This window comes from Novosphingobium hassiacum, from assembly GCF_014196055.1.
GTDB classification, from domain to species: Bacteria; Pseudomonadota; Alphaproteobacteria; order Sphingomonadales; family Sphingomonadaceae; genus Novosphingobium; species Novosphingobium hassiacum.
This window is the reverse complement of record NZ_JACICY010000017.1, coordinates 1-45,068: the sequence shown is the minus strand read 5'-3', so window position 1 is coordinate 45,068 and position 45,068 is coordinate 1. Positions and strand designations below refer to the sequence as shown.

The 45,068-nt window shown below is 61.1% G+C and carries 44 protein-coding genes; 29 read left to right on the top strand and 15 right to left on the bottom strand.

What is annotated here, in order from left to right; translation table 11 throughout:
- The first annotated feature begins 225 nt into the window (after positions 1 to 225).
- The 6 genes from GGQ88_RS19250 to GGQ88_RS19225 all read left to right on the top strand — a co-directional run bounded on the left by GGQ88_RS19250 (position 226) and on the right by GGQ88_RS19225 (position 3,122).
- Positions 226 to 618, top strand: a complete 393-nt coding sequence (locus tag GGQ88_RS19250) for a hypothetical protein (RefSeq protein ID WP_183615089.1) — start codon at positions 226 to 228, stop codon at positions 616 to 618.
- A gap of 47 nt (positions 619 to 665) precedes the next feature.
- Complete coding sequence (locus GGQ88_RS19245) at positions 666 to 1,307, top strand: hypothetical protein (RefSeq protein ID WP_183615088.1); 642 nt, start codon at positions 666 to 668, stop codon at positions 1,305 to 1,307.
- Positions 1,308 to 1,319: 12 nt separating this feature from the next.
- The gene (locus tag GGQ88_RS19240) at positions 1,320 to 1,943 is read left to right on the top strand and encodes a DUF6927 domain-containing protein (protein ID WP_054590613.1); all 624 of its coding nucleotides are present in this window, start codon (positions 1,320 to 1,322) and stop codon (positions 1,941 to 1,943) included.
- 16 nt (positions 1,944 to 1,959) lie between these two features.
- On the top strand, positions 1,960 to 2,160 hold the full coding sequence (locus GGQ88_RS19235; protein WP_183615087.1) for a hypothetical protein: 201 nt from the start codon (positions 1,960 to 1,962) through the stop codon (positions 2,158 to 2,160).
- A gap of 112 nt (positions 2,161 to 2,272) precedes the next feature.
- Positions 2,273 to 2,623 carry an antitoxin Xre/MbcA/ParS toxin-binding domain-containing protein gene (locus GGQ88_RS19230; RefSeq protein ID WP_054735742.1) on the top strand — a complete coding sequence of 117 codons (351 nt, stop codon included), beginning with the start codon at positions 2,273 to 2,275 and terminating at the stop codon, positions 2,621 to 2,623.
- 4 nt (positions 2,624 to 2,627) lie between these two features.
- On the top strand, positions 2,628 to 3,122 hold the full coding sequence (locus GGQ88_RS19225) for an RES family NAD+ phosphorylase (RefSeq protein WP_183615086.1): 495 nt from the start codon (positions 2,628 to 2,630) through the stop codon (positions 3,120 to 3,122).
- A gap of 7 nt (positions 3,123 to 3,129) precedes the next feature.
- On the opposite strand, the gene GGQ88_RS19220 is transcribed toward GGQ88_RS19225, so the two are convergent.
- Positions 3,130 to 3,627, bottom strand: coding sequence for a hypothetical protein (locus GGQ88_RS19220; RefSeq protein WP_183615085.1), 498 nt, complete (start codon positions 3,625 to 3,627; stop codon positions 3,130 to 3,132).
- Between the two features lie 67 nt (positions 3,628 to 3,694).
- Here GGQ88_RS19220 and GGQ88_RS19215 point away from each other — a divergent pair, with 67 nt between their 5' ends.
- From GGQ88_RS19215 to GGQ88_RS19150, 14 genes are all read left to right on the top strand, one after another.
- Complete coding sequence (locus GGQ88_RS19215; protein WP_183615084.1) at positions 3,695 to 4,981, top strand: hypothetical protein; 1,287 nt, start codon at positions 3,695 to 3,697, stop codon at positions 4,979 to 4,981.
- A 47-nt stretch (positions 4,982 to 5,028) separates the two neighbouring features.
- Positions 5,029 to 5,664 carry a DUF7007 domain-containing protein gene (locus GGQ88_RS19210; protein WP_183615083.1) on the top strand — a complete coding sequence of 212 codons (636 nt, stop codon included), beginning with the start codon at positions 5,029 to 5,031 and terminating at the stop codon, positions 5,662 to 5,664.
- A 103-nt stretch (positions 5,665 to 5,767) separates the two neighbouring features.
- Positions 5,768 to 7,441 (top strand): ATP-binding protein, encoded by a 1,674-nt coding sequence (locus tag GGQ88_RS19205; protein WP_183615082.1) that lies wholly within the window; start codon positions 5,768 to 5,770, stop codon positions 7,439 to 7,441.
- Between the two features lie 59 nt (positions 7,442 to 7,500).
- Positions 7,501 to 7,872: a DUF3768 domain-containing protein gene (locus GGQ88_RS19200; RefSeq protein ID WP_183615081.1), complete on the top strand. Its 372-nt coding sequence runs from the start codon at positions 7,501 to 7,503 to the stop codon at positions 7,870 to 7,872.
- Positions 7,873 to 7,944: 72 nt separating this feature from the next.
- Positions 7,945 to 8,295 (top strand): hypothetical protein, encoded by a 351-nt coding sequence (locus GGQ88_RS19195; RefSeq protein WP_183615080.1) that lies wholly within the window; start codon positions 7,945 to 7,947, stop codon positions 8,293 to 8,295.
- Positions 8,296 to 8,510: 215 nt separating this feature from the next.
- The gene (locus tag GGQ88_RS19190) at positions 8,511 to 9,011 is read left to right on the top strand and encodes a DUF736 domain-containing protein (RefSeq protein ID WP_183615079.1); all 501 of its coding nucleotides are present in this window, start codon (positions 8,511 to 8,513) and stop codon (positions 9,009 to 9,011) included.
- Positions 9,012 to 9,195: 184 nt separating this feature from the next.
- Entirely contained in the window at positions 9,196 to 9,711 is a 516-nt protein-coding gene (locus tag GGQ88_RS19185) for a hypothetical protein (protein ID WP_183615078.1), read from the top strand.
- Positions 9,705 to 10,076: a hypothetical protein gene (locus GGQ88_RS19180; protein WP_183615077.1), complete on the top strand. Its 372-nt coding sequence runs from the start codon at positions 9,705 to 9,707 to the stop codon at positions 10,074 to 10,076. The genes GGQ88_RS19185 and GGQ88_RS19180 overlap by 7 nt, the downstream gene beginning before the upstream one ends.
- A 76-nt stretch (positions 10,077 to 10,152) precedes the next feature.
- Positions 10,153 to 10,455, top strand: a complete 303-nt coding sequence (locus tag GGQ88_RS19175) for a type II toxin-antitoxin system Phd/YefM family antitoxin (RefSeq protein ID WP_183615076.1) — start codon at positions 10,153 to 10,155, stop codon at positions 10,453 to 10,455.
- Positions 10,436 to 10,840 carry a hypothetical protein gene (locus GGQ88_RS19170; RefSeq protein ID WP_183615075.1) on the top strand — a complete coding sequence of 135 codons (405 nt, stop codon included), beginning with the start codon at positions 10,436 to 10,438 and terminating at the stop codon, positions 10,838 to 10,840. Before GGQ88_RS19175 ends, GGQ88_RS19170 begins: the two co-directional genes overlap by 20 nt.
- Positions 10,841 to 11,309: 469 nt before the next feature.
- Entirely contained in the window at positions 11,310 to 11,645 is a 336-nt protein-coding gene (locus GGQ88_RS19165) for a single-stranded DNA-binding protein (RefSeq protein WP_069052184.1), read from the top strand.
- Between the two features lie 138 nt (positions 11,646 to 11,783).
- Positions 11,784 to 13,106 (top strand): hypothetical protein, encoded by a 1,323-nt coding sequence (locus tag GGQ88_RS19160; protein WP_183615074.1) that lies wholly within the window; start codon positions 11,784 to 11,786, stop codon positions 13,104 to 13,106.
- A 142-nt stretch (positions 13,107 to 13,248) separates the two neighbouring features.
- On the top strand, positions 13,249 to 13,437 hold the full coding sequence (locus tag GGQ88_RS19155) for a hypothetical protein (RefSeq protein ID WP_183615073.1): 189 nt from the start codon (positions 13,249 to 13,251) through the stop codon (positions 13,435 to 13,437).
- A gap of 228 nt (positions 13,438 to 13,665) precedes the next feature.
- On the top strand, positions 13,666 to 14,193 hold the full coding sequence (locus tag GGQ88_RS19150) for a hypothetical protein (RefSeq protein WP_183615072.1): 528 nt from the start codon (positions 13,666 to 13,668) through the stop codon (positions 14,191 to 14,193).
- 559 nt (positions 14,194 to 14,752) lie between these two features.
- On the opposite strand, the gene GGQ88_RS19145 is transcribed toward GGQ88_RS19150, so the two are convergent.
- The 4 genes from GGQ88_RS19145 to GGQ88_RS19130 form a co-directional block, all read right to left on the bottom strand.
- Positions 14,753 to 15,406, bottom strand: a complete 654-nt coding sequence (locus GGQ88_RS19145; RefSeq protein WP_183615071.1) for a cyclic nucleotide-binding domain-containing protein — start codon at positions 15,404 to 15,406, stop codon at positions 14,753 to 14,755.
- A gap of 77 nt (positions 15,407 to 15,483) precedes the next feature.
- Complete coding sequence (locus GGQ88_RS19140; protein WP_183615070.1) at positions 15,484 to 16,395, bottom strand: SDR family oxidoreductase; 912 nt, start codon at positions 16,393 to 16,395, stop codon at positions 15,484 to 15,486.
- Positions 16,392 to 17,957, bottom strand: a complete 1,566-nt coding sequence (locus GGQ88_RS19135) for a flavin-containing monooxygenase (protein ID WP_183615069.1) — start codon at positions 17,955 to 17,957, stop codon at positions 16,392 to 16,394. Before GGQ88_RS19135 ends, GGQ88_RS19140 begins: the two co-directional genes overlap by 4 nt.
- A 252-nt stretch (positions 17,958 to 18,209) precedes the next feature.
- Positions 18,210 to 18,695: a hypothetical protein gene (locus tag GGQ88_RS19130; RefSeq protein WP_183615068.1), complete on the bottom strand. Its 486-nt coding sequence runs from the start codon at positions 18,693 to 18,695 to the stop codon at positions 18,210 to 18,212.
- A 708-nt stretch (positions 18,696 to 19,403) separates the two neighbouring features.
- Between GGQ88_RS19130 and GGQ88_RS19125 the strand changes: the two genes are divergently transcribed.
- Positions 19,404 to 20,396, top strand: a complete 993-nt coding sequence (locus GGQ88_RS19125; RefSeq protein ID WP_054735694.1) for a DUF2493 domain-containing protein — start codon at positions 19,404 to 19,406, stop codon at positions 20,394 to 20,396.
- Positions 20,397 to 20,733: 337 nt separating this feature from the next.
- Positions 20,734 to 21,300: a hypothetical protein gene (locus tag GGQ88_RS19120; RefSeq protein ID WP_183615067.1), complete on the top strand. Its 567-nt coding sequence runs from the start codon at positions 20,734 to 20,736 to the stop codon at positions 21,298 to 21,300.
- Positions 21,301 to 21,449: 149 nt separating this feature from the next.
- Here GGQ88_RS19120 and GGQ88_RS21120 read toward each other — a convergent pair whose 3' ends face one another.
- A complete protein-coding gene (locus GGQ88_RS21120) occupies positions 21,450 to 21,623 on the bottom strand; it encodes a hypothetical protein (RefSeq protein ID WP_221214782.1) in 174 nt (57 codons plus the stop codon).
- Positions 21,624 to 21,730: 107 nt separating this feature from the next.
- Between GGQ88_RS21120 and GGQ88_RS19115 the strand changes: the two genes are divergently transcribed.
- Entirely contained in the window at positions 21,731 to 21,982 is a 252-nt protein-coding gene (locus tag GGQ88_RS19115) for a hypothetical protein (RefSeq protein ID WP_221214788.1), read from the top strand.
- Between the two features lie 47 nt (positions 21,983 to 22,029).
- Here the strand turns inward: GGQ88_RS19115 and GGQ88_RS19110 are convergent, their stop codons facing one another.
- Positions 22,030 to 22,347 (bottom strand): hypothetical protein, encoded by a 318-nt coding sequence (locus tag GGQ88_RS19110; RefSeq protein ID WP_156456041.1) that lies wholly within the window; start codon positions 22,345 to 22,347, stop codon positions 22,030 to 22,032.
- Positions 22,348 to 22,807: 460 nt separating this feature from the next.
- On the opposite strand from GGQ88_RS19110, the gene GGQ88_RS19105 reads away from it, so the two are divergent.
- The 6 genes from GGQ88_RS19105 (at position 22,808) to GGQ88_RS19080 (ending at position 31,316) form a co-directional block, all read left to right on the top strand.
- Entirely contained in the window at positions 22,808 to 23,101 is a 294-nt protein-coding gene (locus tag GGQ88_RS19105; protein WP_058818294.1) for a ribbon-helix-helix domain-containing protein, read from the top strand.
- A complete protein-coding gene (locus GGQ88_RS19100; protein ID WP_221214781.1) occupies positions 23,094 to 25,490 on the top strand; it encodes a type IV secretion system DNA-binding domain-containing protein in 2,397 nt (798 codons plus the stop codon). Before GGQ88_RS19105 ends, GGQ88_RS19100 begins: the two co-directional genes overlap by 8 nt.
- Before the next feature lie 93 nt (positions 25,491 to 25,583).
- The gene (gene mobF, locus GGQ88_RS19095) at positions 25,584 to 28,610 is read left to right on the top strand and encodes a MobF family relaxase (RefSeq protein ID WP_183615066.1); all 3,027 of its coding nucleotides are present in this window, start codon (positions 25,584 to 25,586) and stop codon (positions 28,608 to 28,610) included.
- Positions 28,611 to 28,620: 10 nt separating this feature from the next.
- Positions 28,621 to 29,052 (top strand): hypothetical protein, encoded by a 432-nt coding sequence (locus GGQ88_RS19090; protein ID WP_183615065.1) that lies wholly within the window; start codon positions 28,621 to 28,623, stop codon positions 29,050 to 29,052.
- Positions 29,042 to 29,251: a hypothetical protein gene (locus tag GGQ88_RS19085; protein WP_066274977.1), complete on the top strand. Its 210-nt coding sequence runs from the start codon at positions 29,042 to 29,044 to the stop codon at positions 29,249 to 29,251. The genes GGQ88_RS19090 and GGQ88_RS19085 overlap by 11 nt, the downstream gene beginning before the upstream one ends.
- Positions 29,252 to 29,306: 55 nt before the next feature.
- Positions 29,307 to 31,316 carry a DEAD/DEAH box helicase gene (locus tag GGQ88_RS19080; RefSeq protein WP_183615064.1) on the top strand — a complete coding sequence of 670 codons (2,010 nt, stop codon included), beginning with the start codon at positions 29,307 to 29,309 and terminating at the stop codon, positions 31,314 to 31,316.
- Positions 31,317 to 31,375: 59 nt separating this feature from the next.
- On the opposite strand, the gene istB is transcribed toward GGQ88_RS19080, so the two are convergent.
- The 8 genes from istB to GGQ88_RS21715 form a co-directional block, all read right to left on the bottom strand.
- Complete coding sequence (gene istB, locus GGQ88_RS19075) at positions 31,376 to 32,116, bottom strand: IS21-like element helper ATPase IstB (RefSeq protein WP_183615063.1); 741 nt, start codon at positions 32,114 to 32,116, stop codon at positions 31,376 to 31,378.
- A gap of 11 nt (positions 32,117 to 32,127) precedes the next feature.
- Positions 32,128 to 33,654: an IS21 family transposase gene (gene istA, locus GGQ88_RS19070; protein ID WP_183615062.1), complete on the bottom strand. Its 1,527-nt coding sequence runs from the start codon at positions 33,652 to 33,654 to the stop codon at positions 32,128 to 32,130.
- 509 nt (positions 33,655 to 34,163) lie between these two features.
- Positions 34,164 to 36,950 (bottom strand): DEAD/DEAH box helicase, encoded by a 2,787-nt coding sequence (locus GGQ88_RS19065; protein ID WP_183615061.1) that lies wholly within the window; start codon positions 36,948 to 36,950, stop codon positions 34,164 to 34,166.
- Positions 36,951 to 36,959: 9 nt separating this feature from the next.
- Positions 36,960 to 37,460: a hypothetical protein gene (locus GGQ88_RS19060; protein ID WP_183615060.1), complete on the bottom strand. Its 501-nt coding sequence runs from the start codon at positions 37,458 to 37,460 to the stop codon at positions 36,960 to 36,962.
- 2 nt (positions 37,461 to 37,462) lie between these two features.
- Positions 37,463 to 40,666, bottom strand: a complete 3,204-nt coding sequence (locus tag GGQ88_RS21435; protein WP_183615059.1) for a DUF1156 domain-containing protein — start codon at positions 40,664 to 40,666, stop codon at positions 37,463 to 37,465.
- A gap of 12 nt (positions 40,667 to 40,678) precedes the next feature.
- Complete coding sequence (locus GGQ88_RS19050; RefSeq protein ID WP_183615058.1) at positions 40,679 to 41,668, bottom strand: hypothetical protein; 990 nt, start codon at positions 41,666 to 41,668, stop codon at positions 40,679 to 40,681.
- The gene (locus tag GGQ88_RS19045) at positions 41,668 to 44,184 is read right to left on the bottom strand and encodes a DUF499 domain-containing protein (RefSeq protein WP_246386365.1); all 2,517 of its coding nucleotides are present in this window, start codon (positions 44,182 to 44,184) and stop codon (positions 41,668 to 41,670) included. The genes GGQ88_RS19050 and GGQ88_RS19045 overlap by 1 nt, the downstream gene beginning before the upstream one ends.
- A gap of 230 nt (positions 44,185 to 44,414) precedes the next feature.
- The gene (locus GGQ88_RS21715; protein ID WP_343057292.1) at positions 44,415 to 44,780 is read right to left on the bottom strand and encodes a helix-turn-helix domain-containing protein; all 366 of its coding nucleotides are present in this window, start codon (positions 44,778 to 44,780) and stop codon (positions 44,415 to 44,417) included.
- Positions 44,781 to 45,068 lie beyond the last annotated feature (288 nt).

The following is a 45,068-nucleotide window of genomic DNA, read 5'->3' as shown; positions in this document are numbered from 1 at the left end:
CACGCTCTGAAATAATGTGAAGGAATGTTGGCAGGAAACCCCAGAACTCAGCCAATCTGGCCGCCTTCCTTCACATTATCGTCACCTCGTGATTACTGGAGATCCTCAAGGCCGACAAGACGGCGATCATCACCGCGGCCGCGAAGGCCGATCAGGCATTCAACCATCTTGCGGCCTATTCGGGCTACCAGAGCGAACCTGCGGAGGATGAAGGGGAGAAAGCCGATGAAACGGCGCCAGTTCCGGCTTGTGCTTGAGCCAGCCCCCGAGGAGGTCGTTCGCCTCACCCAGCTTCACCGTTATGCCGGCGATGTTGCAGGCCGGGGGAAGGCGCCCATTGGCGGTGTGCTGGCTGAGTATATCGCAGGCCTGTTCCCCCAGAGGGATCCACGCCAGGTGCTGGACGGTCTTCTCGGCAAGGGGGACGCCGGTTGGTCGCTTGGCACAGCTCCGGGTCAAGGCCGAACGCTCATCATCCAGACAACCGAGGCGGGCGTTGCCGTCTCGGCTGTTGCACGAATCCTCGAACAGATTGCGCCAAACACGCTCCTACGACCGATGATCTACGAGCCGTTGCCGCTGCAGGGCCTAAGCGAACATCGTCGCAGCCTGCATTGAGGGAAGGGGGATGGGGCCATTGCATCTTGCAATGGAAAGGAAGCCTCATGTCCTGCGACATCGATTACCGTTACCGCCGCGCACTCCAGCCTGATGGACTGACAACCTTCGAGAATGCGCTGCGAGCATTGAACGAGGCCGTCGATGATGTCCGCCTTGCAGGCCGGAAGGTTGGAAGCTGCCCGGCAGTGCTGCTCCTCACCCGCCACCTTCAGCGCATTGCCGACGGAAGGCCGACCGAATGTGAGGCAGACGACCAGGCGCTGCGGTCCCAGTGCATCGAACGCCTTGCCGAGCTCAAGCACAGACCGGCGATCATTGCGCTGGTCAAGCGCGGGATCGACTATCGTCCCGAAGAGCTGCGCCACTACCGGCGTGAGGGCACGCGCGCACTCCGCCAGATTGCAGCAGGGATCGGGCTCGAGCATGCCGATTACCGCATCAGCTATTACACCTCACAGGAACAGCTCGCGGGCGAGCATGTGCTGGAAGCCGAAGGTATCTATGTCCGGATCAGCCCGGAAAGGTTCGGCGAGCCGGGTCTCGCCTGGCGCAACCCGTTCTGGAAACCGCCTGGCGCGGTGATGCGCAAAGCGCCGATCACCGCCCTTGCAGACATTCCCGCACTTACGGCGCGGATCGCGCGCGAATTGAAGATCGCACCTCCGGCGCAGCCGGGGCTCATCTGAAGGAGAACACGCATGGGCTGGCTTTACATGCACCGTGCCGGAATGGGGGGCTTCGACACTCCCAAGGCCTATCTCGACAATCAGCTCACATGGGAGCGCGAGAATGAAGAAACCGGCAGCTTTGAAGGATGCCGGGTCATCAGAAGCGTGTCCACAACCGGGGCCTATTACGCGGCTGTCCAGCGCTTTGGACCGAACAACCAGACCCACGCCATCTCCGCGGTGATCTGTCTGGTGCGCTGGAACCCCAAGGCCGCAGACGGCCTCCTGTTCGGCTATAAGGACATGGATGAAAACTCCGGGCCGGTGGAGGCCGGATGTCCCAGAAATATCCTCGAGGAGCTGGGGCCAACCAATCACCCTTATGCCCTCGACTGGCGCAACCGGTGCTACCGGCAGCTGCGGCTGAAGGAACGCAAGATCGCCGATGGCGACATGATCCGGCTGCCTGAACCCATGAAGTTCACCGACGGGAGCGAACACGCCGAATTCAGGGTGACAAAGCGCGGGGCGAAGATTGAACTCAGTACGCCCGATGGTCGAGGCCGGTTCCGCATCAGCAGATTGATGGAGCGCCGGTTCGAAGTCGTGCCCCCCAAGCGTGCGCCGCGCACATTCTTCCCGGCAACGCCGTAACGCTCGGGAGGTGACCATGCTGCTTCAGAGCCTCGATCCCAGAAGGGCGATCCTGTGCGGACGCGCCAATGCCGAGCGTGTCGCCATTCGGATGACCGCAAATTCCGGGCAGAGCCATGCCGTGGTGAGGACGGACAGCAAGCTCCAGCCCTTCTGCGTTATGCCTGCAGAAGAGGGCCTTCCCGGTGCGATCGAATTGCAGGTCGTGGTTTTGTAAGAGCGGGAAACCTCTGCGGTTGAACCGGAACACCTGCTGGGTCTGGGCACAGCAAACCTTGATTACCGCAAAGATTGACGCTATATCGCGTCAAAATTCATGGGAAAGTGCAATGGCGATTCAAAACTACGCTGACAACGGAGCGTTTGCTCCGCGCAAGATCGTCGACGCGCTGCGGACCACCAGCGACGAACTCGCACGCTCGCTGGGCCTCGGCAAGGACGCGATCCAGCGCAAAGACCGGATCGCGTCGACACGTACCCAGCGCCGCCTTCGCCAGATGGTCGAGGTGCTCAACAAGGTCGAGCCGCGCTTTGGCTCGGCGTTGCTGGCCTATGCCTGGTACCGCTCGGAACCGCTGCCCGGCTTCTCGGGCCAGACCGCCATGCAGCTGGTGCAAAGCAACCGGGCCGATGACGTGCTGACCTATATCGACGCGGTCGACGCCGGCGTCCACGCCTAGTCCAATGCTCTTTACCGGGCTGCTCTACCGCGCCCACAATCCGGTTTGGTCCCGCGAACCCCTCTCAGGGGAGGGGGCGGCCCGGTTTGGCGGACGGTTCAATCGCATCGGGCGCATCGCGCTCTATACTTCCCTCGCCCCTGAGACCGCGCTGCGCGAGGCCAATCAGGTTGGCACGCTGCAGCCCACCACGCTGGTCGCCTATCAGGCCGACATCGGACCGTTGCTCGATGGCCGCGATGGGGCTGCATTGCGGCCTTTCGGTATCGCACCGGCTGAGCTCGCCGACCCGGCGTGGCGTGATAAGATGCTCTCAGGCAAGGCGGTCCCGACGCAAGACCTGGCGGAGGCCGCGATCGCGCAAGGCTATGCCGGCATCGTTGTCCCGAGTTACGCCCGCGGCGCCCCCGCGGACGCGCTCAATCTGGTCCTGTGGGACTGGGACGGGCGCATCACGCTTGTTGATGACGCCGACCGGCTTGGCCTTCGCAATAACTGATGGCCGCTTATTCCTCGATCATCCCTCCAAGACCGGGATCGAGATACCACGATGGTCCTTCAATAAAGTCGGCATTGCGGGCAGGAACAGGGCCATCAGGCTCTGACGAGACGTAAGGGTTGACCATCGGCGCAGGGTGCTGGCCCGAGCGCAGAATGTGCCCCGACATCTGGCACCGCGGCCCGAGGAGCTCGAAGAGCCATTCGAGATCGTCGAGCATCTGGACAACCCCGCGCCCTGCCAGCGCGTAGTAAAGACAGCGCTGATAGTCATCGCAATGGCAGGACAGGATCTGTGTCAGCCGGGCCTTGGCATTGGGCAGGCCCTGAAAGACGCCCTGCAAGGTCTCGTAGAGCTCGCGCGCCGAGTAATAAGCATCGAACGGCTCCACTCCGATCGAGGCATTGGCGAGCATACGTTTGGTTGGGCGGCAATTCGGATCAAGCGCCGCGTCGCGCAGCGTGACATCGAGGTCGAACTTGCCGATATCAAAGACCTTGTTCATTATTTGTGGGCTCCTGCAGATTATGAACATACCGTGAACAAATGACAGGGTCAAGGCGTCATCATGCATGTGGCTGGTAGGTAAGGACACCACAGGAAAGACCGGCAGGGTCGCGATCAGCGACGAGCTGAAGGCTGCGCTGGTGCGGTGGTATACAGGCCGGGGCAGCGAGGCCGACCACCGCGCTTCAGTCTCACTGGTCTCGACCGCGCGAGAGAACCACAAGTGGATCGCCTGCGATTGCCTTGGGGCAGAGCGGCCGCCGCCGCTGATGAGCGCGGCCTATCTCAGTTTTCAGGAGACCTATTACCTCCGGCGCCTTACTGCGCGGCCAGGCCACGAGCCAGGTTGCCCGTTTCATCTGCCGCAGGCGCCACCGCGCATCCGCGAGACCGTGAAGGATTCGCTCTATGCTATTGGCCTACCAAAAGGCCTGTTCAGTGCCCACCAGAAGGCACCGGAGAAGCTTGCACAAAGGCCAGAGGACATAGAGCCTGACGACCGCTCACGCGGCGTCGCCATCCCGCGCCTGGGCAAGCTACTCTGGCTTCTGCTCGAACGCGCAGGCTCGAACATCCTGCGCGAATTACCGCCCAGTGGCAGGCGCGCAGGCTCGATCAGCGAAGAAATGCACCACCTCAAGCGCGCAGCCGAGGGCCTCGAGATCGCGCCGGGCATTCGGCTGTCGGATCACCTCTACACCAACGCCATCGATTACGAGAAGCGGCGGGTCCATGCCCGGTTACGGGCTGCCGCCGAGACCTGGCCGCCCGAGTTTGCGCCGCAGTCCTTCCTGCTTCTCGAAGCAAGCGAGGTCACATCGAGCGAAGTGGTGACGGGGCTCGGAACTGTCGAAATCCGCAATCGCATCCAGCACACTGGGATCATCCGGGCCGAGGTCGAGCCACCCTTTCTCGTGCTGGCCGTCGTCGGCGAGCATAGTCGGCGCGAAGGATACCTGGCGCTGCGCGCCTATGCCCAGCCTGTCTTCAGCGGGAACCAGTTCGTGCCCGCCGAGCGCGACCATGATCGCGACGTGCTGCGCGCGCTCCAACAGGCCCAATATGAACTGCGCCGTCTCGGTGTCAGGATGGCGGTCAAAAAGGTCCTCTTTGACATAACGCTGGCTGCGGGCTCAGCGAGGCCGGATTTCCTGGTGGCGCTGCTCGATGAGCATAGCGGGGTGGAGTGCAAGTTCGCGCTCCAGATCCTGCAGTCGGATGATGCTGACTATCTTGAACTGCGCAGCATCGAGCGCGAGCGTCTCGGTCAGGCCGGGATTGTCGTATGCCTGCCGGTGAGCAGCGTGACGCCTGAGGCAATTATCAGCGAAGCCCGCAGCCTTCTCGAGTGAAGGGGAGGGGGAGGATTTGAGCGAACCTGAAGAAGGAGAGTTCGCTCATGACATGTTTTGCCCCGTCGCCGCGCCCATCGACATCGATCTGGGGCGCAGTCCAGCAGGCCGATCAGCTTGGCCCCGGCATTTGGTCGGTGATGACCGCCAGCCACGGCGGCATCATTCTGTCCGATCAGAGGCAGGCCGCCATGCCGCCGGCGCTACTGATCGAGGGCGGCTCCTACGAGGAAGACTGCGACTGGGCGCTCCCGATCCTTGCCTTCGCCAGCGAGCTTGAACGCCAGCGCTCCTGCTCCGCGGGCTTTCTGCAGCTTGCCCGCGATACCGCGCGGTGTTGGCACCCGGACCGCTTCGGTGCCTTTACCGGAGAGGCCGTCGAGGAGAATGCGTCCGCGATCCTGCGGACGCGCAAGGCCTATATGGCCGTGATCGGCGAATTCTGCGTGACCAGCGCCTGGGGCGATTGGGCCGAATGGGTGCCGGAAGGCAAGGTCGGCGTGATTGCCCGGCAAGTCGAACGCGTCGATCACCTTGGCCGACCAACCTATGGCGAGGCCGAAGTCTGCGCGCTCATCGCCAAGGACCTCTACGCCGCGCGCGGCGAGGTCACGGCGCTGCGCGATACGGCGCACGAGGTCATCCCGATACCTGAGGCCCTGCGGCCCAAGCGAGTCGGATGAAGAGCAGGCCGAAGGCCACCCGGCTCTGGCCAGGCATTGATCCGCCTATCTGAAGGGGAGGGGGAGGGGAAGGGCGAACCAGTGCGATGAAGGACCCTTTGCCATGAACCTGACAGTCATCCGACCCAGCGTCAGCCCGAAGACGATCACCAAAGTCACACGCCTCTTTAACGGCACCATCGGCGATATCCTCGGCGAGCTCCTCCAGAACAGTCGCCGCGCTGGCGCTTCCCGGATCGATATCGCCTGCTGCGCGGATCAGGACGGAGCGCGCCTGACCCTTGTCGATGATGGGTCCGGGGTAGCCGATCCCCAGACCATGATTGCGCTGGGGGATTCGGGCTGGAGCCAGCACATCCATGAGGCCGAAGACCCGGCAGGCATGGGTGTCTTCAGCCTGGCGGGCAAGGATACCCGGATCAGCACGCGTCATGCCGATGCCGACACCGGATGGTCGGTCCATGTCCCAGCGGATGGCTGGACCGGTGCGCAGGACATTGCCGTGGTGCCCCTGGCTCGCCCGGTTGGGACGACCATCACCTTCCTGATGCCCGGGGTGAGCGAGCAGACGACCGAGCGGATTCTGCGCGAGGTCGCGAAGTTCTACCCGCTGCCGGTGTTCTTCAATGGCGCGCACGTGCCGCGCGAGGACTTTCTCGCAAAGGCGATCTACATCGCCGAGTGGAACGGCAGCCAGATCGGCGTGTTCGAGGGGCGCGAATACCACCAGGACCCCACGACGAACTTCCATGGCATGGTGCTCACCCGCAAGCTTGCCAGTGTGTCGGAGAGCCTTGGCGGCAAGACCTACCATGCCCGGCTCGATATCGGGGCCACGCCGGGCCTTGCCCTTGTGCTCCCGGCGCGCAAGGAATTCGTCGAGAACGCCGCATTTGCGGCGCTGCAGGCAGCGTGCAAGCGCACGATCTATGCCGCGCTGGCGCACAGTGGCCAGCACCGGCTTTCCTTCGAGAACTGGAAGGAAGCCCGCGATCTTGGGGTTGCCCTGCCGGAGGCCGACCCCTGCCTGCCCCGCTGGCATGCGGCCATCGCGGAGAGCGACAACGTCAATGTTGAGTATGAGGAAGTCGCAGCAGGTGCGGACACGATCCTTGTCGCGGATCTTGAGCCCGATATTGCACAGGGGCTGGAGCGCGCGCTGCGCGATCACCCTTTGCGCCCACACCTCGTCGAGAACCATCCCGCCTACGCTGGCTATGGCTGGTATGACGCGCTGCATCAGCTCGGCAACGTGCGCTTCTATGTTGCAGCCGGGGAGCAGGGCCACGTCATCGCCGAGAACGGCAGCTTTCCGCCGCTCGATGACCATGTTCGTGCCGAGACGATCGAGCTGAGGTTCTGTGTCTTCCACCGCTCCAGCGAAACGCAGCGCGAAGAACGGATCCCGGCAGATGTGGCCTTCGTCGTGGGCGAGGATGGCTGGTACAGCGGTGTCGACCAGATCCGCATCGCTTATGTGCCGGGTCCGGCGCTGACCCCCGAAACGCTGGTTCATCTGATCGAGAACGTCTGTTTCTGCGCTAGCGACGACAGCGAGGCCGACTCCTGGGACACCCAGCACGAGCACTTCTTGCGCGATGCGCGCGAGCTCGCGGCCCGGGTGCTGCTCGGCGAAGACGAGGCCATTGCGGCGCGTATCCGCGACACGCTCGCCAGCATCCTGTGGGTCATTCCCAAGGATCGGCAGGTTGCCATTACCGTCGCCCCCGGGACCGCGATCAATGTTCAGCTATCCGCTTGTCAGCCTGCGGGCTGAGGTTCGCGAGGCCGTCCGGTTGCCCGCTGATCGCCCCTTTGATCGGGAGGAGACCTCCAATGCATGACACATCCGACCTCTCTTGCGCTCGGCAGCGCACCGAGCGGATCGCGCTGCTCAATGATGCCGCACGCCAGGGCCGTGACCGAACGGCCCGCATCGTCATGACCTCCGGGCTGCTTGCAGAACTCGGCGGCGACACGGTGGCACAAAGCATGATGGCACAGGCCCGGCTGATGGCCGCTCTGCGCCATTGCACCTTCGCCCCGGATTCGCCCGAGCGAGACTTTGCAAGCCTGGATGTCGATGGCATCAAGGTGCTGATGAAAGTCGATTATTACGACACCGAACTGGCGTTCGGGTCAGAGGATCCGGCCAATCCAGCGATGACACGGCGCGTCATCACGCTGATGCGGCCAGCGGACTACTGATCATTGTGAAGGGCAGGCATTTCGCTGCGTGACCGGGCAGCCGCCCAAGCCCGATGCGGAGGTAAACGGCGCATGAGCAGACACAAAGTACCGCTTCGTGACGGGATTGCGGCGGCAAGTGCCTATGTTGGCTGGGACCGCCCCTTGCAGACATACTTTGCGCAGGTTCTGAGCGCGCCTGACGAGGACGGGGAGGAGACCGAACTTGTGTGGGTCGGAACAGACTTCGGCGAGCTGCCCCGCGCGGTTGAAGCAATCCGCGTGCTCGAACCCTATTGCCATATCGATGCAAGTCTTGCCGCACAGCTCGAGATCGACAGGATGGCCTGCCTCGCCACGCGCGATGGACCCAATCAGCTCGAAGCCAAGGCCTTCATGGCGCGCCTTAGCCAGATCAAGGACAGGTCGGAGCCTGAAGCCTAAGTCAGCGAAACAGGCGTGGTGAGGGGAGCACTGGCAGGTGATCGCCTCACCACACCGCAGGGGTCCATGGACCGTCTCGGCCCTTTGGATGGGCCGGCAAGAATTACGCGCGCCTGCGGTTGCTGGCGCACGGGCCGGGCCAAGGGCCCGGGGGGGAGGGGGAAGGGAGAAGGTGCTCCGGACAAGGGGTTCGGACAACATCAGGAGAATGTGACATGAACATCGGCACCCTCAAGGCCAACGCAGAAGGCGTTCACATCGGCCGCATCACCACCCTGACCTTCAGCGCGACCGTCGCCCTGCGGGCCTTCGACTCCACCAACGAGCGGGCACCCAAGTTCGACCTCATGGCGCTCTCGGCCGACCGCCGCAGCTGGGTCAAGATCGGCGCGCTCTGGGAATACTCGTCGAACGAGACCGGCGAGTGCTTCCTGTCGGGCCAGATCGACGATCCCAGCCTCTCGGCGCCGATCACGGTTGCCATGTTCCAGCAGAACGATGGCAGCTACAACGTCGCCTGGCGCCGGTCGAAGCCCAAGGCCTCGCTCGACGGCTTCGGCAGCGAAAGCGAAGGCGCCCTGCCGCCGCTCACCGCCACCGGCGACGAACCGGCCAGCGACCGCAGCGTTGACAGCGCCGCTGCCACCGGCGACGGTCTGGGCGAGAGCACCGCGCCGGCACCCAAGGGCAAGACGCGCGCGAGCGTTGACGCCTGACCGGGACAAGCCCCCCGTGACCGGTGCCGCGACCCGCGCCGGTCACATCGGGAAGGCCCGTCCGCGCATTTGTCGCGGGCGGGCCTTTTCTTTTGCCCACTGCTTGCAAGCTGAGCCGACCTGCTGCGGCAACACGGCCAACCAAAGGGAAGGGGGAGAAGCCGTTCAAGCAAAGGAGGCTTGAATGGCAAAAACAAACTGGACACTCGATCTTGGCGGCGCGCCTTCGAATGAGGACGGCGCGCAAATCGGCCACACCCCGAACTTCACCATCGTGAATACCGCCGAAGCCATGCTCTACAGGGCTGCGCTGATCGGGGTTGCCGGTTCGCCGCCTGCCGGCATCAGTTTGCGGATCAAGGCCAACGCCCATGATTTCGGAACCTACCGGACGGTCGAGGCGAGCGTTGACGACGAACAGGACGATGGCAGCCATGCCAGCTATCTCGAGACCCTCGAGACCGGCATCGCCTTCTGGCATCAGGCCGGGTTTGCGCCGCCTGAGTTCGCCAAGCTGACGGCCAGCGATCAGCTTGCGGGTTTCGTCTTGGATGCCGTCGCAAGCGCGCTGCGGATCACACGGCCGAGCAGCACCGGCACATTCTTTCCGGAATCCTCCGGACCGATCCATCGCAACCTCACCGCAGCCTTTCCGGAAGCGGCGCAGCGCGCCTTTCCCGAAGGGGCCGTGCCATGCTGAGCGACAGCGAGCGCTTCGCCTTCAGCGCCTGGCGGATCCATGCCTTCGCCTCGACGGGCAATGCCTACGACGCCGTGCAGACCGACGAGACTATCGCTACTGGCGATACGCTGCTTGTCCTCGACGAACGGGTCGTCGGTGTCGCGATGACCTGGCCCTTTGCTATCACCGCAGAGGCAGGCAAGCTTCATGCGGTCTGTGAACCCGGCGCTGGCGAAACCCTTGGGCACATTGAAAAGGCGCTCGATGTTCCAGACGGGTCAATCGCTCGAGCCTGCCGCCTCGCAAGGACTCTCGGCTTTGCGATTGATGCGGGCCTCGTCCCATTATTGCCGGAGCTGCCGGCGACAGAGGTGGAAGGCTAGCGCGGCAATCGTCGTCGCAGAAATCTTGCTATTTTGGCAATAATTGCTATTTTGGGTGCCACGAGGAGATACCACCATGCCAGCGACGGCCAATGAGCACCCCAGGATTCCCCTGACCCGGTTTCACAACAACACCGGCGAGTTCCTCGACCTTGCGACCAAGCAGCCGGTCGTCCTGACCAGCCATGGCCGCGAGCGGCATGTGATCGCAGATAGCGAATATTTCCGCCATCTTGAACAGGCGGCGCGCGGTATGATCGCAGATCACATGAATATCGAAGCTGTCGCTTCGTCCGACATGACCGACGCCGACCGCCAAGCGTTCGCCAATGCACGGCCCTCGGACAGCGAACTCGCCAATGACCGCTGGGAAGACTGACCGCCCCGCCGCAGGCCATATCCTCCGATACGTCTACCTCTTCGAGGAAGAGCAGCGCCAAGGCCGCGATGAGGGCGTCAAGGAACGCTTTGTCGTCATCGTGGGTGTCGAGGGCTCACGCTATCTGGTCGCCGCGATCACGACCAAGGGCGAGGGGCGCAAGAACGCCATCGTGATCCCCGATGAGATTGCGCGCACAGCTGGCCTTGCTCCCGGTAGCGCAATCGTCATTTCGGAATTCAACCGGTTCACCTGGCCCGGGTTCGATATAAGGCCCCTTATGAAGCAGCCCGGGTACATTGCCGGACGACTCCCACCGCGGTTCACGGCAAAGATCATCGATGCCATAGCAGCCTGGAGAGCAGCTCCCGTCGATCGGGATTGATTGGCGCTACGTGCAAACAGGCAGCCCCCTTGGGGCCTTGTCCGATTGTGCATCAACGCCAGGCCAGTGGCACCAACCTTGCGGATCGGCACCCCAGATAGCCAAGGTCAGGTGTTCCGGACGACTGCCGCAAAGGGACTATTCGCTCACCGAAATCGGCGAGTACGGACGATCAATCATGCGATCATCCTTGATAACAGCAAGCCGAGACGCGGCGAGGTTGATATTCAGGCACGCAATCAGCCCCTGTGCCACCCGCACGTCCGCCGCCCAGTGCCCCTGCCTCTCTGGTCGAGCTTAGGGCCAACCTGCAGAAATGCGAGCCGTGTTGCCCGGCAAGCCGGGCTGCCCGCACCACCTCGATTTCCGAGGTTTCCCGCGCGCGAGGGCGCGCGGTGTCCCAGCTCTCCCGCCGAGGCTCGATAAGGGCACCGGCGGACGAGCCGTCGGCACCAAGGAGGCTCTTGCAATGAACATCGTCAACCTCGTCGGCCGTCTCGCCAAGGATCCCGTAGCCCGCGATCGCAGCGACACCCGTATCACCGAACTGATCCTCGTGACCGAACGTCCGGTCATCCGCGACGGCAAGGTCCAGAAGGATCCTGAAACCGGCTACCCCGTCAAGGATGCCGAATTCCACAAGGTCACTGTCTTCAACGGCATGGGGCTCCCGCTGCGCCAGCACAAGGCCAAGGGCGACCAGCTCGCTGTGACGGGCCGCATCCACTACTCGCGCTGGCAGGACGCCGAAGGCAATGACCGCTACGGCTGCGAGATCATCGCCGAGAACGTCGAGTTCCTGTGACCATCAGGAGGGCGGCGCTTCGGTGCCGCCCCTCGCTTCGCTCGACAGGCGAAGCTCGCCGGCCTGATCGGCCAAAAAACCATCCTGACCGACGACGACAAACGCCATAGTAAGACTGCAACCAGGAGGAGCCGCCACATGTCGATTACCTTCCCTCGGAAGTTCGCCATCGGGGGAGTGCCTGTCACGAACATCAAGGAAGGGTTGAAATCTCTTTCCAGAACGAGTGATCCCGGCTCCTTTGTCGGCCTTCGTTCTGTCTTTCCGACCCTCATTCACGGATCGCATGCCCTCGAAATCGCAAGCTTGCTTGGTTTGCTCGACGATGAGCGATCCGAACTGACCCCGACAGGCAGGGCGGTTGCCCATTCACGCAGCGTCGTGAAAACCGAGTTGACCAAGGCGCGCGCCGTCCTCGACCAGTTGCTCGCGCGATTTGAGGCGATCAATGCCGACCCCGATCGCCTGATCAGCATCAACAGGGTCTACCTTTACGGCAGCGTCATGCGCGGCGATCCTCTCGTTGGCGACATCGACCTCGAGATCGAAGCCTCGCGGGGTCCTGCCTACGCGAACGACCTTCAGGCATATCTCAGGGGATGCCTCGCCTTTGTCCGACAGTTCGCGCCCAACTATGTGCCTCCCGTCTACATGGCCGAGAGTGGCAAGGCGATGGACCATCTCATCTTCGGCACACGACGAGCGCCGATTCTGAAGGGAGCCATGATCAATGGCAGGAACCTCAGCACGATCCCGGCACCTTGTCAGCTGATCTACACCATTCAGAACGGGATCGACCTGAACGCCCCGTTCCTCAAGACCCATCCTGATTATGATCCGGCAATTGAAACAACCCACGAAGTCCCGCACCTCGCATCGATCGAAGTTCCCGCATTCGGAGTCCCAGAGCCGGTTGACGCCCGATTCATCGCGAAGTTCCATCCCTCCGGGCGGATTGCCGCCCATGATTTTGCCTCACCGACGTCCAACCTGCTGGCGAGGCTACTGCGGGTGTATGAACGGCAATCCAGCACGCTGAAGGTCCATGTGAGCGGCGATACGCTCGACCCCGCCTTCGCCAAACGAAGCGGCCTCACGGACGACCTGAGCCCCAAGGGAACCATTGTCCTGACGGCCGAGACCGATCGCAGCGAACTGCGATCCTTCATGAAAATTGAGCGTAAAGTGGCGATGATTGATGCGATGCTGACGGTTGACCTGAAGGTCGGTGACCTCGCGACATTGCAGCGCCGCCGGAGCGATGAAGCACACGCCAACTGTCTCGCCGTGGTTGCAGCCACAATTCATATGGCAGACCGATTCCACGCGGTCGCACTCAACCAGGCGGGCAACAATTACCCAATAGAAGCGACGGTGACGACAGCCAGCTCGGTTCCGGACGCGATCGGTCCATTGATCCAGCAATTCGACTCCGGGTTAAGCGGATCAATAGATTCCTGACGTGGACGCGCGCCTGCCGCTATGCCCGCCGCAGCCATGCGGCATCGACGTCACTCTCCCAAGCACCCCCTCAAGACCCTCGGTCGATCATTGTCCCCGTCGCATCGATCTTTGCGCCGCGGTGACCACAGCTGCACCTGAGATGCTGCGCGACCACCGCAAGCTTCATCGGGATCGACTTGGCGAAGCATTGATCGCGCAACCTGGACGCCGGGATGATCACGACGCGGCGGCACCTTCTGCATTCAACCTGCGCATTGAGACCATACCGGACCAGATCGGCGACAGTGTCGAGACGCTTGCTTCCCATAGGCGCCGTAGAACATCATGAGAACATGATCGTCAACCGCAATGGAGCACCTCCGCAGGGAGTCGCGTCTCCCGACCTTCGGCCGGGACCGAGCTCTACTGCGCGCATCGTCGGCCGAGCGGGCCAGGTGGGACTTGAGCTGCGAGATCATCGCCGAGACCGTCCAGTTCCTCTGATCGATCAGTCGGCACCCTTCCAGATGCCGCCCTTTCGAACTATCAGAACCCCAACAGTAAAAGGCGACCCACGATGAGCCGGAAACCGTATCGCAGCTCGCAGTTCACGCATGAAGATGACTATCGCATCAGCTTTCCGCCGAAGCTCATCGATGTCTATATGTGCCTGACTTTGAAAGATATCAGCGTGCGGTACTTGCTGGACGCAACGGCGCACGGTGACGCGGCCAGGCTCAGCATTACGGCAAACGCCCAAGGATTCCGCACTGATGATGGAAGCATAATGTCCATCGGGTGGTGCGACATTGACCTCATAACAGATTGGCACATCCAGCACGATTTCGAGGAAGGCGACTGGAAACCTTGGGAAGCATTCCGAAACCTTCCCCAAGGGTACATCGGGCTTCTCGACCCGCTCCATTCGCCAAATCGCGGCGCAATGGACGATGTGACCTCGATCGGCGCCATCGTTCTATCGGACCGGGCGATTGACCGGATTACGACCCACACCCGCGCTCAGCCAGAAGCCGAAATCAAGATTACGGGACAATTAAGCGAGGCGGATTTGGTCGCCGTAACCAACATCAACCTAAGCCACTGATCTCAAGGGGTGGCGTCCCCCTGCCTTCGGCCGGGACCGCGCTCTATTCCGCTCGGCGCCGCAGCCCTGGCTCAGCTGAAGCTTCGCTAAGGGCTGTGCCCAAGCCTCGCTCCAACGAGCCCCAGAGGGGGTCTCGGCCCTTCGGGTGACGATCGCTGACGCATTTTGCCGCGCACCGCGCTTACGCGCTGCGGCTATAAGGAGCGGAGCTTTTCCAGCGGCTCGGGCTTCGCCCGGGCCTTACATTCCTGATAGCCCCGCCGGCTCTCGGTCCCGCCGCTCGCGGCCGACTTGCCGCGCGCACGGTCGGCGACAAATGCCGCCGCCTCGGCGGGCGACGAACCCGGCCTGCCAGACCGCGGCTCCTGCGGGAGCCGTCTCCAGTGCGGACGTCTCGGAGAGAGGCCGGTTGACTCGGCATGTCGGCTTTTGGGCGATGCCATGAGCTTGCCCAATGACCGATGATGGGTGGGTAGGCGAATGGCGGCTTTCCTAACTTAGTTGCGAGCCGCATTGGCTGGCTTGCCCCCTCTCGATCTGCAACCTCTCGCCGTGCCGCTCACGCTCGGCAAAGCCGCAATATGACCGTGAGATCGGCCAGGGCAAGCGTGCGATAACTTAAGCGCACGATGCCAGCAGCCTCCCACTCCTTCAGCACCCGATTGACGCTTTGCCGTGATGCACCAAGCATATGAGCGGCCTCCTCCTGCGAGAAGCGCAGCACTGGCGCATCGCCTGCATTGCCGCCTACGTCGATCATTTGCACGATGATCCGTGCGAGGCGCGCAGGCAACGGCAGCAGCACGGTGTCGTCCATCCGGCTGAGCACCGCCTTGTAACGCTGGCCCATCATGGCGAGGAACTGCCGTAGATAATCGGAGCGCTCGTCGATCAAGGCGTGAAGGGTGGCAGCGGGGACCATCAGCACGGTGCTGCCGACGGCGGCCACCGCATCATTGCCACGCGGTTCGCAGGTGAACAGCGATGCCTCGCCGAACCAGTGCCCCGCCGTCACCAGACCCAGCACGGCTTCACGGCCGGCAGGGCTGGTAACACTGAGGCGAATGATGCCACGCTCCACGCAGAACAGCGCATCGGGCGGCGAGCCTCGCCCGTAAAGCGCCTCACCACGCGCCAACACGCGCTGGCGTGCATGGCGGCGCAGGAGGGCGTCGAGCTCCTCATCCAGTTTTCCCGGTTCGGCCAAGCACACCCTCCGCGCCGCAAGATCGTTTCAGCAACGGCCACGTGGTTACAAAAAGCGGCGCACACAGCAAGAGCGCGACCCGCTCACCCCGCTAGTGCAGCTTTCAGACTGTCCCGCCGCGCCTTGAACATCGGAATGTCGTCGTAAGGGATGTCGGGATTGGTGCCGTTCCCCAGATGATCGAGGCGACTCTGCACGATCGGCAACTGTTCGGGGCTGGGGTAGATGTAGAACCGGTCTTCCTCGATCGCCTTGAAAGTGATCGCAGCCACTGCCTCGGGCGTGAGCGTGCCGTTGGCGAGATCCCTCGCAGAGATGGCCTGCGTGGCCAGCTGCGATCGGGTCGGTCCACTGTCATTGACGAGATCAGCGGGACGATTGCGGTAGCACTGGCTGATATTGGTGCTCACATAGAACGGGCACAACACCGCCGCCCGAACCTGTCGGCCGATCAGATCGAGGTCGTGGTAGAGGCATTCGGACATGGCCAGCACCGCGTGCTTGGAAACGCTGTAGATGCCCATGCCCGGCGCGGTCACGAGCCCAGCCATGGAAGCGGTGTTGACGATACGCCCCTCATAGCGCGGATCGGCGGCGGCGGCGGCCAGCATGCGCGGGGTGAAGCTGCGCACCCCGTTGGCAACGCCATCGACATTCACGCCGAACAGCCACTTCCAGTCCTTCTCGGTGCTTTCCCAGATCGGTCCGCCCGATGCGACACCGGCATTGTTGAAGAGCAGGTTGGCCGGGCCGAAGTTCTGTTCAGTGGCGAGCGCCAGCGCCTCGACCGAAGCAGCACTGGTCACATCGGTCAGCACGCCGATCGCCTCGGCCCCATCTGCGCGCAGGTCAGCAACGGCCTTCTCCATCGCTCCCGCTTCGACATCGGCGACCACCACCTTCATGCCGCGCCGCGCAGCCTCCTCGGCCATTGCCTTGCCGAGGCCCGAAGCCCCGCCGGTTACCACGGCCACGCCGCCTTTCATGTTCATCATCCTGCCTTCCTCATCGTTTCATGGTGTCCCATGCCGGCAGCTTCGCGCTGCATCGGCCGATAGTTGTAGGCGAACACCGGATCGGTCAGATCGATCGCGGGTATCGCCTCGCTCTCGTAGAAATAGTCCTGGCTGTGCTGCCATTCAGGCGTGTCGCCGCGCCGGGGCAGCCGGTCGAGGCTCCGCAGCAGATAGCCGGGGTTGAGGTAATCGGTATCGACCCACGGCTTCAGTTCCATGCCCTGATCTTCGGGCCTGAGCATCGGCATCACGCTGCTTGCACCGGCCTTGTGCATGTGATCGAGCAGGCGGCACACGAAGCCGGCGACCAGATCGGCGCGCAAGGTCCAGCTGTAATGGCCATAGCCATAGACCCAGGCCATGTTGGGAATGCCGGTGAACATGATCCCGCGATAGGTGACGGTCTGCGCGAAGTTGACCGGCGCACCATCGATGCTGAACGGGATTTCGCCCATCACTGCCATCTCGAAGCCGGTTGCGGTGATTACCACATCGGCATCAATGCGTTCGCCCGACGAGAGCACAATCCCTGTCTCGTCGAAGGTGCTGATCGTATCTGTTGCGACTGAAGCCTTGCCCGCCGCGATGGCCTTGAACAGATCGCCGTCCGGCACAAACGCCACGCGCTGCTGCATCGGCCGATAGGGCGGCGTGAAATGCCGTTCGACATCGAACCCTTCCGGGAGCAGCGCCTGAACGCCGCCGATCAGCATCGCCTTCAGCTTGTCAGGCGATGATTGCGCGCGGTCGAGCAGATCGGCCCGGTCGCGCACCACCTTGCGCCGCATGATCTCGTGAACCCACGCAGGGTCCACATCCAGCCTGCGCAATTCCTCGGCCAGCGCGTCAGCATTGCGACCGGCGGCAAAATAGGTGGGCGTGCGTTGCAGCATGGTCACGTGAGCACACTGGTCGGCGAGCGCCGGGATCAGGGTTGCGGCGGTGGCGCCCGAACCGATCACGGTCACGTTCTTGCCCGCCAGATCTACATCCTCTGGCCAGTGCTGGGGGTGGATTACCTGACCCTTGAACCTGTCCATGCCCGGCCATTGGGGCGTGTAGCCCTGCGCATGGCGGTAATAGCCCTGGCACATCCACAGGAAGCTCGCCTCCATCTCCACCACATCGTCGGCGTCCTTGCGTTCAACCGTGAGCCGCCAGCTGGCCGTTTCGCTGGACCAGTCGGCAGAAGTTACGCTGTGGCCATATCGGATAGAGGGACCAAGGCCCGCATCGGCGATCGCATCACCCAGATAGTCGAGGATCTGGTCGCGCGAGGCGATCGGCTGCCCGGTCCACGGCTTGAAGCCGTAGCCGAAGGTGAACAGGTCGCTATCTGACCGGGTGCCGGGATATTTGTGGATCAGCCAGGTGCCGCCATGGCCCTCAAGTGCTTCGAGAATGGCAAAGCTTAGATCCGGGCAATGCTTGCGCAGCAGGGTGGCACTGCCGATCCCGGAAATGCCCGCGCCGACGATGATCACATCGAACTTTTCGGGTTGCTGCGTGCCTGCTGCGATATTCTGCCGATCCGACACCATCTGCCTCTCCACTCCTTTGGGGCGCGGCCGGTCCCCGGCCTGGCGGCGTGCTAGACCGAGCTAGCAGGCAAGACTGTCGCCTTTGGGCATTCTATCGGATTGCGAGCTATCCTCCTCTCTAGGTGGGCAAATCAGAAGCGGATGTTATTGCCGCTTTGGGGTCGATTTGCGAACGTCGGCTTTCGGCGGCAAAGTAAGCGAAGCTGCCTGTCCGCTTCAAGTATCGATACTGCGCCTCACGGGGTGCGGGCCTTATCGGTCCTCCCGATCCAGACGGACCGCCTTTTCGATAAAGCCCGGAGGATCTTGCACGAACTGCGCTGCCTCTGATTGCAGAACCGTCCTGATGACAGCTTCCCTGCTTGGCTGAATGATCGCACCCTCCGGCGTTGCAAAGACGCAGTCGAAATGCCGCGCGAGGTCGCAGACCCCGCCGATGAATGGCAGAGAGATATCTGCCACATCGAAGCGGACCTGGATCTCTTCGATGAATTGCTCATCGAAGCTCACCTGGATGTCGTCAGCAGGTTCGTCACCCCACACCCGGAGACCGGTGTAGGATCGCGGTTTCTCGGGCAGCAACATGTCGAGCTTCGCGAATAGCGCATTCGCCTCTGCGATTGGCAGCGCCAGAACAATCTCGTCGAGCTGCGTGCGGCTCATCCGTGCAGCGTCGACCCCTGCGATACGCGCCGCAGAGGCAGGGATCAGGTTGATGACGAACTGCCAGACGGCCATCACTCGAACATAGCGCCAATGCGGGGTCCGACAATGGGCTCATTCGCTGAACGCGGAACCTGCTCTACCGGAACCCGGCGCTGCCGCCCGTCCGGGCAGGGCAGCGCCACTTACCCGCGAACGCGCTTTTCCTTGCCAGGAAGGCGTTCGCGGTCGGAGCTTTCCGACCGTAACGCGCGCCGTGGCACGCAGGGGGATCATTCGGCATCCTCCGTCCGGTCAAGGATCGGCTCAGGCTGTCGCTGCGCTTGCCTTCACCGCCCGCGAGGCGGCGATGCCGGCTTCGCGGCATCGTCCCTGACAGTCCGTCGTCGTCCGAGCAGCCCCGCCAAACGGCCTTTCAAGATTGGTGGTGTTCCCGCTGTAACCCCTTCGCAGGGCCGAAGGGGCGGCCCGGTGGGGCGCTGAAGCGCCTGACCGGACCTGCCTTCGTCTTCCCTGCTCGAGGGCGGGAACGTCTCTTCCACACACACAGGAACACCTGCCGAAACCTATCGGCGGCCGACCCTTAGTCAAGGATCGCGGTCCCCCCAATTTTCAGCGGGGAGGCTGTATCGCTGCGCGCCAGCCACCACGCAGAAAATCGGTTCCCCCACGCCCGCCATGGCGGCGGCGAGACGAGCTCGCCGTCCCTGACACAGTTCGTCCGGCCCGATGGGTTTTTGGCTGTTCCCAATGTGGGGACGATTTCGAAAATCGGAGGCTGTTATGACTGTTTTCAATTCGTTCGCAGATCTGGCTCAGGCACGGATCAATCTGGCCGATGCACGTGAAGGGATCACAGAATCCTACGACGGGGCGTTTCTTGAACATAGCGATCTGGCCAAGCTCAACATCATCGAGGCTCCAATCGCTGCAGAGATGCCGGACCCTGACATGGCGCGTCGCGCCGTGGAGATGGCAATCGGAACGATCTTCGATGTCCTCAAGGACACGCGCATGGAAGAATTTGCGCAGCAACTCGCCTGGGGCATGGTCAACTCGTTCCACATGACCGCACGCCTGGCTGAAGGACGCGAGGACGATGCTGCAAAGAAGCTGGGCGAAATGGCACGCCACTTCGATCCTTCGGAAATCTACGCTGTCGAGCTCGAGGAAACACAGCAGCTCTGCCAGACACTGCAAGGGTGCCGCGAAGCGCTCGAGGCGATGCGCGATCATGCAGCGGACGTTTACCGGGTCGAAACCGGTCGCCCCTTCACGGCCGCACGGGGATCGCAAGTCAGCAAGAACGGGGTTACCGCCAGCCAGGTGCAGGCGCGCGATTTCCTCGCAGCACGCGCCAAGGATCGCAGGGCGCAATTCCAGCCCGATGGCCCGCTGGTGATCGTGTCAGGTGGCCAAAAGGATTGGCACGATTTCGCGATGATCTGGGCAATCCTCGACGACATCAAGTCCCGGATCCCGAACATGGTCCTGGGCACGACCGGCATGCGCAAGGGCGTCGACGCCATGGCGGGTGCATGGGCGCAGCAGAACGGGGTCAACACGATCCTGTTCGTTCCCGACCAGCGCCACGGCAACCGCGCTCCGTTCCTGCGCAACGAGAGCATCGTCAAACTGAACCCGGTTGAAGCGATCATCGGAGAAGGATCCGGCATCCAGTCGAACCTTGCACAGCGCCTCCGTCAGGCTGGCGTGCCGCTGCACATTCGCCGCATCAGCGATCAGGGGCAAACGCGCTCGCGCACCTTCGGCTGAGCGCTCTTCGGAAGGCTCCGGCTTATGCCGGGGCCTTCCGTTCTTCTTTTGCGCAAGGGGCGGGCTCTGGGGGCATCGAACCCCCTTCGCCCGCTGCCGCGAGCATCGCGATCCCTGAATGTATCAGCCGCACTTTTACCTTGGCCCGGCGCGCATTGCCCGTGCTCGATGCTTCGCATCTTGCGGGCATCGCTGCCGCGCCAGCGGCTGTATCCGGACAATGGGCCGACCGGAAATCCTCAGGCTGGACGAGACCCCTTGTGGGCATTCAGCCACAAGCTCAGGAAGTGAGAAAGGAGAGGGGGATGGAGGAGACGAGCAGCGACAGGAGGCAAAGATGCTCGTCACATTCCGCGTCAAGGATATCGAGACAAGGCTCCATTCGGTACCGGCTCAGATACGCCCGCAAGAGCTCGCCGCGCTGATGCGCAGACTGCACACCGCCAACAGTACAATCGATGCAGATCCAGGCGAATTCCTGGCCGCGCCCCTGAACTTCGAGATCAATGCCAACGCGCTTGCCATCGCCGCGTTCGCATCATGCTTCGACCATCGTGCGGAGATGATCGCGATCGTCGAGGAAGCGCAGTTTCTTGGACGAATGCTACGGATCGAGCACCAGCAATGCGATGCGCCGATCACGATGCGGGTGAGCGAACACATCGCTCTGGTAGGTGACATCACAATGAGCAGCGACCTTGCGTCTAAGGTACTCACCTCTCTCGGCCGCCATGCAAATGAATCTGGCCAATTGTCCCTGCAGAAGCTCGCGACAGCGCTCGAAGATCACCGGACTTACGCGGCTTTCGTCAAGGCAGGAATCACTCCGCTCTTCGAAAGCCTCGCGTTCATCGCCGCCACCGATTGTGGAGAGCAACACCCGCTGCTCGAATGGAGCCAATGACGAACCAGCCACCAGTTCACGAGCAGCCGGGAATCGGCTCAACTCGACGCCATGTTTAACGCTCGATCTGCAACCAGCCTCCTGCAGGATCGAGGTGGAAAAGGGTGCCCGGCACGTTGCCGCGGCGCCCTTTTTTCGTACCGCTGGGGTTACCCCAATGCCGAACAGCCACGAGCCAGGACATAGCTTTCGCGAAGTCGCTGGGAACGCATGCCTCCTGCCGCAGGCACGTCCACCACCATCGCCATGAGCACCCCGCCAGCATACTGGTCAACCACTAATTTCCCGACCGAGAAGCCGTGCTGCGCCGGCTTCCGCACCATCGAAAAATTAGCGGTCAAGCCTCCGCTTCGCTCCGGTGACCAGCACACTGACGGGGCGCTGTTTCATGGCATGGCGGACGAGCCGCCAAGCGCCAGGAGGCAAGGTCATGTGCTACACAACGGAAAGCTACGAAGACGACGTTTCGGTGCTTCGTCAGATCAACCCCAACATCATCGCCCTTGATGAAAGAACGCTGGAAGCTGAGCGGCGCTCCTACCACACATTCTTCGACGTCCACGTCGTTGAGACCCCGGACGGGTACATCCTCATCGAGGAGGGAGACTATGGCGAGCTGCCGATGCATCTGATCGACCAGATCGTCTACACCGCCACCGGCAAGATGGCCGATGAATTCTGACGAGACAGGGCGGTGGTCATCGCCGCCCAACTCGACGAAAAAAGACCTCACCTGCCAAGCTTCTCGAGGGCAGAAATCGCCACCTTTGGCTTCACCTTGACGGCCAGCTCCAGAAGGGCAATCGCCGTATCCTGACCCACCTTCTTGATCAGCCGATTTAGCTCTCGTTCTGCTTCCTCGCGCTCAAGCTCTGCAAGCTTCTGCCTGCGCTCTTCCAGCTCCTTTTCTGCTGCTGCAAGCGCGGACCGTTCGCGTTCAAGTTTCGACACCACTGCGCATTCCTCCAAGCCTTGAAAGACCATGCGAAGATGCACCAATCGCAGGGTCTGTTCGAGGCATTTTTTTGCTTGCTGCTCTCGCGCCACTTCGTCGCGGAAGATGGCCTGGTTGAGCCATCGCCATGGCCAAACCCAGAGCCATTGTCGTCCCACAGCGCCCGCTGTAGGCGGACATAACGCCTGCGCTGAGTTCGCGAGTCAGGCTCGCTCGCGCAATCCCGCTGGAGAACCACCTGCGCGAGTGATCCCCCTACGACAATGGACCTGGCACAGGGCACAAGTTCCTGATTTTTTGCGCACACCGTACACCGCTGCGCGGTAGGCTGATGCAGCAATATTCTTCATACTTCACAATTGGTTAGCTGGAGTCTTGCTCACAATTCGGGCGGTGCAGTCGGCTGCAGGATGTTCAAGGCTTCAATAAAGCATCTAAAAACCAATACCATAGCGCTGCACCGGGCTGCATCGCCGACGCTCTTGGCAAGTGCGATGCAGCGCTATATACTGGTACCTGCGATAGACGAACCACGCCTGAAAAGGTGTGGTAGTGGAAAAGAAACAGTTCCAGAGCGTCGGTGTAACGCTCAGCCCAAGGATGATCGACGTCGTCGATCAACTTGCGGCAAGCCGCGGTGTATCGCGGTCTGAAGCCATCAGAATTGCCCTTGAAGTGGGCATTCCTCTCCTGAAGGCGGGACTGTCGCTCAACGCCGAGCGGGCTGTCACGATCCTCGAGCATACCCAGCTTGCGCTCTCGCTCATCGTTCAGGAGCAATATCCGGCTGATGCCGAACACCTGATCGCTCAGGCGCTCTCCAACGTGCGAGAGCATCATGGCTGAAGACATCCGGTTCAGCAAAAAAGCTGCCACTCTCACCCACGCTTCCGCGCGCGGAAAAGTGAAGCGGAACGCAGGCAATTTCACGCGCGGGTCGCAGCTGTTCCACCACGAAATCCTGATGACCTGGGCGGGCATCAGAATGCCCCTCTACGTCTGGGTCGGGACCGCCGTTGTACTGCTGTGCATCCTCGTCAGTCTGACCTTCAAAAACCACGAGGTGCAGCTCGTGTTGATGAAGCTCTACGCCGAGGCCTGGGGATGGGTGCAGCTCAATCCGAACAAGCCTGTAAACCTGACCCTTCCGTCGGGTCAAATGGTGCAAGGCACTATGTCGATGGTGCCCTATCATCCTGCCGTGGAAAGGGCTTGGGCCAAGGCCGTGCAGGTCAGCATTTCCGCAGGTCTCGGTGCAGCCTTTATCTGCGTGCCTCTGACCGTCTGGTTCGTCGACTTTTCGAAACGGCGCGGCACCGACATTTTGACCGAGCGCCATGAGCGCGGTGCTGTGCTTGTGACACACAGCGAGCTGGCTCAAGCCATCACCAGCCATAACTGGAAAGCGCATGTCAGCGAGTGCCGCAAGCGCACGCCGGCAGTCGACCCCGACAAGATCCTGGCAGAGCCATTGAAGGACCGTGTCCGGGCGGGTCTGCATGCGCCTTACCGTCTGGCAGGCGTGCCGGTTCCCTGGCGCCTTGAGCAAAGCCATGCGATGTTCATCGGGACGACTGGCGCTGGCAAGACAACCGAGCTCAAGAAGATCGTCACGCAGGCGCGCGAGCGCGGGCATCGCTGCGTCATTTTCGATCTGACCGGCACCTTCGTCGAGAGCTTCTATGATGCCGAAACGGACATCATCCTCAATCCGATGGACCGCCGCTGCGTGCCATGGTCGATCTTCAACGACTGCGACAACTACGCCGAATTCATGAGCGCTGCGACGGCGCTGGTTCCGAGCGGTTACAGCGCGGAGGATGACTTTTGGCAGAAATCGGCGCGCACCCTGTTCGTCGAGATGTGCGTCAAGATGATCAAGATGGGCGTGCGCTCAAATGGCGCGCTTTCCTACTTCCTGATGCAGTCGGATCTGAAGACGATCCATGCTCAACTTGAAGGCACGATTGCAGGGCCGATGATGTCGCCCGCCGCAGCCAAAATGGCAGAGTCGATCCGGACAACTTTCATCGCCAATGCGAATGTTTTTCGCTTCCTGCCCGAACCACCTCCGGGTGAAACCGGCTTCTCGATCAAGAACTGGATGACGACCGAGGTCAAGGAAGGATCGATCCTTTTCATTACCTCTACGCACCCGGACCTGGTCCTCAATCGCCCGCTCTTGACCCTCTGGATGGATCTCGCCGTCAATGCGCTGTTCCACATGGGACGGAGCCGCGATCTGCGCACCTGGTTTCTCATCGATGAGGTCCATGCGCTGCATCGTCTCCCGGCGATCGACCATGGCCTTCAGACCGCGCGCGCGTTTGGCGGCGCCTTCGTGCTTGGCATGCATTCCTTCGACAAGCTTGAAGAAACCTATGGCGAGAACGGGGCTACTAATCTGGCCTCGCTGGCGGGCACCAAGCTGATTCTCAAGACGGCCGATCCCGAGACGTCGCGGCGATGCTCCGAGTTCATCGGTAACCGCCAGGTCCGGATCATGGATGAAGCCTATTCCTACGGCTATAACGACAACCGCGACGCCTCGACGATCACGCCCCGTACCAACGTCGAAGAACTCGTCATGCCGGTCGACATCAGCGACCTGCCCAGCATGCACGGGTTCGTGAAATTCCCGGACGGATTCCCCGCTGCCCGGATCAGGCTGACGTGGAAAGATTACGAACCCCGCGCAAAGGGCTTTGAGCGCGTCACCGACATGCGCGCGGCCGAATACACACCACCGTCCGGGGATGGCGCGGAATTGGGGGGTGGGGATAGGGAGGGCGCACAACCTGACATCGCGCCTAAGGAGCCGAAGGATCGCGAAGAGGTAGCGCTGAGTGAGGCTGAGCGGGCAGCGCAGCAGCTGAGGGAGGCGATCGAAGGGCCATTGAACCCTGAGCGCGAGCTGACCGAGGAGGAGGTGGCGCGCAAGATGGAGGATGAAGAGGAGAGGGAACGCTTAGAGCGCAGGCCAGTGCAAGGGGAGCTCTATGGCTATCACCGCCCGGGCAAAAAGGACCAGCGCGAGCGGCAGAACCTGGCCATGCGCGAAAGCGAAGAGCGCAGCGCGCAGGCGAAGATCGAAGGGCCAAAGGGGCGAGCGCAGAACAGCAGGGCAGACGCGCAGGAGAGCGAGCTATCCAAAGAGAGCATGCGCGGCATCGGCAACGAAAGGCAGAGCCGTCAGGACCCTTCCATCGACGATGATCAGGAGCTTGGCCGATGAGCGCGGCAGGACAGACCTGCCATGTGTGCCCCCTATCTTGCGCGCAATGTGCCGGGCCGATGCTCCGGCGCGAACAGGCAAGGGTAGCCTGAGATGCTGTCGGTCGCATCAGTCGCGTCAGCCGGCGGCGCCGCAAACTATTTCGCCAAGGACGACTACTATGTCGGCGATGGCCCTGCGGAGCTCAGCGAATGGGGCGGGAAGGGCGCCGAAGCACTCGGTCTTGCCGGTCCCGTTGCCAAGGATGACTTCGAAAAAGTCCTCGATGGCAAACTGCCCGATGACACGGTCGTAAATGGCAACGCAAACCGCCGCTCGGGGATAGACCTCACATTCTCCATGCCGAAATCGGCCAGCCTGCTGGCGCAGTTGGGCGGCGACAAGCGGATCCTCGATGCGCAGCTGTCCGCCGTCAAGGCGACCATGGCCTATCTCGAGAAGCACTATGCGCAGGCCCGCGATCGATCACGCAATGCCAACGGCGAGGGCGTGGTCACAGGCAAGCTCCTCTATGCCTTGTTCCAGCACGACACGAGCCGGGCGCTCGACCCGCAGAACCATACCCATGCTGTCATCGCCGCGATGACGCAGGACAAGGATGGCAACTGGAAGGCGCTGTGGAACGGTGAGATCTGGAAGAACAACACAGTCCTTGGCTCCATCTACAACGCCGCGCTGCGGACGAACCTCGAGAAGCTTGGCTACGAAACCCAGATCACGGGCAAGCACGGCCAGTTCGAGATCAAGGGCGTGGCGCGCGATGTGATCGAAGCCTTCAGCCAGCGTCGGCTGACCATTCTGGCGACGGCCGAGAAACTTGGGAAGAGCGCAAACGACAAAGAAGCCTTGCGTGAAATCACCAAGCGCACCCGCGATCCCAAGCTCAATCCGGATGACAAGCAGGCGCTTCGGCAAGAATGGGCCAAGCGCGCTGCGGGGCTCGGGTTCGATGCCAAGGCGCTCGTCGAGCAGGCGCGGGAGCGCGGCTTCGAGGGGCGCGAAAGCCCTTTGGGATCGCCTCAGCGGGTACAGGAGACGCTGAGCGCGCTCCGCGACAGCGCGAAGCTCTACACCCGGCCAGCGGACACACTGACAACCAATGGCCTGCAACGGATCACCCTGACGCCCACGCAGCTGCGCACTGAGATGGCAACCGCTTCTGCGATCAGGATCATCGGCGAACGTGAAACCTCCTGGAGCCGAGGCGACCTGGTCAAGACCGCGCTCGACCTCGGCGTAAAGGGCGTGACCGCTGACGGTGTGGAAGCACGGATCGGCGTCTTGGTGGCCGACGGGAGGGTGCTTGAGGGCAAGAGCGACAGGCTCGATGGCCGGCCCGAGAAATACACCACACCTGAACATGTCGAGATCGAGCGGGCAACGCTGGCCAATGTCGCCGCGGGAAAGGGTGCAGGCCGCTCCATCATCGAAGCGGCCGAGGCCCCCGGGCGCTTGCGGCAAGTCGCGGGCACTCATGACCTTAACGCCGAGCAGATTGCCGCCGGAACACTGGCGCTCGCCAGCAAGGACCGCACGATCGTGATCCAGGGTGTCGCAGGTGCCGGAAAGACGACGATCATCTCGGCAATTGCGAGCGTGGCGCATCAGGAGGGAAGGGAAGTGATCGGCCTCGCCTTTGCCAACAAGATGGTCAGCGATCTTCGGACCGGGACGGAGATCCGCGGGCCAGACGGGGAGATCGTCAGGCAGGAAATCGCAGCAAGAACCGTCTCATCCTTTGTGAATGAGCATCTGCGGCCCGCGCTTGCGGGCTCGGGTCCGAAGTTCGAGGCATCGCGCGAAGCCTTGCGCGGCAAAGTGCTGGTCTTGGACGAGGCGTCGCTGGTTGCGAACAAGCCGATGAATGACCTGCTCACGATCGCCAACCGGCTTGGTGTTGAAAAGCTGGTCATGATTGGAGACCGCGCCCAGTTGCAACCGATCGAGGCGGGCAAGAGCTTTTCGCTAATCCAGTCCGATAACCCCGCAATGGCCCGCATAGACACCAGTCTGCGGCAACGCACCGAGCACATGAAGGAAGCGGCGGGCCTGGTGCGCGCGGGCATGTTCAAGGAAAGCTTTGCCTCGCTTGGCGAGCGCGTCGTGGAAGCAGGCGCAGACCACCTCAAGGTCACCGCTCAAAAATGGCTCGAGCTTTCGCCGGACGATCGCGAGCGGACCGCGATTTACTCATCAGGACGTGCGGCGCGGGGCGAACTCAACCGGATGGTCCAGCAGGGCCTGAAGGCAGAAGGGGCGATCCAGGGGGAAGGGCTGAGGCTGACCACTCTCCTCCCGGCCCATGCGACGCGCGAGGAGCTGCGCTACGCCTCGACCTACAGCAAGGGCCAGCTGCTCGAAGTGACGCGCCAGAACGCCCCCGGAGGGCTTGTTCGGGGCCGGTACGATGTCGAAGGTCTCGACGCGAAGGGCCGGGTCATGCTGCGCGATGAAAGCGGCAAGCTTATCAAATTCGATCCGGCGGCAATCGACCCTTCGGACAAGCGCGATGCCTTGAGGCTCTCCGAAAAGCACAAGGAGACAATCTACGAAGGCGACAAGATCCGCTGGACCGAAAAGGATGATGCCAGGGGGCTGATGAAGTCCGAGGAGGCGAGGATCCTCGGGATCAGGGATGGGATCGTCACGCTCGAGAACAAGGCAGGCGAGACCGTAGAACTCAAGCAGAATGACCGCATGCTCGAGCGCATGGGGCTGGCCTATGCGATCAACATGCATCAGGCGCAGGGCGACACCCGCGACATGGCGATCGGTGAGATGCACTCATCAGCCCGGCACTTGTCGAACCAGCGTCTGGCGCTCGTCATGATAACCCGGGTGCGCGACGACATCACAATCGTTACCAACGACCGCGAACGGCTCCTGGCGCAGATCGACCGCAACCCGGGCGACAAGACCAGCGCGCTCGAAACCCTTGGCGAAAAGCAGGTCGAGGCCAAGCGCAGCGGCCGCGAGGCTGGCGATTTTCGGCCCACAATTCCCGATCATTTGAGGGCACCCGAGGACAGGCAAGCAAATGCCTCACGGATCGATCCGGCGAGCCTTCGGGCAACGCCCCAGCTCGACGTTCCCGAACGCAACATCGAACGCAGCCGATAGGAGGAAGATCGTGACACAGATGGGCCATGCCAAAGCGGGCACGCCGCCTTCAGACACTTTCGAGATTCACCTCACTCAGCAGCTGACCCTGACCAATCTGGTGAACGAGGCAGGACTCTCGGAGATTGCGCGTGCCGCTGGCGGGGACAGCTTTGTGGTCTGCGACCTCAATACGCACGGGGTTCAGGGATGCGCTGATCTGCGAGCCGCCCTCGATAGCCAGAAAATGGCCGCCGAGTTGGTGGCGGTAGGTCTGATGATCCTTGTCGCAGTTCTGGTGGGCACGATCGCGGCCGCCTTTGTGAGGCTGGTGGCGCAGCGCGCGGCTCTTTTCAGGGAACAGTGCGCCGATGCCTTTCTCCCGCTGCACAAGGGTCGCGCAAAGCCCCTGAAACGGGCCGTCAACATCATCATCAGGAAGGAGAACAGACATGGCATTTGACTACGAAGACGCAGGGACCTTCGGGAGTGAGCGCGAGGCGAAGGACTGGGCGCAGCGCAACAAGGTCGATTTGCGTGATCTCCACATCCGAAACGTCGGGGGCCAGCGCGTCGAAGTGGGTATCCGCAAGAGCGCCTACGACACCCGCGAAAACTACGACAACCAGCACGGCCAAAGGCGCGACGGTTTCTGGCGGTGAACCCATCCCCCAGCACTGAACGATCCAATGAAAATCTGCCTCGAAAGGAAAGGACATGCTCAAGACCTGGAACGACCAAAGCCCGGATTTCCGCAGCGACGATGATCCTGGCGATCAACATTGCGAGCAGGGCGCGTCTGCGAGAACAGCACGGGACTATCAGATCAATCTCGTCGACAATCTGGAAGAGATCCTCGCCAGAAGCGACTATGCCTATCTGGAAGCCCCGACCGGTACTGGTAAGACGGTTGTGATGGCGATGCTGGCACGTTCGCTCGGAATTGGTGAGGTCTACTATCTCGCCCACACGATTGACCTGTTGAAGCAAGCCCGCGCCAGCCTCGCCGAGCTCGTTGAGGAGGGTCTCGCCGACCCGGCACAGCGGTGGCATTTTCTCACCTGGCGGAAATATGTGTCATCCAGCATCAAGGGGCTGATCGACAAGGAAACCCCTCACATAGCCCTCGTTGATGAATGTCATATGGGAGGTGCGTTCCAATCGGCCAACCAACAGAAGCGGTGCTTCCCCGTCATTCGGTCGATGGCGCACAAGACGGTATGGATCTCGGCAACTCCGTGGATGCTGAACGAGAGCACCATGGGCCAGAGGCAGAACCACACTGCTTTCTATGGCTATCAGTCGGCATTTGACAGCGGCCACCTGAACAGCGTCGATCTGGTGCGCGTCGATTGCTCGCTGAAGCTCGAGCTCAAACTGTCGGACGAATACCGCGACCTGACGAGGGCCTTCCAACATGAAAAGAGCAATATCCTTATCGACGAAGATTGTGCCGACAGTACGTTTGAGAAGCTGACCCGGCGGGTTCAGGAACTCGCCGGGCGGGGTCTGCGACCGCGAGACGTTCCTGCACTGGTGGAACACAGATATCGGCTTATGGCGAACCTGTACCAGGCCAATCACAGCGGCTCGAAAGCGATTTTCTGGTTACCCAGCAAGGCGCACGCACGTGCTTGCGCGCAATACATCAACACGATTTTCGGCACGCAAGACTATGCAACCGCCATTCTGGGCGAAAGTAGAGCGGGACAAGGCGCTGATGAAATCGACCCACAGCTCCAGGCTTGGCGCGATCCGCACGGCACGACCAAAATCGCCTGCGTTGTCTATCGGCTTCGCGAAGGTTTCGATTACCCTGAGCTTCATCTTGGCTTCGACTGCGCCTGGAACCCCTACAATTACCGCAATGCCATCCAGAAGATCGGACGCCTGATCAGAAAGGCGGAGCAGAAGCCGGGCAGCACATACTATTATGCTGTCGACGCGCTGAGCGTCGCGGTCTCCCGCTCGCGGCAATACTACCGGTCATTTTTAGACCCCATGCGGGAGGTTTACGCTGCGGAGGACGAGCTGACATTCTCACTCGATACCCTTGCGGACGTGGCCATGCTGAAGACCAACATCAGTCCCGACGGTCAGTTCAGCACCACCGTTCCTAAGCGCACGGCTATCAGGCTGGCGGGCATCAATATCCCTGTAGAGCGGGTGCCCCTGTTCGATGTGGAATTTGCAGCCGGCTCAATCCAGCATTCGCGCATCGAACTCTCGAGCTTCAGCAAAGGGAATTCGACGATTCAGGCTGAAGCGCTCGTTGAAGACATCATCCAGGGTCGCGCAAAACTGCGGCAATATGGCGACCTTAGCCAAGCCGAAGAGAGGCTGAAGAATCTTCTGTCCCCCAGCTTTCCTGGACACCGTCCTGATTTACGCGCCCGCCTGATCGCGTCTGGTCACTTGCAGCCTCGCGCTGCCCGTATTGAAGCAACAAGAGCAAAACTTGAGGGACTATTATGCGGGATCGAGAGCGGAGAAGTGCGCTGGAATAGCAGGCATCCGGACTGGAAGTGGTTGGAAAAGTATTCCAATCCGACCTGCAATTGCTTTCGGCCAGAAGTGCGTGAGCGGCTGATCAAGTGCGGCGCATTGAAGCCAGCTGGACCACGACTTGAGGCGAAGGTCCGGCTTAACTTAGTAATGGAGAAGGTGCGGATTCCGACGATCGCGCGCATGTTTTCCGATCTGATGCCGCGCAGCGTTCCAAGCTGATCGCGCGCAGGTTAAACACCTGATCGTTGGTATGTTGTGGCACTATGGTTTGCCGTTGGTCAAGCGGTGGCAATTTGACCGAGGCGGCGCATGGATTCCCCGGATAGTTCGAGCCGGTGGGCGTTGTGGACGAGACGATCGAGGATGGCATCGGCGTAGGTGGGATCGCCGATGAGATCGAACCAGCGCGCTATGGGTAGCTGGCTTGTTACCAGCGTTGAACGGCGCCCATAGCGATCCTCGAGTATCTCAAGCAGATGGTGGCGGGCATTGCCATCGAGTGGCTCAAGCCCCCAGTCATCGAGGATGAGCAGGTCCACGCGGGCCAGGCTCTTCATGCGCGCAGCAATGCGGCCATCGCCCTTGGCAAGCGACAGCTCGTCGATCAGGCGCGGCAGGCGGGTGTAGAGAACCGAGCGATTGTCACGGCAGGCCTGATGCCCGACGGCGCAGGCCAGCCAGCTCTTGCCGACCCCTGCCGGCCCGATAATCGCACAGTTCTCATGGGCACCGATCCAGCTGCCCTTCAGCAGCATTTCGAACAGCCGGCGGTCGAGCCCGCGGGCGCTGCGATAATCGACGTCCTCAGGCACGGCATGATGCCGCAGCTTGGCCAGACGCAGGCGAAGGGCAAGGCGGCGATCATTGCGCCATGTCGCTTCATGATCGAGCAGCAGCGCCAGCCATTCCGCATGGCTCAGGCTGGCGGCATCGCCATTGCCATCCAGATCCGCAAAGGCTTGGGCCATCCCGGTCAGGCCAAGCTGGTTCAACTGTTCAAGTGTGGGGTGTTTGAGCATCCTTGCTCCTTTCAGTGGTAGTATTGAGAGCCCCGGATATTGTCGTGCAGGATCGGCTCGCGCTCCGGGGCTTTGGACACGGGCACCTTGTCGAGCCCCTTTTCGAGGATCGATTTTACAGACGGATAATTGCGCGCGCCGATCTCCAGCGCGCGAAGCGCAGCCGCTTCAAGGCGCTCAGGGCCAAAGCGCTTGGACAAGCCGATGATCCCCAGGCACGAGCGGTAGCCTTGCTCGGGATGGGGCCGGTCCGCGATGATGCGTTCCATCAGCAGCGACAGCATCGGGCCGATCCGGCCCGCTTCTTCCTGGATCTTTGCCGGCGTCCAGTCGAGATAGCGCCTGTGGCTCGATGGCATGTGCTCGGGCACGGTCGTATGCCGACCATTGCCACTGCCGCGCATGTGCACCGCGATCCGCTCGCCGCCGAGGAAGACCTCAACGCTGCGGGCCGTGTAACGCACCTCAACCTCGCGCCGCGCGTAGCGGTGCGGCACCGAGTAATGATGCTGCTCAAGCGCAATATGGTAATCAAGCCCGACCCGGCAGCGCTTCCATTGCGCATGAACCCATGGCTCCGGTGGCAGCGGCTTCAGGTTCGGCGCATCGACCTCCTCGAACAGCTGTCGGCGCGTTTGGCCGAACTGGCGAAGCACACGGCGCTCATTCAGATCCGCAAGGCACTCGGCAATGGCAGCATTGAGCTCGGCCAGGCTGTAGAAGATACGATTGCGCAGACGGCCCAGCACCCAGCGCTCGACGATCCTGACGCAGGCCTCAACCTTCGCCTTGTCCTTGGGCCTCCTCGGCCGCGCCGGCAGCACCGCCGTTCCATAATGCCGCGCCATGTCCGTGTAGCTGCGGTTGAGCATCGGATCGAAGTGGCAAGCCTTGATCACCGCGACCTTGGCATTGTCGGGCACCAGCAGCTGCGGAACCCCGCCGAAGAATGCGAAGGCAGCATTGTGAGCCTCGGCCCAGTCAGCAAACTGCTCGGTCCAGGTCGCACACGCAAACGACAGGCTCGAGCCGCCCAGCACCGCCACGAACAGATGCGCATCGCGGACCTCGCCGGTCCTGCGGTCCACCACCACCAGCACCGTGTCGCCCGCATAATCAACGAACAGCTTCTCGCCGCCGGCATGGCTCTGGCGCATCACCAGCGGCAGCCGGCCTTCCCAGCGCCGGAACAGGTCACACCAGCGGCTATAGCGATAGCCGTCAGGGTTCGCCGCGTAATACTCCTCCCACAGGATCTGCAGCGTCACGTGCTTGCGCTTCAACTCGCGCGCCACCACCGCCCAGTCCGGCTCCGGCAACTTGCGACGTCCGGGCTTCACACCAGGCACGCCGTAGAGCCGGGACTCCAGGTCAGTGTCCGTCGTCTCAGGCTGCACCGGCCAAGTCAGCCCCGACCGCCTGAACCGCCGAAGCGTGTCGCGGACCGTCGTCGGTCCGACCCCGACCCGCTCGCCAACTACCCGCGTCGAAAGCCCGCAATCCAGGCTCAGACGCAAAATCTCGCGCACATGGCGCATCGCAACTCTCCTCGTCGGCATGCATTCCTCCAACCGCTGTCCGGTCGAAAGAATGCCCCAACGATCAGGTGAGCCTCACCTCAAACTGCGCGCGATCACCTCGGAATGCTGCGCGGACAATTCTCGGAACACTGCGCGCCATCAAATCGGAATACCGCGCGAGATCAAATCGGAACACCGAGCGCGATCACCTCGGAATCCGCAGAAGGTTCTCGCCAGCCAGAAGTTGCCACCGCAAAAGTCGGCAGATCGCGCCTTTCTCAACCAGTATCTCTCACGTCGAAGCCCCAAATTCGATGCTTTGGTCCGCAAAAAGGTCGAACATCTTCTCGGGAAGCGGCCCAATTCTGTGATCCAAGGGCATCTGGACCGGCGTGATCGCAAGCGTCTAGAGGATTGCTCGTACGCTTGGCTTGCTGCAGGCTGGGCTCCGCCTGGCTGATGTGCTGATCGCGGTGTTCCACGAGACGGCTTCGGCGCGGCTTGGATGAAGTGAGCCCAGGCCGTGTTCAGCTGCGCTGGAACTGCCCGCCTGAAATTTCCACATAGCCGATCAGCTCTGCCGAATAGCTGAAATCGCCTGTCGCCAATCCCTTGTGTTTGAGCTCTCGCTGGAGCGTTGGCTCGACCACATTGCCGAAAAATTCCACTCTTTCCTCAGCCGTTAGGAAGGGTTTGGCCAGCGGCGCGTTCAGATACTGACCCGACTGCCTTTCGACAGCGGGCATCCGTGTGCCGTCTGGTTGCACTGCAATGGTTTGGATCGTGGTCCGCCGCTCACCATTGGCGACAGCAGATTCTACAATCCAGAAGGAAAGGAGTGTCGGGCTCAGGTCGTCGCTGGAAACGGAAAGACCCAGTTGTTCTGGCTCCAGCCCCCTCCACCGGCCCAGCTCTTCCTGAACCAACGGGTGGTCTAAGCCGAGCAATTCGATACCTTCTTGGCTCGTGGCGACATCGCGATCGAGCGTGAAACGCGCCTTGCGTGACCCATCAGCGGACGTCAGATCGTAGGTTTGATCATCCACCTTTGCGAGCCGCTGGTGTCGGTCGGGAAGAGAGGATGACATGAACTGGACGATCCGCCCCATGCCGGTCGAGACGTCGGAAAATGGCTGATACTCATCCAGGCTGAATCCATCGAGGTCCTGAAAAAGGTCAAACACAACTTCCCGAGCCTCTCGGGCATTGGATAGCGCGGCCTCGAGCTCGACGGTGGTTCGCTGCAGGGTGGGGTCGGAGAGCGCCTCTTGATAGACGCGGTCGTAGTTCAACCGTTCGGATAGCTGTCCCAAAATCTGGGCCCGGAGATCCTCAGCGGCATTCCCATGATCGTCGACCTTGCCCAGTGTCCGGGCGATCTCGGTGAGCTTGTCGTCCAGGAGCAGGAATATCCGCCCCTCGATCGTGTCGGAAAGAACGAGATTATAGACTTGGGCAGTATGTGCCTGGCCGTAGCGATGGATGCGCCCGATACGCTGCTCCATATCCATCGGGTTCCAGGGCAGATCAAAATTGAAAAGGATGCGGGCAAACTGGAGATTGATGCCCTCACGGCCGGCCGCGGTGCAGACCAGAACCCTGGGCCCATCTTTCATACGGAAGCGGCGCTCAGCCGCCGTCTTAGCGCCATGATCGCCGCCACGAAGCACGACGACGCCTTGGCCGGGATAGACCTGCTCGATCTCACGGGCGATCAGATCGACAGTCCCGAGATAGGTCGCAAAGATGACGACCTTCTCGCCCGGATTTTGACGCCACAGCGTTCCCAAACCATCCAGCAGCTTCTGGACCTTGGTCTCGCGTGGTTGCGGGAACGCTTCGAGCAGGTCGCCGATGCGCAGCCGCTCCTCGGGCAGATGAAGGTCCACGACGGAGGAGGCGATATCCTCGACGTGTGACGCGGCGAACTCGCTGCCGTAAGGGTCTGAGGCCATTTCCAGAGCATCGTCGTCGAGCTTTCTGGCAAGCCGGTACTTGAGGTCGGCCACCACCCGATCGACTTCGCTCCGCCCAATCGGATCGCGACCGAGGTTCCACTCAATATGGATCAGCTCACGCGCTTCATCGTACAGGCGCTCGCGACCCTCAATGTCGAGTTCGCGGTCGCGGAGAAGGGCTTCCTTGAGCGTCAGCATGAGCAAACGCCGCTTCAGGGTCCGACGGACGGCCGCAAAGCTCGAAGCGGCGATCTTCTGGAAAATCGCCATCAGGAAGCCCAGGGCTCGCCCCTGGCTTCCCTTGCGCTTGGCCAGATCGAAACCGTCCTCAAGGTACTCACGCAGCTTCTCGTAAAAGCGGCGCTCTTCTTCCTGCATGAGGAAGGACTCGGTGTGGACCCAGCGCCTGGCGAACAACGGCTCACCGTCTGGCTTGCAGGCGTCCGCCTTGGTCCGGCGGTAAATGACTGTATTCAGTCTATGCCTATGCTCGACCATCTCCTCTGGTCCGTTAAACAGGGTCGGATTGAGCAGCTGGATCAGCATCCAGAATTGAAAGTGGTTGCCCTGATGCGGGGTCGCGGAAAGGAGAAGGAGGTCACGGGTATGGCCCTTGAGAGCCTCCGCCAGTTTGTAGTTCTCGGTCTTTCTGACCTTCCCGCCAGTTCGATAGGCGGTCAGGTGGTGAGCCTCGTCGAAGACCACCAGATCCCAACGGGGGGCGTCCAGAAGGCGCTTGATCCGGTTCGGGCGCTTCAGTGTGTCGATGCTGGCAATCAGCAGATCGTGCTTGGCGAATGCGTTGGTCTTGCGGTCTGTGATGTCGCCTTCAGACCCGAAAACCTCGAAGTCGAGATTGAAGACGTCGTTGAGCTCACGATGCCAATTGTTCACCAGCCCTGCCGGTACCACCATGAGCGCGCGGTTGAGTTCCCCGCGGCTCGCCAGCTCTCTCAGCACGAGCGCGGTCTCAATCGTTTTGCCCAGACCCACCTCGTCAGCGATTAGAAACCTGCGTGGTGAAGCCGTCGCAATCCGGTGTGTGAGGACCACCTGGTGAGGCAATAAGTCGATGCGAGCCGACGTCAGAGCCGATGCGCTCTCCATCAGCGGCAAGACATGCGCCTCGTAAGAAAGCCAAGCCTTACGCGCCCGATCCTCCGTGCCTTCAACCGACCGAAGAATCCGCTCGGTACGAGACGCCTCTCCTTGGATTCCGGCAACGGGAACACGCCGTTCGCCGACACTGAAGAACGCTCGAAGGTAGCCTTCGCGAGGCGCATCCAGGACGACGCCAGCGCCGAACTCGGCGTGGGCGATCCTCTCGCCGGGAGCGAACTGAGGCTGGTCTGTCATGCGACCGCCTCAGGTGATCCGAAGGTGGAACAAGCCTGACGGCTTGGCCCCATCGGCGAGAATGATTTCTTGCGGATAGTCCCGGGCCTCTCCCCAGATGAGCCGCCCGAACTCGACCTGCTGATCACTGTGCGGAGCAGCGCAACGCCAGCGGACGGCGTCTGTAGCCATGTCGGTATGAAAGCGGCGCTGGCCGGATGGTAGCCAGAAGACCAAGGCCGCTTCGCCGGAATAGGCGTCCTGAAACGACAGCACCGCCGCCTTGAGGTCGTCCCCCAACCATGTCTCCGCATCGGTCGGAGACAACAGATCGATGCAGGCATCCAGGCCAGCGACAACAAGGGTATTACCATCGTTGCTCGGCAGGTCGTCTGGCCAGTTCTTTCCGGCCTGCAGCAGCTCACGCAGGCTGAGAACTTCGGATGGGCGCGCCACGGTGTAGAGCGCTTCATCATCCCAAATCCAGCTGACGCCTCGGCGCTGCCATACGCTGTCGAGCAATCGCTTCATGGTCAGTCCTCCAGAAACAAGGACATCTGGACGACGGCGTCTTTGTTGCTGGCCGCCCAGGCGTTATAGATGGAGAGCGCCCTTGAGGACGCGTTGCGCATGGGCTGGTTTGGCGCACGTTTGCCCAACCACTCCAAGAGACCTTTGAGCGCCGGGTGGGGCTTGAAATTGTCGTTCTTCAGCGTGTCAGAGGCATTAATCCCGCTGCCATCGTAACAGGCGCCCACAAGTACCAACGCCTGATCGAGGTCAGCCGTCAGTCTCCGCCTGTGCTTGCCCTGCCAATCCCGGGCAAAGTCCAGGGGATCGGCCAGATGAAAGACCTTCTTCTCTTCATTTGCCCAGCCACGGCTGGTGAATTCATCGGGCGCGATGCCAGAGCCGCGCAGCAGTTTCTGCATCTGGTCGCGGGCAAGCTCGGTCTTTCCGTCGAATATGCGCAGGAACTGGCGAGTGATCGGCTCTGCCGTCACTGGGGGCGGCTCAGCGGTCTTGTTTGCGTCCTCGTCGATCAGCTGATTGATGCCGACCAGCGCGTCCTTGACCGAGATCGGCCGACCTTCGTCGACATAGACCTTCCCGTAATGTTGGGAGAAGTATTCAAGTGCCTTGCCGCGCCGGATAACTTGAAGGTCGGCGGCAGGCAGGCCAGCCCGAGCGTGGTTTTCCAACATGCCTTGCAGTTGGCGCACATCTGCCAGCACTTCGCGCCGCATCCGGCCCCAGCTTACTTCCTTGGGCTCTTCCGTGCGCTTTCGGCAGACGTGGACAATATCGTACTCAATCGTTTTAGAACCGAACTCGCCTTCCCCCTTGGTTTCGTCCGAGCGGATCGGATAGGTAGCTTCCAGGTAGAAACCGGCATCGAAGAGCGACTCGAGAACCGATACCCAAGGCGCATCTTCGCTATGGTGGAATGTGAACGCCAAGATGCCCCCGGGTTTGAGCACTCGGTGGGCCTCCTTCCAACAAGCCGTCAGCAAACGCTGATAGAAACCGTCTGGATCCTCCGGCTCACGGGCCCTATTCGCAACTGCCTCTACCGATTTCGGAGTATATTCCGGACCGAAATGTGTCGGGTACTTATCTTTTAGCGCCAACCGCATCCAGACATAAAAAAAGTCCGAAAGCTCAGAATAGTGGAGTAGCCCACCAAAAGGCGGATCAGTGATAACAAGATCTATACTTTTGTCAGGATAGTGATTTAACTCTGTAGACGATCCTTGGCGGACCTCTGCGCCAAGGCTCTTATCTCTCGGATAGACTTTTTCACTTTTCCCAAAGATTTCGGCGGCGATGTCTTCGCCCGCGTTCTCAAGGTTCTCTTTGCTGACAATCTCCCAAGGGTTATTTATCCAGCCATGCGATTTATCCAAAACCTCAACAGTGGAACTCCATGGCCCATATCCCATCGGTGGGAAGATGCCGACCTCGATCACATTATTCTTCGGGTGAAAATTGCTGTTCGACATGGCCGGCGCGAGCTTGTCCATCGTCATGTGCCAAAATGACAAGCTGTTCTGATTCCGTAGGAAATTCTGGAATGCCCCCAGAACATACTCCCTAGCAGCATTCGAATATTCACCAACCTCTACGATTGCCTTTAGCAGAAGACTAAGAGTCAAGAGCTGCCTCGGGTTAAACATGGTCCACCAATGAGTGAATCCATGGTTAGGAACGCCGCCTTGGAGGTGGTGTGTCATGAAGCCATAAGGAAGCTCAGATTTCGGCCAGTATTCTAAAAGGTCACCATTCTTCCGAGCCTCCCATTCTGCAATGGCAGAATTGTATTGGCTAGCAAGGCGCTCATTGAATGGAAGGAAGTAACGACCGCCATACGGAGAGTTTGCATCCTTTCTCTTCGGAGAAAAGCTTTGAACCGCGTAACCAGCCATCGGGCCCGTCTTCTTGGTCAGTTTTATTGAATCTAGGACGTCATTGGCTTTACCGTCGGCTTGGCATGTAAACGTAGACTTCTTTGGTACGGTTCCCCCGCCTTTGCCTGCAGCGAAGGTGATTTTCGTTTCTGGGCAAATAACTTCATCAGGAAGCGAGCCACGCACCTCAACTAGACGTAGTTGCTCTGCGCGATCTTTGTTCCATTTGGCTGTTGCCGTATAGTTGTCGGTAGCGGAGCCCCCATATTCATTTCCATCTTCATCTTTTCGAGGAAGCCCTGCAAGCCACTCGGGATGGACCAGAAGCGAGAGATCGACCTTCTTGTTCTTGCCCTTGTCGAGTTTTGCCATCTCGGTGTGGCCGCAGAGGGGACAAATGACGCGGCCCTTCGTGTCGAGAATAGAATAGGGCTTCTCGTCTTGCGCTACATAAAGCGGGACGTCCGGTGCCATGCGCGCTTCGGCGTCCTCGATATCGAAGTGCTCGCTGCACGATCGACATTTGTGCGGCCAATGCCTGACAGTCAGTGTTTTAATCGCCATGACGTTGCTTGTCATGATCGGCGTACGGTGGCCGCAGCCCGTTACCTGGCAGGGTCCATGCTTGGCCCAAAAGGTATATATGATCTCGGGCCCTTCATAGACGTAGTTCTTCCGCTCGTCCGACTTCAGGACAAGTGGATCGAAATCCACGCCCATCACCTTGCCCGAAGGCTTGTGCGTCCAGGTGCCTTTCTCGCCGTTCGGACCGTCGCAATAGTAAAACGGCATGATTTGCGGTTTCACCTCGGCCTCGATATCGGCCAACAGGCGCTTCACTTCGTGCAGATCGATATCAGCCAGTTCCTGCTTGACCACGAACCAGGCGACGGGGTTCAGGTCGTTGCCCGACATCTGCATGCCCAGCCGGGAGCCCTCAACCAGAGTGGTGCCGCCGCCCATGAAGATGTCCGCGACCTTCAGATGCTTGAAAGCACCCTTCTTCTGGTGGTTGGCATAATAGTTGTCCCAGACAAGCTTGGCTGCGTGGGAGGGATCTTCGGGAGCCTTGGTCGCGGCCGCTATGAGCATGGAACGGAACACGCTGGACCGTCGCCGTGCCCACCACTTCGACATCTGATAGATGGGCTTACCGGCATTGCCCTCGATCACGGCGACCTGGTTGACGGGCAGGATCGGGAAATCCACCTCAAGGCAGGTCTTGGGCCGGTTCGGATCGCTGAAATCGACGGTCTCCATGGCGACGGCCTTGCCTGCACCGACCGCGCGGGCGACTTCCTGTGCGATGAATTCCTTCTTGGTGGCCATGGTCTCGCGTCCTTACTTGGAGAGTTCGACGAAGGGCGAGAGCACTTCGAGCAGAGAAAGGCCGCCATGGGCCAATGTCGGGTAGCCGCCCTGACTGCGCCATTTCCAGCGGCCTACCGCCAAGAGATGTGCGCCGTTAGAGCCGTTGGTTTGCATTACGATCGGCGGGACAAACGGCCCCGGGTCGATCTCGCCGGCGATGCTGCGGCCACTCTTGAGCGTTGATTTGAGGTAGTTGGCCTGCTCGTCAGCGGCATCGAAGAATAGGCCAGTGGCGGCGTAGCCGTGGTCAGAAGTGATGATCAGCCTTCTACCGAGCGCCAGGCGCTCGACGAATGCCCAAAAGTCGTCGCTGCTCAGCTGCTCGGCAACATCGCGGGTCAGGACATCAAGGCCTTGTCCCGCGCCCGACCCATCATGGATCTTGCTGTCGGGCCATTGGTGCCAGAAAAGCCAGTTTGGCGAAGCGTCAATGAGGTTTGCGCAGTCGGCCCAGGGCAGATCGATGCATTCGGTTTTGGTCGGTGTCAGCCGATGCGCTGAGCCACCGCCATTATTCTGAAGCTGACTTCGGCTGTTGAGGCCCAACCCTCTTGCGAATGAGTTGGTGTCGCTGGGCAGCTCGGAGCCTGTTGCCGTGGCCTCATGAAGGGTGAAACCGCGTTCCTTTGCCCCTGCGAGGAGCCAGGGCATTTCGCGTAGGCTCAAGCCGTCGAGGATAAGGACGGCCTTGGCGCTGTAGGGTTCGGCCCACCACCGCGCCAGACGGTCTGACGTCGGTTCGACATCGTGGCCAAACCGCTTCCAGAGATCCCAGCCACCTGCGGAGAGGAAATGGTCGAGTGTGCCGATTTCGCGATCGCGCCGGGTCACCTCGCTTGGAGCCGTCGCCGCCGACAGGGGCGCTGAACAGATTTCGACCGCGCGGCTGATGATGGACTGCCACGCAGCCTTTGATGTCGCGCCTGCCAGCTCGCGGAGTTCGTCAACGCCCAAAGCCATCAGCCTTCCTCTTTGTCCAAGGAGAGCTCAAAGGTCATGCCATCTGGCAGCTTCCGTAGAAGCTCCTTGAGTTGAGCTCCGGTTGCGGCGGATACCACGAGCGTGACCCCGCCGACCGGCGTAGCCGGCCCGATGCCCCAACCCTCAAGTCGGCCTATGAGATTGAGGGCAGACGTCGGCGGATTGGAAAGTCTCACGCGAGGCTGTGAACCGCCGCCGTCGAAGATGCCGCCAGTGCCCGGGGACGGCGTGCCGTCGGTCGGACCCGCACCGGGCGTAGGGATCGGCGAAGGTGAGCTACCGGTGGTCAGTTGCCCGCCAAAGAGGCCGCCCCCAGGGACGGGGGCTGGCACGTCCGGTACTGGCGGCGTTGCCCCACCTGTCGACGGCACGGCAGAAGGTGGCAGCAGGAACACTTCATCAAGCTGACGCCCGGTGAAGGACAGTTTCGGACGCAGGCGGCGCCATGCCGTGTCTTCATCCTCACCTGGCTGAGACTGTAGATACTCCATTCCGCGCAGATTGATCGCGATCTTGCCCCTCGCGCACAGGCGCACGATCCGCTCTTTCATGGCGCTTTCACCCAGCCACGGCGTGCAGTCCAGGCCGCCCGCACGGGGCTCCTGAAGTTCCTTGAGCAGTTTGCCGACCGAGGCATTGTCAGCCGCCGCCTCTAGAACCAGCGCCTGGAAATCTTCGGGCACGAAGAGGTCGTTTACGACCGCCTGCTCCAAAGCTTCTGGGATCTTGGCTCCCTGCTCGCGCAGCGCCTCAACGCTGAACTCGCACCTTTCAGGGTCGGCGAAATTCCAGCGATGCAGGACCGCAAACCGGTCAAACCGCTTTTTCAGGATGTCCCTCAGCTCACCTTGGTATTTGGTGTGGAGCTTCCGGTACTCGGGGTTTTGCCCGCTCCATTCCTGAGCCTTCATCGCGGCGCGTGCGAGGATCAGCAGGTCCCGATCGTAAAATGCATTCGAGGAGCCGGCGCGAGGCAGCAGGAAGCGAATGGTGTTGCGGCGCCTCTGAAGATGCTCCTTGAGCCAGCGGCCGAGGCGCTCATTGATCTTGTCTGGCTCCTCCGGGAGCAGAAGAATGGGAAGGCGCTCGTCCCAACGGTCGGGGTGCTCAGCTTCATCGAGGGCCGTCCATGGGTCGGTTAGCCACTGCCGCGGAAGGGCGATAACCCTGAAGGTCTTTGCGACCTCTTCTGAGCCACCGACCACATAGCGAACTTCCTTCGCCAGTTGCACCAGATCCTCTCCGTCGCTGAAGAGTTTGTCATTGCGGGCCGACGCCATCAACTTGGCTTGGGGGTTCTCGTCCTCGCGGAAGACGAGTCTCTGGCCTTCCTGGTGGATGTTGAAACTGTTCTCGATAACCGTCGCCAGTTCGACCTGGAAACCATTGTCATCGATGGCCTTGCCCTGTGTGATGTCGACCTGAAGGGTTGAGGGCTCCGCGCCGGCGAGGTTGCCGACCGCAATTGACCGAAGCCAGAGCGCTCCGACGATTTCCTGTAGGTGCGGCACCTTGGCGGCATGCCCCGGGACGGCCTCAACCACGGAAGTCAGATTCCGCAGCGCCTTCTCGCGGAGCGTCCGGTGTTGCTGGTTGGCAACCGAGTCTAACAACGCGCCGATACCCGAATTCGCGTCATCCAACCGGAAGTCTGCCGCGGTTAGGAGAGGGCCCTTTTCTCCTTGGCTCTTGAAAAGGTTGGCGAGGATGCGGATGAGGTCGCGCGTTTCCTGAGCGTCCGTGGCAACAAGGACCTGATCTTCCAGCAATTGCAGGAGGTGCGGTGCGTATGGCCAGGACTCGATGAAGTCGGCGCGCTTTCGATCCTGCTCAGAGGACGGAACGTCGAGAAGGCGGAAGTACTCGGAGATGTGTACACGTAAAATTGCCTCGACATCGGCCCTGCCGATTTGCAACCGGTTTTCGAAAAGACGGTGCAACAGCATCCGGCGGCGATCGTGCTGGATACGCTCGGGGCTACCACCTGCCTTGAAGTCGACCTGCACCGGGTTGACGCGGTGGATCTGCTGGTAGGCATCGGTGTCGCCATTTCGCACCGATACGACCAGCGCTAGAAGGTCGGGATGCTCTTTGGCAATCTCCGAGAGGATCTGAATGAAATTGAACGCCCAGTTTTTCCAAGGAAACTGCTTGGTATTCGTGAGCCCGTCGTACCAGGTCTGGAATTCATCAAGGAGCAGCATAGACGGCGTGTGCCGCAGGAGTTCGAGGATCAGCTGATCGGATGGAATATCCGTCTTCGAAGCGCCCATTCCTTCCCATTTGCCTTTGATGAAGGCCCCATGAGGGTGTTGCTCGAAAAGGAGATCCCAAAGGAACTTGTAACGTTGGCGATGAAGACTCTCGCCGATAACGAGCATGCCGCTCCGTAGCGGAATTTGGCCGATCTCTGGCTGGCCCAACGTGACCGCCCAGCTCTTCAACCACGCCTCGGTGGAAGAAGGATCGTGAACTGCGTGGAACAGCGCCGCCATCAAGTGAGACTTACCAAGGCCGCGCTCACCCATGACAACTACAGGTCGGCCCTGGCTTGGGCCGACTGCCTCAATGCCCTTTAACAGGTCATGAGTAGGGTAGGTGATCTCGAGGAATTCTCTGGCCGCGATTTGAGTCGCGCCAGTGTTAGACTCGTTCGAGAGCTCAATGGCAGTTCCTTTTAGGCGTTTGCCTCGGAACTCCTCTCGTAATGTAAGACCCAACATGATCAATTTTCTCCGATCTTGGGCCGACAATATGGATCTGAGCCCCCTTTAGTCTGCTCGCCCATCCAATGGATGAGTTCGGCTTTTCGAAACCGCCAAGAGCCTCCAACTTTAAAGGCCGGAATCTGGCTGTCAGCGGCAAGCCTGTAGATCGTCCGTTCAGTAACCTTGAGGAACTCAGCGACTTCACGGATGGTCAAAATCTCTTCGGGCATTCGAACACCCCCGTATGGTTCGCCGGTAAAATATTCAACTATTTTCAAACGCGCCAGTGGCAAGTTGCAGTCAGCCAACTTTGTGCTCGGAAGGCGCGCTACTGAGGGCATTGCATTTGATACAATGGTGCCTTGGCTAGCTGAATAGAGCATCAAACTCACCTCCAAGGCAGAACCGTCTTTGTGGCGAGCATGGCTTGAGCGAGGTCTCGGCCATCTGAAAGTCTGCAAGTGGCAACCACTCGGCCGTAGCTCTGTCCGTCTGTAGAACATCGCATCGCTGGTGCCCGCACGATGACATGACCAGTGCCGCGCTGGCCTTTGGGTCCACCTAGCAATCGTACCAGGGGGCATCGCAGAATCTGGTCGTAAACGTACGCTAAGCCTCTGATTGGCGGTTTTGCGTGCGTAATGGTCGAAACCCGTCCAGTGGCAATTTCA

Excerpts from the sequence above, each read along its gene's own strand:
- GGQ88_RS19250 (WP_183615089.1), top strand. The coding sequence starts at position 226 with ATGAAACGGCGCCAGTTCCGGCTTGTGCTTGAGCCAGCCCCCGAGGAG.
- GGQ88_RS19245 (WP_183615088.1), top strand. The coding sequence starts at position 666 with ATGTCCTGCGACATCGATTACCGTTACCGCCGCGCACTCCAGCCTGAT.
- GGQ88_RS19240 (WP_054590613.1), top strand. The coding sequence starts at position 1,320 with ATGGGCTGGCTTTACATGCACCGTGCCGGAATGGGGGGCTTCGACACT.
- GGQ88_RS19235 (WP_183615087.1), top strand. The coding sequence starts at position 1,960 with ATGCTGCTTCAGAGCCTCGATCCCAGAAGGGCGATCCTGTGCGGACGC.
- GGQ88_RS19230 (WP_054735742.1), top strand. The coding sequence starts at position 2,273 with ATGGCGATTCAAAACTACGCTGACAACGGAGCGTTTGCTCCGCGCAAG.
- GGQ88_RS19225 (WP_183615086.1), top strand. The coding sequence starts at position 2,628 with ATGCTCTTTACCGGGCTGCTCTACCGCGCCCACAATCCGGTTTGGTCC.
- GGQ88_RS19220 (WP_183615085.1), bottom strand. The coding sequence starts at position 3,627 with ATGAACAAGGTCTTTGATATCGGCAAGTTCGACCTCGATGTCACGCTG.
- GGQ88_RS19215 (WP_183615084.1), top strand. The coding sequence starts at position 3,695 with ATGTGGCTGGTAGGTAAGGACACCACAGGAAAGACCGGCAGGGTCGCG.
- GGQ88_RS19210 (WP_183615083.1), top strand. The coding sequence starts at position 5,029 with ATGACATGTTTTGCCCCGTCGCCGCGCCCATCGACATCGATCTGGGGC.
- GGQ88_RS19205 (WP_183615082.1), top strand. The coding sequence starts at position 5,768 with ATGAACCTGACAGTCATCCGACCCAGCGTCAGCCCGAAGACGATCACC.
- GGQ88_RS19200 (WP_183615081.1), top strand. The coding sequence starts at position 7,501 with ATGCATGACACATCCGACCTCTCTTGCGCTCGGCAGCGCACCGAGCGG.
- GGQ88_RS19195 (WP_183615080.1), top strand. The coding sequence starts at position 7,945 with ATGAGCAGACACAAAGTACCGCTTCGTGACGGGATTGCGGCGGCAAGT.
- GGQ88_RS19190 (WP_183615079.1), top strand. The coding sequence starts at position 8,511 with ATGAACATCGGCACCCTCAAGGCCAACGCAGAAGGCGTTCACATCGGC.
- GGQ88_RS19185 (WP_183615078.1), top strand. The coding sequence starts at position 9,196 with ATGGCAAAAACAAACTGGACACTCGATCTTGGCGGCGCGCCTTCGAAT.
- GGQ88_RS19180 (WP_183615077.1), top strand. The coding sequence starts at position 9,705 with ATGCTGAGCGACAGCGAGCGCTTCGCCTTCAGCGCCTGGCGGATCCAT.
- GGQ88_RS19175 (WP_183615076.1), top strand. The coding sequence starts at position 10,153 with ATGCCAGCGACGGCCAATGAGCACCCCAGGATTCCCCTGACCCGGTTT.
- GGQ88_RS19170 (WP_183615075.1), top strand. The coding sequence starts at position 10,436 with ATGACCGCTGGGAAGACTGACCGCCCCGCCGCAGGCCATATCCTCCGA.
- GGQ88_RS19165 (WP_069052184.1), top strand. The coding sequence starts at position 11,310 with ATGAACATCGTCAACCTCGTCGGCCGTCTCGCCAAGGATCCCGTAGCC.
- GGQ88_RS19160 (WP_183615074.1), top strand. The coding sequence starts at position 11,784 with ATGTCGATTACCTTCCCTCGGAAGTTCGCCATCGGGGGAGTGCCTGTC.
- GGQ88_RS19155 (WP_183615073.1), top strand. The coding sequence starts at position 13,249 with ATGCTGCGCGACCACCGCAAGCTTCATCGGGATCGACTTGGCGAAGCA.
- GGQ88_RS19150 (WP_183615072.1), top strand. The coding sequence starts at position 13,666 with ATGAGCCGGAAACCGTATCGCAGCTCGCAGTTCACGCATGAAGATGAC.
- GGQ88_RS19140 (WP_183615070.1), bottom strand. The coding sequence starts at position 16,395 with ATGATGAACATGAAAGGCGGCGTGGCCGTGGTAACCGGCGGGGCTTCG.
- GGQ88_RS19135 (WP_183615069.1), bottom strand. The coding sequence starts at position 17,957 with ATGGTGTCGGATCGGCAGAATATCGCAGCAGGCACGCAGCAACCCGAA.
- GGQ88_RS19130 (WP_183615068.1), bottom strand. The coding sequence starts at position 18,695 with ATGGCCGTCTGGCAGTTCGTCATCAACCTGATCCCTGCCTCTGCGGCG.
- GGQ88_RS19125 (WP_054735694.1), top strand. The coding sequence starts at position 19,404 with ATGACTGTTTTCAATTCGTTCGCAGATCTGGCTCAGGCACGGATCAAT.
- GGQ88_RS19120 (WP_183615067.1), top strand. The coding sequence starts at position 20,734 with ATGCTCGTCACATTCCGCGTCAAGGATATCGAGACAAGGCTCCATTCG.
- GGQ88_RS21120 (WP_221214782.1), bottom strand. The coding sequence starts at position 21,623 with ATGGTGCGGAAGCCGGCGCAGCACGGCTTCTCGGTCGGGAAATTAGTG.
- GGQ88_RS19115 (WP_221214788.1), top strand. The coding sequence starts at position 21,731 with ATGTGCTACACAACGGAAAGCTACGAAGACGACGTTTCGGTGCTTCGT.
- GGQ88_RS19100 (WP_221214781.1), top strand. The coding sequence starts at position 23,094 with ATGGCTGAAGACATCCGGTTCAGCAAAAAAGCTGCCACTCTCACCCAC.
- mobF (WP_183615066.1), top strand. The coding sequence starts at position 25,584 with ATGCTGTCGGTCGCATCAGTCGCGTCAGCCGGCGGCGCCGCAAACTAT.
- GGQ88_RS19085 (WP_066274977.1), top strand. The coding sequence starts at position 29,042 with ATGGCATTTGACTACGAAGACGCAGGGACCTTCGGGAGTGAGCGCGAG.
- GGQ88_RS19080 (WP_183615064.1), top strand. The coding sequence starts at position 29,307 with ATGCTCAAGACCTGGAACGACCAAAGCCCGGATTTCCGCAGCGACGAT.
- istB (WP_183615063.1), bottom strand. The coding sequence starts at position 32,116 with ATGCTCAAACACCCCACACTTGAACAGTTGAACCAGCTTGGCCTGACC.
- istA (WP_183615062.1), bottom strand. The coding sequence starts at position 33,654 with ATGCGCCATGTGCGCGAGATTTTGCGTCTGAGCCTGGATTGCGGGCTT.
- GGQ88_RS19065 (WP_183615061.1), bottom strand. The coding sequence starts at position 36,950 with ATGACAGACCAGCCTCAGTTCGCTCCCGGCGAGAGGATCGCCCACGCC.
- GGQ88_RS19060 (WP_183615060.1), bottom strand. The coding sequence starts at position 37,460 with ATGAAGCGATTGCTCGACAGCGTATGGCAGCGCCGAGGCGTCAGCTGG.
- GGQ88_RS21435 (WP_183615059.1), bottom strand. The coding sequence starts at position 40,666 with ATGGCCACCAAGAAGGAATTCATCGCACAGGAAGTCGCCCGCGCGGTC.
- GGQ88_RS19050 (WP_183615058.1), bottom strand. The coding sequence starts at position 41,668 with ATGGCTTTGGGCGTTGACGAACTCCGCGAGCTGGCAGGCGCGACATCA.
- GGQ88_RS19045 (WP_246386365.1), bottom strand. The coding sequence starts at position 44,184 with ATGGCGGCGCTGTTCCACGCAGTTCACGATCCTTCTTCCACCGAGGCG.
- GGQ88_RS21715 (WP_343057292.1), bottom strand. The coding sequence starts at position 44,780 with ATGCTCTATTCAGCTAGCCAAGGCACCATTGTATCAAATGCAATGCCC.